The sequence below is a fragment of the Streptacidiphilus sp. EB129 genome, from assembly GCF_041262645.1.
Classification (GTDB): domain Bacteria; phylum Actinomycetota; class Actinomycetes; order Streptomycetales; family Streptomycetaceae; genus Streptacidiphilus.
The window spans coordinates 1-46,466 of record NZ_JBGCCS010000047.1 but is presented as its reverse complement, the minus strand read 5'-3'; the positions used below and the strand labels follow the sequence as shown (position 1 = coordinate 46,466).

36 protein-coding genes and 1 rRNA gene are annotated in these 46,466 nt (G+C 70.6%); 32 read left to right on the top strand and 5 right to left on the bottom strand.

The features are described from left to right. The 6 genes from rrf to ABH925_RS33680 all read left to right on the top strand — a co-directional run. Positions 1–83, top strand: a 5S ribosomal RNA gene (gene rrf, locus ABH925_RS33705); the annotation flags it as partial. 248 nt (positions 84–331) lie between these two features. After that, a complete protein-coding gene (locus ABH925_RS33700) occupies positions 332–991 on the top strand; it encodes a YigZ family protein (protein WP_370154431.1) in 660 nt (219 codons plus the stop codon). 189 nt (positions 992–1,180) lie between these two features. Beyond that, positions 1,181–2,401: a beta-ketoacyl synthase gene (locus ABH925_RS33695; protein WP_370154429.1), complete on the top strand. Its 1,221-nt coding sequence runs from the start codon at positions 1,181–1,183 to the stop codon at positions 2,399–2,401. A 260-nt stretch (positions 2,402–2,661) separates the two neighbouring features. Then, complete coding sequence (gene glnII / locus ABH925_RS33690; protein ID WP_370154427.1) at positions 2,662–3,684, top strand: glutamine synthetase; 1,023 nt, start codon at positions 2,662–2,664, stop codon at positions 3,682–3,684. Between the two features lie 189 nt (positions 3,685–3,873). Beyond that, on the top strand, positions 3,874–4,935 hold the full coding sequence (locus ABH925_RS33685) for an ROK family glucokinase (protein ID WP_370154426.1): 1,062 nt from the start codon (positions 3,874–3,876) through the stop codon (positions 4,933–4,935). A gap of 37 nt (positions 4,936–4,972) precedes the next feature. Beyond that, positions 4,973–5,599: a histidine phosphatase family protein gene (locus tag ABH925_RS33680; RefSeq protein ID WP_370154423.1), complete on the top strand. Its 627-nt coding sequence runs from the start codon at positions 4,973–4,975 to the stop codon at positions 5,597–5,599. A 68-nt stretch (positions 5,600–5,667) separates the two neighbouring features. Here the strand turns inward: ABH925_RS33680 and ABH925_RS33675 are convergent, their stop codons facing one another. Next, positions 5,668–5,967 carry a pentapeptide repeat-containing protein gene (locus ABH925_RS33675; RefSeq protein WP_370154421.1) on the bottom strand — a complete coding sequence of 100 codons (300 nt, stop codon included), beginning with the start codon at positions 5,965–5,967 and terminating at the stop codon, positions 5,668–5,670. A gap of 113 nt (positions 5,968–6,080) precedes the next feature. On the opposite strand from ABH925_RS33675, the gene glgX (ABH925_RS33670) reads away from it, so the two are divergent. Both glgX (ABH925_RS33670) and ABH925_RS33665 read left to right on the top strand, forming a co-directional pair. Then, positions 6,081–8,246 carry a glycogen debranching protein GlgX gene (glgX, locus tag ABH925_RS33670; RefSeq protein ID WP_370154420.1) on the top strand — a complete coding sequence of 722 codons (2,166 nt, stop codon included), beginning with the start codon at positions 6,081–6,083 and terminating at the stop codon, positions 8,244–8,246. Between the two features lie 103 nt (positions 8,247–8,349). Next, entirely contained in the window at positions 8,350–9,696 is a 1,347-nt protein-coding gene (locus ABH925_RS33665; protein ID WP_370154418.1) for an IS701 family transposase, read from the top strand. 124 nt (positions 9,697–9,820) lie between these two features. Here the strand turns inward: ABH925_RS33665 and ABH925_RS33660 are convergent, their stop codons facing one another. Beyond that, positions 9,821–10,315, bottom strand: a complete 495-nt coding sequence (locus tag ABH925_RS33660; protein ID WP_370154416.1) for a hypothetical protein — start codon at positions 10,313–10,315, stop codon at positions 9,821–9,823. Between the two features lie 236 nt (positions 10,316–10,551). Between ABH925_RS33660 and ABH925_RS33655 the strand changes: the two genes are divergently transcribed. The 15 genes from ABH925_RS33655 to ABH925_RS33585 all read left to right on the top strand — a co-directional run bounded on the left by ABH925_RS33655 (position 10,552) and on the right by ABH925_RS33585 (position 32,400). Next, positions 10,552–12,195 (top strand): glycoside hydrolase family 13 protein, encoded by a 1,644-nt coding sequence (locus ABH925_RS33655; protein ID WP_370154415.1) that lies wholly within the window; start codon positions 10,552–10,554, stop codon positions 12,193–12,195. Positions 12,196–12,418: 223 nt separating this feature from the next. Continuing rightward, entirely contained in the window at positions 12,419–13,765 is a 1,347-nt protein-coding gene (locus ABH925_RS33650) for a sugar phosphate nucleotidyltransferase (protein WP_370154412.1), read from the top strand. A 55-nt stretch (positions 13,766–13,820) separates the two neighbouring features. After that, positions 13,821–14,513, top strand: coding sequence for an NAD(P)H-binding protein (locus ABH925_RS33645; protein ID WP_370154410.1), 693 nt, complete (start codon positions 13,821–13,823; stop codon positions 14,511–14,513). An 86-nt stretch (positions 14,514–14,599) separates the two neighbouring features. Beyond that, the gene (gene glgX / locus ABH925_RS33640) at positions 14,600–16,744 is read left to right on the top strand and encodes a glycogen debranching protein GlgX (RefSeq protein ID WP_370154407.1); all 2,145 of its coding nucleotides are present in this window, start codon (positions 14,600–14,602) and stop codon (positions 16,742–16,744) included. Beyond that, positions 16,741–18,894, top strand: a complete 2,154-nt coding sequence (locus ABH925_RS33635) for an AGE family epimerase/isomerase (protein WP_370154405.1) — start codon at positions 16,741–16,743, stop codon at positions 18,892–18,894. Before glgX (ABH925_RS33640) ends, ABH925_RS33635 begins: the two co-directional genes overlap by 4 nt. A 235-nt stretch (positions 18,895–19,129) precedes the next feature. After that, positions 19,130–21,253 carry a maltotransferase domain-containing protein gene (locus tag ABH925_RS33630; protein WP_370154403.1) on the top strand — a complete coding sequence of 708 codons (2,124 nt, stop codon included), beginning with the start codon at positions 19,130–19,132 and terminating at the stop codon, positions 21,251–21,253. A 35-nt stretch (positions 21,254–21,288) separates the two neighbouring features. After that, complete coding sequence (glgB, locus tag ABH925_RS33625; RefSeq protein WP_370154400.1) at positions 21,289–23,502, top strand: 1,4-alpha-glucan branching protein GlgB; 2,214 nt, start codon at positions 21,289–21,291, stop codon at positions 23,500–23,502. A gap of 55 nt (positions 23,503–23,557) precedes the next feature. Beyond that, entirely contained in the window at positions 23,558–24,829 is a 1,272-nt protein-coding gene (locus tag ABH925_RS33620; RefSeq protein WP_370154398.1) for an IS701 family transposase, read from the top strand. Between the two features lie 145 nt (positions 24,830–24,974). Further along, complete coding sequence (locus ABH925_RS33615; RefSeq protein ID WP_370154396.1) at positions 24,975–25,307, top strand: hypothetical protein; 333 nt, start codon at positions 24,975–24,977, stop codon at positions 25,305–25,307. A gap of 41 nt (positions 25,308–25,348) precedes the next feature. Then, positions 25,349–26,233, top strand: a complete 885-nt coding sequence (locus tag ABH925_RS33610; RefSeq protein ID WP_370154393.1) for an ester cyclase — start codon at positions 25,349–25,351, stop codon at positions 26,231–26,233. Between the two features lie 79 nt (positions 26,234–26,312). After that, complete coding sequence (locus ABH925_RS33605; protein WP_370154389.1) at positions 26,313–27,596, top strand: alpha/beta hydrolase; 1,284 nt, start codon at positions 26,313–26,315, stop codon at positions 27,594–27,596. A gap of 51 nt (positions 27,597–27,647) precedes the next feature. After that, the gene (locus tag ABH925_RS33600; protein ID WP_370154386.1) at positions 27,648–28,067 is read left to right on the top strand and encodes an ester cyclase; all 420 of its coding nucleotides are present in this window, start codon (positions 27,648–27,650) and stop codon (positions 28,065–28,067) included. 780 nt (positions 28,068–28,847) lie between these two features. Further along, positions 28,848–30,365 carry an aldehyde dehydrogenase gene (locus ABH925_RS33595; protein ID WP_370154384.1) on the top strand — a complete coding sequence of 506 codons (1,518 nt, stop codon included), beginning with the start codon at positions 28,848–28,850 and terminating at the stop codon, positions 30,363–30,365. A gap of 150 nt (positions 30,366–30,515) precedes the next feature. Next, positions 30,516–31,997, top strand: coding sequence for an ATP-binding protein (locus ABH925_RS33590; protein WP_370154382.1), 1,482 nt, complete (start codon positions 30,516–30,518; stop codon positions 31,995–31,997). A gap of 55 nt (positions 31,998–32,052) precedes the next feature. Next, positions 32,053–32,400, top strand: coding sequence for a nuclear transport factor 2 family protein (locus ABH925_RS33585; RefSeq protein ID WP_370154380.1), 348 nt, complete (start codon positions 32,053–32,055; stop codon positions 32,398–32,400). On the opposite strand, the gene ABH925_RS33580 is transcribed toward ABH925_RS33585, so the two are convergent. After that, positions 32,395–34,056 carry an FAD-dependent oxidoreductase gene (locus tag ABH925_RS33580; RefSeq protein ID WP_370154378.1) on the bottom strand — a complete coding sequence of 554 codons (1,662 nt, stop codon included), beginning with the start codon at positions 34,054–34,056 and terminating at the stop codon, positions 32,395–32,397. The genes ABH925_RS33585 and ABH925_RS33580 overlap by 6 nt on opposite strands. Positions 34,057–34,086: 30 nt before the next feature. Then, entirely contained in the window at positions 34,087–34,350 is a 264-nt protein-coding gene (locus ABH925_RS33575; RefSeq protein ID WP_370154375.1) for a UBP-type zinc finger domain-containing protein, read from the bottom strand. Positions 34,351–34,646: 296 nt separating this feature from the next. On the opposite strand from ABH925_RS33575, the gene ABH925_RS33570 reads away from it, so the two are divergent. From ABH925_RS33570 to glgB (ABH925_RS33530), 9 genes are all read left to right on the top strand, one after another. Beyond that, complete coding sequence (locus ABH925_RS33570; RefSeq protein ID WP_370154373.1) at positions 34,647–35,471, top strand: type 1 glutamine amidotransferase domain-containing protein; 825 nt, start codon at positions 34,647–34,649, stop codon at positions 35,469–35,471. 57 nt (positions 35,472–35,528) lie between these two features. Then, positions 35,529–37,175 carry a thiamine pyrophosphate-binding protein gene (locus ABH925_RS33565; RefSeq protein ID WP_370154371.1) on the top strand — a complete coding sequence of 549 codons (1,647 nt, stop codon included), beginning with the start codon at positions 35,529–35,531 and terminating at the stop codon, positions 37,173–37,175. A gap of 65 nt (positions 37,176–37,240) precedes the next feature. Then, positions 37,241–37,684, top strand: a complete 444-nt coding sequence (locus tag ABH925_RS33560) for a nuclear transport factor 2 family protein (RefSeq protein WP_370154369.1) — start codon at positions 37,241–37,243, stop codon at positions 37,682–37,684. A 64-nt stretch (positions 37,685–37,748) separates the two neighbouring features. Beyond that, positions 37,749–38,120, top strand: coding sequence for a nuclear transport factor 2 family protein (locus ABH925_RS33555; protein ID WP_370154367.1), 372 nt, complete (start codon positions 37,749–37,751; stop codon positions 38,118–38,120). Positions 38,121–38,177: 57 nt separating this feature from the next. Further along, complete coding sequence (locus tag ABH925_RS33550; protein WP_370154364.1) at positions 38,178–39,767, top strand: GMC family oxidoreductase; 1,590 nt, start codon at positions 38,178–38,180, stop codon at positions 39,765–39,767. Then, a complete protein-coding gene (locus ABH925_RS33545) occupies positions 39,760–40,362 on the top strand; it encodes a DJ-1/PfpI family protein (RefSeq protein WP_370154361.1) in 603 nt (200 codons plus the stop codon). The genes ABH925_RS33550 and ABH925_RS33545 overlap by 8 nt, the downstream gene beginning before the upstream one ends. Further along, on the top strand, positions 40,362–40,790 hold the full coding sequence (locus ABH925_RS33540; protein WP_370154359.1) for a VOC family protein: 429 nt from the start codon (positions 40,362–40,364) through the stop codon (positions 40,788–40,790). Before ABH925_RS33545 ends, ABH925_RS33540 begins: the two co-directional genes overlap by 1 nt. Next, entirely contained in the window at positions 40,787–42,385 is a 1,599-nt protein-coding gene (locus tag ABH925_RS33535) for a hypothetical protein (protein WP_370154358.1), read from the top strand. Before ABH925_RS33540 ends, ABH925_RS33535 begins: the two co-directional genes overlap by 4 nt. Positions 42,386–42,412: 27 nt before the next feature. Further along, on the top strand, positions 42,413–44,686 hold the full coding sequence (glgB, locus tag ABH925_RS33530) for a 1,4-alpha-glucan branching protein GlgB (RefSeq protein ID WP_370154433.1): 2,274 nt from the start codon (positions 42,413–42,415) through the stop codon (positions 44,684–44,686). A 12-nt stretch (positions 44,687–44,698) separates the two neighbouring features. Here the strand turns inward: glgB (ABH925_RS33530) and ABH925_RS33525 are convergent, their stop codons facing one another. Continuing rightward, complete coding sequence (locus ABH925_RS33525) at positions 44,699–46,087, bottom strand: helix-turn-helix domain-containing protein (RefSeq protein WP_370154356.1); 1,389 nt, start codon at positions 46,085–46,087, stop codon at positions 44,699–44,701. Between the last annotated feature and the right edge of the window lie 379 nt (positions 46,088–46,466).

Below are 46,466 nucleotides of genomic sequence, written 5' to 3'. Positions count from 1 at the left end.
ACATCCCGAACCCGGAAGCTAAGCCTCACAGCGCCGATGGTACTGCAGGGGGGACCCTGTGGGAGAGTAGGACACCGCCGAACAACCATTAACAGGAAAGCCCCCGACCACTGGTCGGGGGCTTTCCTGCGTTTACTGGGCTTTCCTGTGTTTACTGGAGAGGCGGGCACGGTCACGACCACCGCGATCCCGAACAGCAGCAACGCCGACTTCGCGGTGACCGTGTCCAAGTAGGTGACTCCGCTGGCATACGCTGACACGGCAGGAGGTGACCAGCCCGGTCGCCACGGTGGTCGGGTGACCAGGCAGTGCGGAACGGGAGCGGCGGGGAATGACGGAGCGGCAGATCCCCTATCTCACCCTTGCCTCGGACCAGGGCCCGCTGCTGCACGAGATCGAGGTCAGGAAGTCGCGCTTTCTCTGCTCCCTCGCCCGGGTTCAGGACGAGGCCGAGGCGCAGGCCTTCGTCGCCGCGCTGCGCAAGCGGTACTGGGACGCGCGGCACCACTGCACCGCCTTCGTCGTCGGCGACGAACCGCGCCGGGAGCGGTCCAACGACGACGGGGAGCCTGCTGGCACCGCCGGTGCGCCGATGCTGGAGGTGCTGCGCGGTCGGGGACTGACCGACACGGTCGCGGTGGTGACCCGGTACTTCGGCGGGGTGCTGCTCGGCGCGGGCGGCCTGGTCCGGGCGTACGGCGGGGCGGTGTCGGCGGCGCTGGACCAGGCCGTGCTGGTCGAGCGGCGGCTGGTCGCGGTGCTGGAGGTGACCGCGGAGCACACCCGGGCGGGGCGGCTGGAGAACGATCTGCGGGTGGCCGGGCATGTGGTGCGGGACGTCCACTACACCGCGTCGGGCGTCCGCTTCGACGTGGGCGTTCCGGAGGCCGAGGTGGAGGCGTTCCACGCCTGGCTGGCCGCGGCGACGGCCGGAGCGGCGCAGGCCGAACTCCTGGGCAGTGACCGCGTGGACGTGCCCTGGCCGCGATAGGCGGGTGGGCCGGGGTCGTACCGTTTGGGGGATTCCCACAACGCGTCAGGGCGAGACTCGGTACGCGGTGATCACGTCGGATCCGTTGACTGCCATGCCAGTCTGGACTTCTACCGGAACCGATGACGCGGTGACTGCCCGTCAGCGTCGACCGGACGTAGGTGGATTCCTCTGGACGGGAGTGGGCCGATGACACGCGGGGCGATCGAGGTCGCGGTGACCGGGCTGGGTGCGAGCACGCCGCTGGGCGGGGACCTGGACAGCACCTGGGAGGGGATGCTCGCGGGCCGGAACGGAACGGTCGCGCTGACCGAGGAGTGGGCGGCGCGGCTCCCGGTGCGGATCGCGGCCCGGCTCGCGGTGGAGCCGACCGAGGTGCTGTCCCGGGTCGAGGCCCGTCGGCTGGACCGCTGCGAGCAGCTGGCGCTGGTCTGTGCGCGGCAGGCGTGGGCGGATGCGGGGCGTCCGGAGGTGGATCCGGAGCGGCTGGCGGTGGTGATCGGCACCGGGACCGGGGGTGCCCGTTCGCTGCTGGCGCAGGACGACGTGCTGGAGCAGTACGGACCGCGCAAGGTCTCCCCGCACACGGTGCCGATGCTCATGGCCAACGGCCCGGCGGCCTGGGTCAGCATCGAACTCGGGGCGCTGGGCGGGGCCCGGACACCGGTCAGCGCCTGCGCGTCCGGGGCGGAGGCGATCGCGATGGGCCTGGACCTGATCCGGCTCGGGCGGGCCGACGTCGTGGTCGCCGGCGGTACGGAGGCCTGTGTCGAGCCGCTGCCGCTGGCCGGCTTCGCGCAGATGACGGCACTGTCGACGCGCAACGACGACCCCGCCGCCGCGTCCCGCCCGTTCGACGTGGACCGGGACGGCTTTGTGATGGGGGAGGGGGCGACGCTGCTCGTGCTGGAGCGCGCCGATCTGGCGCGGGCCCGCGCGGCCCGGGTGCACGCGCTGCTGGCCGGGGCCGGCATCAGCTCCAGTGCCGTGCACATCACAGCGTCCGACGAGCGCGGGCAGGTCCGGGCGATGCGCGCGGCGATGGCCGAGGGCCGCCTGAGCCCGCTGGACATCGGTCTGGTGCACGCCCATGCGACCTCCACGCCGGCCGGGGACGTGGTCGAGGCGGCGGCGATCACCACCGCCGTCGGGGCCCACCCGGTGGTGACCGCGACCAAGGGCATGACCGGTCACCTGCTGGGTGCGGCGGGGGCGCTGGGCGCGGCGGCAGCGATCCTCTCGCTGCGCGAGGGCGTGGTGCCGTCCATCCGCAACCTGGACCGGCCCGACCCCGGGGTGAAGCTGGACCTGGTGCGCGGCGCTCGCCGGGAAGGACGCTGGGAGGCGGCCCTGGCCAACTCCTTCGGCTTCGGCGGCCACAACGTCGCGCTGGCCTTCACCCGGGCGTAGACCGGACCGGCCCGCACACGGGAGTGCGGAGCGGAGGTGGGGACGTAGGGAGTTACGGGGAAACGCCGGACTTCTCCCCTCCAGGCCGTGTGACCTGCAGCACTTGGCGCCGGGTTAACCTCCTGTTCACAAACGGGCAACAGCCGGGAAATTGCGAACTGTGAGTCTCCTGGTCAGCAGGACAGCGGACCTCCCCACCGATGCGGAGCACCGCACCGCGCGACCGCTTCGTTCCCACCCCACCGCGAGGAATGCCGCCCGTGAGCTTCAAGGCTGAGTACATCTGGATCGACGGCACCGAGCCGACCGCCAAGCTTCGTTCGAAGACGCGGGTCCTGGTCGACGGTGCCGAGCTTGCCACCTGGGGCTTCGACGGCTCCAGCACCAACCAGGCCGAGGGCCACGCGTCGGACCGCGTGCTCAAGCCGGTCTTCACCTGCCCGGACCCGATCCGCGGCGGGGACAACGTCCTGGTCCTGTGCGAGGTGTTCAACACCGACGGCACCGCCCACGAGACCAACACCCGTTCGCTGCTGCGTCCGGTCGCCGAGCAGTTCGCGGCGCAGGAGAGCATCTTCGGCATCGAGCAGGAGTACACCTTCTTCAAGGGCGAGCGTCCGCTCGGCTTCCCGGCCGGCGGCTTCCCGGCCGCCCAGGGCGGTTACTACTGCGGCGTCGGCGCGGACGAGGTCTTCGGCCGCGAGGTCGTCGAGCTGCACCTGGACCGCTGCATCGAGGCCGGCCTGGCCATCTGCGGCATCAACGCCGAGGTCATGCCCGGCCAGTGGGAGTTCCAGATCGGCCCGGTCGACGCGCTGACCGCCTCGGACCACCTGTGGGTCGCCCGCTGGCTGCTCTACCGCACCGCCGAGGAGTTCGACATCACGGCGACGCTGGACGCCAAGCCGGTGAAGGGTGACTGGAACGGCGCGGGCGCGCACACCAACTTCTCCACCAAGGCCATGCGTGAGGGCTACCAGGCCATCATCGTCGCCTGCGAGTCGCTGGGCGCCGACCAGGACAAGGTGCTGGAGCACGTCAACCAGTACGGTCACGGCATCCAGGACCGCCTCACCGGTCTGCACGAGACCGCCCCGTGGAACGTCTACAGCTACGGCGTCTCGGACCGCGGCGCGTCGGTGCGCATCCCGTGGCAGGTCGAGGTGGAGCAGAAGGGCTACATCGAGGACCGTCGCCCCAACGCGAACGTCGACCCCTACGTGGTGACCCGTCTCCTGGTCAACACCTGCTGCGCGGCGCTGGAGAAGGCCGACCTGGTCTGACCCACCGACTGCGGCAGCACGTGACTGACAGCACTGCCTGACTGACCGCACCACCTGACTGACAGCAGCGCCCGCCGGTTCTCACACCGGCGGGCGCTGCTTTTTGTGCGCCGGGCGCGTGACACTGGACATGACTCTGCATGACTGCAATTGTTGGTCATGCTTATTTCCTCGACCAGGAGTCACAACATGGTGGATCTGGGACTCACCGGCCCCGAGACGGCGGACCGAGCCGCCACGCTCGCGCGGACCGGAACGCTGACCGTCGGCGTCGACGTCGGCGGTACGAAGATCGCAGCGGGGCTGGTGGACGAACGGGGCGCGGTGCTGCACCGGCTCCAGGTCCCCACTCCGACCGACCGCCGTGGGATCGCCACGGCCATCGACGGGCTCATCGACCAGCTGGTCGACCAGGGCGGGGCCGGCCGGCAGCAGGTCCAGGCGGTGGGGGTGGGGGCGGCCGGCTACATCGACGAGACCCGTTCGACGGTCCGCTTCTCGCCCAATCTGGACTGGCACGACGAGCCGCTGAAGCAACTGGTCGAGGGTCACTGCGGGCTGCCCGCGGTGATCGAGAACGACGCCAACGCCGCCGCCTGGGGCGAGTTCGCGCACGGCGCGGTGGCGTCGCACGGCGGCGGGGGCGGGAGCGGTGCGCAGGGCCTGGACCGGACCGGCAGCATGGTCATGGTCACCGTCGGCACCGGGCTCGGTGGCGGCATCGTGACCGACGGCGCGCTGTGGCGCGGGGCGTTCGGCAGCGGCGGCGAGATCGGCCACTACCGGGCCGTGCCCGGCGGGCTTCCCTGCCACTGCGGTCATGCCGGCTGTATGGAGCAGTACGCCAGCGGCACCGCGCACACCAGGCGGGCCCGCGAGGCCGCCGCCGCCGCCCCGGAGCGGGCGGTGACGCTGCTCTCGCTGGGCGACGGGACTCCGCAGGGCATCCAGGGCCACCAGCTGGTCGAGGCGGCCCGCAGCGGCGACCCGGTCGCGGTGGAGGCCTTCCAGTGCACCGGCCGCTGGCTGGGCCAGGCGCTGGCCGACCTGTCGGCGGTGCTCGACCCGGGCGTGTTCGTCATCGGCGGCGGTGTCAGCGAAGCCGGGGACCTGCTGCTCGCGCCCACCAGGGACGCCTACCTGGCTGCCCTGCCCGGCGCCGGCCACCGGCCGCCCGCCGAGATCCTGATGGCCGCGCTGGGTCCCGATGCGGGCCTGGTCGGCGCGGCCGACCTGGCCCGCCGCCGATGACCGGCAGGCGTGGCCGCCCAGTCGAGGAGGGGACGAAATGGGCGAGTTGTTGATTGTTCGTCATGGCGAGACCGACTGGAGCCGTACCGGCCGGCACACCGGCCGTACGGACGTGCCGCTGACCGAGAACGGTGAGCGGCAGGCCCGCGCGCTGGCGCCGTTGCTGGCCGACCGGCGGATCGCGCTGGTGCTGGCCAGTCCGCTGAACCGGGCGCTGCGCACGGCCTGGCTGGCCGAGTTGCCGCCGGCGGTGCTGGAGCCGGACCTGCGGGAGTGGGACTACGGCGGCTATGAAGGGGTGACCACCGCCGAGATCCAGCGCAGCCGTCCGGGCTGGAACCTGTGGACCGACGGTGTCCCCGCGGCGGACGGCCACCCCGGCGAGTCCGCGGCGGACGTCGCGACACGGGTCGAGCGGGTGCTGGCGCGGGTGGACCGGATCCTGCGCGGGCACGGCGCGACCGACCCGGGCGACGTGGTCCTGGTCGCGCACGCCCATGTGCTGCGGGTGCTGACGGCCTGTCGGCTCGGGCTGCCGCCGTCGGCCGGGGCGCTGTTCCAGCTGGGCACGGCCAGCATGAGCAGCCTCGGGACGGAGCACGGCCGCCCGGTCCTGACCGGCTGGAACTCCGCCCCGCGGGCGACGTTCGCGGCCGTCGGCTGACGCCGGGACACGCGGGCGGAACGGAAGACCCGGGATCGTCGATATGACGGGGATTACTCACGTCTTGACTATGAATGACATGATATGTCGTATAGCATCTGCTCGACTGACGGACTCATCGCAGGGGTGGTCGAGGCCTGCCGCAGGCAGGGAATCCGGCGCTGCTCTGTGATGCGCCGGCCGCGGCAGCGTCGTGACCGGGGCAAGCACCTGCCGTCCCTGGCCGGTCGACCACGAGCTGCCGGTGGCCGTGCGCCGGATCGACCTGCTCGGGGACCTCGGACTGTTCCTGCCTCCGAGCCGTTCATGTCCGAGCCGTTCAAGTCCGAGCCGTTCATGTCCGAGCCGTTCATATCTGCGCCGTCCATGTCCGTGCCGTTCCTGGCCGTGCCGTTCGCCCTCGACGGGGATCGAGCACCCGTCGGCCGGCCGTGGCGGCTCCGTCCATCCGTCGACCGATGCCCAGAGGAATGACAAACCCATGACAATGAGCCAGGCTGCCGGCCACGTCGAGGGAGCGACCGGGGTGAAGGCGGCCCCGACCCCGCGTACGGCCAAGGTCACCGCGGGCCGCCCGCAGCCGTTGGGGGCGGCCCCGGACAGTGCCGGGGTGAACTTCTCGGTCTTCTCCGAGCACGCCACCCGGGTGGACCTGCTGCTGTTCGACCACTGCGAGGACCCGCAGCCCAGCCGGGTGATCACGCTGGACCCGGAGCAGCACCGCAGCCGCCACTTCTGGCACTGCCACGTCGCCGGGCTGCGCGCAGGGCAGGTCTACGCCTACCGGATGGACGGCCCCGGGCACACCCGGGAGCTGGGCACCCGGTTCAACCACCGCAAGGTGCTGCTCGACCCGTACGCCCAGGCCAACATCAACTCGCGCTGGGACCGGGTGCGCGCGGTGGGCCCCGAGGACAACGTCGAGACCTGCATGCGCAGCATGGTCGTGGACCTGTGCTCCTACGACTGGCAGGACGACCGCCCGCTGCGCGTCCCGCTGGCCGAGAGCGTGATCTACGAGATGCACGTGCGCGGCCTGACCGCCTCGCCGACCTCGGGGGTGGACCACCCGGGCACCTTCTCCGCCGTGGTGGAGAAGATCCCGCACCTGGTCAGCCTCGGCGTCACCGCGGTGGAACTGCTGCCGGTGTTCGACTTCGACGAGCGCCAGGTGCTGCGCAACGGGCCGGACGGCCGGCCGCTGCACAACTACTGGGGCTACAACCCGTTCGCGTTCTTCGCCCCGCACACCGCCTACTGCACCAGCCCGCACCTGGCCACCCACATCACCGAGTTCCGGGACATGGTGAAGGCGCTGCACCGGGCCGGCATCGAGGTGATCCTGGACGTGGTGTTCAACCACACCAGCGAGGGCAACGAGCACGGCCCGATGATCAGCTTCAGGGGCCAGGCCAACGAGGCCTACTACCACCTGTGGCCGCAGGACCGGCGCCACTACATGGACTTCACCGGCTACGGCAACGCCGTCAACGCCAACCACCCGGTGACCGCCAAGTTCATCATCGAGTGCCTGGAGTACTGGGTGCGCGAGCACCACGTGGACGGCTTCCGCTTCGATCTGGCCTCCGAACTGTCCCGCGGCTCCGAGGGCTACGAGATGGACTCCCCGCCGGTGCTGTGGGGCATAGAGCTCTCCGAGACGCTGGCCGAGACGAAGATCATCGCCGAGCCCTGGAACGGTGGGGGCCTGTACCAGGTGGGCCACTTCCCGGGGAAGCGCTGGGCGCGGTGGAACGGCCCCTACCGCGACGACGTCCGGCGCTTCGTGCGCGGCGACGCCGGCCTGGTGGGCGCGGTGGCCTGCCGGATCAGCGGCTCGCAGGACCTGTTCGGTCCGCAGGAGGAACTGCCGACCAACAGCATCAACTTCATCACCAGCCACGACGGGTTCACGCTCAACGACCTGGTCAGCTACGACCACAAGCACAACCACGGCAACGGCGAGTCGGATGCCGACGGCTCGCACGAGAACTACAGCTGGAACTGCGGCGTGGAGGGCCCCAGCGGTTCCGAGGAGATCGAGGAGCTGAGGCTGCGTCAGATCAGGAACATGCTCGCCATCCTGATGCTGTCGCGGGGCGTGCCGATGATCCTGGCCGGCGACGAGTTCCGCAACAGCCAGGGCGGCAACAACAACGGCTACTGCCAGGACAACCAGATCTCCTGGCTGGACTGGGAGCAGGCCGCGCTCCATACCGGCCTGCAGCGCTTCGTCGCCGGGATGACCGAGCTGCGCCGGCAGTTCCCGGCGGTGCGCGAGCCGCAGTTCTTCTCCGGGCGCCGCAGCGAGCGCGGCCTGCCCGACGTGGCCTGGCACGGCACCCGGCTGGAGCAGCCCGGCTGGGAGGACACCCAGGCCCGGGTGCTGTCCTTCACGCTGGCCGGCTTCCAGGGCGAACCCGATCTGCACGTGATCCTCAACATGTACCACCTCGGCCTGGACTTCGAGCTCCCCTCGATCCCCGGCCGCCCCTGGGCCCGCCGGGTCGACACCGCCCGGCCCTCGCCCGACGACGTCCTCCCCGCCGGTTCAGAGAAGCGGGTGCAGGGCGGTACGTACCACGCCCAAGGCCGCAGCGTCGTCGTGCTGGCCTCGCTGCCCGACATCGGAGGCAAGCACCCATGAGCACTCCCGCCGCACGGAGACCAACGCGCTGACGGCCACCGCCGCCTTCCTGATCGACGACGACCACCACTGCGCCAACGACTGAACCTCTGGGGGAACCCAAGTGTCGACGATTTCGTACCTTCATGAACCGCGGCCCGAGGAGCGGCCGGACGGGATCTCCGCGTACTGCCAGGATCTCTTCGCGCTGCTGCCCCGCTCCGACCAGCGCCACTGGGGCGAGGTCTATCTGCGCGGACTGCTGCAGGCCCCGGGCCGGAAGACCCCGACCCGGATCTCGGAGGAGGTGCTGGGCCGCAAGGCGGTCCAGCCGCTGCAGCAGTTCGTCAACCAGAGCCCCTGGGACCACAACGAGCTGCGTCGGCACATGGCAGCCCGGATGCGCACCGCCGCCCCGCCTCGCGCCTGGGCCTTCGACGAGGTGGTGTTCCCCAAGAACGGGGTCCACTCGGTGGGCGTCGCACGGCAGTTCGTCGCCAGCCAGGGCCGGGTGGTCAACTGCCAGCTGGCGCTGGCCACCTCCCTGGTGCACGCCGACGGCGGAGTGCCGGTCAACTGGCAGCTGCTGCTGCCCCGGCACTGGGACGGCGACCAGGAACTGCGCGACAAGGCCCGCATCCCGGCACAGGAACGCCACCGGCCGCGCTGGCGCTACGTGCTGGAGTCCGTCGACGAGCTGCTGGAGCGGTGGGACATGCCCCCCGCACCGGTGCTCGCCGACTGGAGGCACGACCCGGAGGTGGAGCCGCTGCTGCGCGGCCTGGAGGCACGCGGCCTGGGCTACCTGATCGAGGTTGCCCCCACCACCCGGCTGCACCAGCAGCTGACCCGGCACGAGTCCACCGGGCACGCCGCCCAGGCCGCGCAGCTGGTGCACCGCTTCTGCAACGACGGCCAGCGCACCGCCGTGGCCTGGCGTCCGCACCCGGACGCCGGACCCCGGCACACCCAGTTCGTCGCGGTGGAACTGCCGGCCGGCCCGGCCCGGGGCCAGGTCGGCCCGCCGCAGCGGACCCGTCCGGCCGTCCCGCCGCGAGTCCGGCCCACCCGGGCGGAGCAGCCCCGGCGCCGGCCGGGCGCCCGGCACCTGGTCGCCGAATGGCCGTTCGGACGCTCGCAGCCGCGGGCGTACTGGGTCACCAACCTGTCCCCGCACCGGCTCACCGAACTGGTCGCGCTGGCGGAGCTGCGGCACCACTCGCACCACGGCTGCGCCCGGCTGCAGCAGGACTTCGGTCTCGGCGACTTCGAGGGCCGATCGTTCCGGGGCTGGCACCACCACGTGACCCTCGCCTCGGCCGCGCTGGCCTTCCACGCGCTGCGCAACTGCGAGGCCGCGCCCGACGGTGCGGAGACCGAACCGGGAGGGTCCCGATGGACCACGGGGAGGAGTGCGAGTGCGTCGTCGTCGGCGCGGGCAGCGCGGGTTGTGTCCGTGCCCGGCGGCTGACCCCGGTGTGACCGATGGCCAGGAGGCGATCACCCGGGACCACCACGAGGAGTGGGCCCGGGTGATCGCCTCCTGGCCATGCGCGTCGGCGGCCTCGACCCTCGGCTCGCGGAGCGAGCGGGTATCAGGTGGCGCGGGAGGCCGGGTCGAGGCGGTGGTCCGCGTCCCACGCGCTCAGGGCGGTGGCGAGCTCGTCGTCATGGGTGCACAACAACTCCGTGTAGGTGTCGCCGGTGGGCACCATCAGCCACAGGTGCTCCCGGTGGCCGTCTGCGGAGTCCTCGTCGGAGACCTCGTGGCGGAACACCGCCCACAGCCCCTGGCCCAGGGGCGCGGCGGCGGTCAGCGTGGTCTCGCTCGGATGTGAGTATCCGGTCCAGTCGTGGCTGCCGAGGACCTGGCCCAACGTGCGTGACAGTCGGCGCGCGGTGAAGGCGGCGGCCCTGCGGACGGCCTCGGTGCTGCGGTTGCGGTGGTGGGCCCGCTCCCTGTTGCGCCGTCGCCCCTCCGCGGCGGAGCGCCGCTGTTCCAGGCGGTCCAAGTGCGCAGCGGCGAGGCCCCGCAGGGCGTTGACGGGGTCGTGCGGGCCGTCCGTACCGGTCGGCATGGTGTCGGGCATCGGCGTCCTTCCCAGGAGCAGTCGAGAGGTGGGTCCGGGCCGGGTCAAGGGCCGTGGACAGCGGAGCGGGCAGTGTCGCGGGTGGGCGAGGTGCTGCTCGGGTTCCGCCGGTGTGGCCAGGTCGGATGAGTTCTGTGGACCGCCGCATCGTTGAATTACTCTAGACATGACAGCGCATGACTGCAATTGTTAACCTAGGTTGGGTCAATTCCGTTCGGGAGAGAGAGCAGCCCTTGATGACCCATCAGCAGACCGGCCGGGCCCCCTGGTGGCGTGACGCGGTGATCTACCAGGTGTACATCCGCAGTTTCGCGGACGGCAACGGCGACGGGATCGGTGACCTCGCCGGTCTGCGCAGCCGTCTGCCGTACCTGCGGGACCTGGGCGTGGACGCCCTGTGGATCAACCCCTGGTACGCCTCGCCGCAGGTGGACGCCGGATACGACGTCTCGGACTACCGTGCCATCGACCCGGTGTTCGGCACTCTGGACGAGGCGGACGCCTTCCTGGAGGAGGCGCACCGGCACGGGCTGCGGGTGCTGGTGGACCTGGTCCCCAACCACACCTCCGACCAGCACCGCTGGTTCCAGGAGGCGCTGGCGGCCGCGCCGGGATCGCCCGAGCGCGCCCGCTACCACTTCCTGGAGGGGCGCGGCGCGGACGGCGCGCAGCCGCCCAACAACTGGGAGAGCATCTTCGGCGGTCCGGCCTGGACCCGGGTGCCCGACGGCCAGTGGTACCTGCACCTGTTCGCCTCCGCGCAGCCGGATCTGAACTGGGACAACCCGGAGGTCCGGGCCGAGTTCGAGTCGATCCTGCGGTTCTGGCTGGACCGGGGGGCGGACGGCTTCCGGATCGACGTGGCCCACGGCCTGACCAAGGACCCGGCCTACCCGGACCTGGAGCGGACCACCCACCGCATGCTGGGCACCGACCACGGGGAGGGCCACCCCTTCTTCGACCGCGACGAGACCCTGGCCATCTACGAGGACTGGCGGAGGATCGCCGACTCCTACCCCGGCGAGCGGACCTTCGTCGCCGAGGCCTGGGTGTCCTCGCACGAGCGGCTCAGCCGCTACCTGGCCCCGGGGCGGCTGCACACCGCGTTCAACTTCGCACTGCTGGGCGCCCCGTGGGACGCGCCGCGGATGCGCGCGGAGATCGAGGAGAGCATCCGGGTGCTGGCCCCGGTGGGCTCGCCGCCGACCTGGGTGCTGTCCAACCACGACGTGATCCGCCATCTCACCCGCTACGGCCGCGCGCACACCTCGCTGGACCAGGCGCGCGAGCAGTACGGCCGTCCGGTCGACCTGGAGCTGGGCACCCACAGGGCCCGCGCGGCGGCCCTGCTCACCCTGGGGCTGCCCGGCGGGGCCTATGTCTACCAGGGCGAGGAGCTGGGGCTGGAGGAGGTCGAGGACCTGCCGCCGGAGGTGTGGCAGGACCCGTCCCGGCACTGGCCGGACCACCAGGGACCGGTGCGCGACGGCTGCCGGGTGCCGCTGCCGTGGTCCGGGGACGCGACGCCCTACGGGTACTCGCCCGACGGCGCGACGGGCGCGCCGTGGCTGCCGCAGCCCGCGGCCTGGAAGGACCGCACCGCGCTCGGCCAGTCCGCCGACCCGGCCTCGGTGCTGAACCTGTACCGCACCGCGCTGCGGCTGCGCCGGGAGTGGGAGGGACTGGGCGACGGGCCGCTGCAGTGGCTGCCGTCCGAGCCCGGGGTGCTGGCCTTCCGGCGCGGCCCGAAGGTCGCGGTGGTCCTCAATGCCGGGCGCCTCGCCTGCGAGCTGCCGGCGCACCAGGGGGTGCTGCTGGCCTCCGGCGCGCTGGAGGGCGGGCAGTTGCCGCCGGACACCGCGGTATGGCTCGCCCTGTAGGGCGGGCGGCAGGGGTCCGCAGCCCCGGTCCGACGCGGCAGGCAGCCGCGTCGGACCGGGGCTGCGGCGTTGCCCGGCGTGCGGAACCCGGTGTCCGGGATTGCCCGTATGGCGGTTTCCGGACAGATATCCGGTTGTCGCTATATGACTTTACATCGTCCTTGACTACAGATGACAGAGGCTGTTGTATGGCTTTGTAGAACCATGAACCAGAGGAGCAGGGATGGGTGGGGGAGGGCGCGAAACCGTCGGCATCATCCTGGCCGGGGGGCGCGGGGAGCGGGCAAAACCGATCACCTTGGAATCCGCTGACTACATTCGCAGCAAGGCACTGATCCCCTTCGCGGGCCGACGGCTCATCGAATGGGTCATCGACGCCTGCCAGGAGCAGGGCATCCGCCGCTTCTACGTGGTCGCCCAGGGACTGGAGAACCGCAACCAGATCAAGCTGCTGCTCGGCCACGGCGAGCGCTACGGGGTCGACATCCAGTACTCCCGTGCACGCTTCGACCGCTACAACGTCGGTTCGGGCGCGGGGACACTGCACAACCTCGAACAGTGGGACCTGCGCGAGCAGGCCCTGGTCCTGCCCGTGGACTCGATCTTCGAGTTCTCGCTGGCCGAGATGGAGGCCACCCACCGCAGCAACGGCGCGCTGGTCACCGTCGCCGCGGTACCCCGCACCGCCGAGGAGGTCGCGGGCAAGTACGGGGTCATGCAGACCGACCGGAGCGGGCTGGTGAGCGGATTCGTGGAGAAGCCCTCGCTGACCCGCATCCACGACCTCTTCCCGGAGACCGCCGCCGCCGGCAGTGGGGTCCAACTGCCCACCAACGCCGGGATGTACCTGATCGACAGCCGCCGGCTGCGCCGGGTCGCCCGCGACCCGGAACTGATGCGGATGGCGCAGCAGCGCCTCGACTGGGGTGCGGACCTGCTGCCCTGGCAGGTCGACCACGGACTGCCGGTGGCCGTCCACCCGATCGCCCGGCTGGGCGACCTCGGCAATGTCGAGGACTACCTGTACACCCTCAAGGACGTGCTGGGCGGCGGCTATCCGCAGATGGACCGGCTGATGACGGTCCCGCAGAGCCGCGACCCGCGCTACTGGATCGACGAGACCAGCCTGCGCACCAGGGACGAACTGGCCGGCACCACGCTGGCCGAGAAGATCGAGAGCGGCAGCGTGGTGATCGGCCCCGGAGTGCGCATCGGCCGGCACGTCGAGATCGGCCCCGGGGTGTGTCTGGAGTACGCCGACATCGGCGACGGCGTCGAGGTGCGCGAGGGCGCGTGCGTGCGGCGCACCGCGTGCGGCGACTCCTCGGTGATCGGTGCCTACGCCGATATCAGCGACTCCTACGTGGGGCCGATGGTCCAGGTGCAGTCCGAACGCCGGCGGCCGGTGCGGCTGGAGTCCTTCACCGCCCTCGGTGACGGGGTCCACCTGTGGCCGGGCACCGAACTGTCCCGGATCAGCGTCTACCCCCGGCTCGACCTTCCGATGGTCACCAACCTCCCGCCGGGGACCAGCATCACCAGCAACGAGGACCTCGTCCCGTGGGTCTGACGGTTCGCAGGAGCAGTGCCACCCGAATCCAGCACCCGACCAGCAGGAGGAATCGATGGACAGTCCGGTGGTAGTGGTCGGCGGCTCGGGCCGTGTGGGCCGTCTGATGGTCAAGAAGCTGCTCGCGCGCGGCGAGAGCGTCCATGTGATCGGGCGCAGCGCGCACCGCGCCCGGCGCCACCTGCCCGCCGGAGCCGCGTTCCACCGGGGTGACGTGCGGGTGGCGGAGTCCCTCGGCAGAGTGCTGATGCGCTCCTCCGCGGTGATCTACTGCGTGGAGCCCGGGACCGACGAGAGCGGTCCCGACCGTCCGGAGACCACCCTGCACATCGGGGTCCGGCATGTGCTCGACGCGGCCACCGCCGCCGGCGGGCACCCGCACGTGGTGCTGGTCAGCCAGATCCACGCGACCCACCACGGCCACCCCTTCAACGCCTACGGCCGGGTGCTGGACTGGCGGCTGGCCGGCGAGGAGGCCGTGCGCGAGTCGGGCCTGCCCTACACCGTGGTGCGCCCGGGCTGGCTGACCGACGAACCGGTCGCCGGCCCCCGGGTCCGCCTGGAGCAGGGCGACCGCGGCGACGGCCAGGTCTCCCGCCAGGACCTCGCCGAGGCCTGCGTGCAGGCCCTGTACTGCCCTTCGGCCAGCGGCGTGACCTTCGAGCTGTTCAACGAGGCAGGCCCGGCGCCCACTTCCTGGGAGGGGCTGTACGCCGCACTCGAATGGGACCCGGCCCCCGTGGGCTGATCCCGCCACCGCCCGGGGTGACTGTCGGCGCGTCCTTCGGACGCACCCGCCCCGGCCCTGCGATGCCCAGAGAGGTGACCACCGACATGACCACGAGCACGAGCGAGACCCGCGCGGTGTCCCCGCCGCGCCCCGCCCCCGGACGGGTCAGCCCAGGCCGGCCCCAGCCGCTCGGGGCGACGGTGGACGAGGACGGAGTCAACTTCTCCGTCTTCTCCCAGAACGCGGACCGCGTCGAACTGCTGCTGTTCGACCGCCATGACGCGCCCGAGCCCAGCCGGGTCATCGACCTGGACCCGGACCTGCACCGCAGCTACCACTTCTGGCACTGCCGCGTGCAGGGCCTTGCCCCGGGCCAGGTCTACGCCTACCGGATGGACGGTCCCGGCGACACCATGATGACCGGCAACCGGTTCAATCCCCGCAAGGTCCTGCTCGACCCCTACGCGCGCGCCAACATCAACTCGGTCTGGGACCGGTCGCAGGCCCTGGGTACCCAGGACAACTGCGCCACGTCGATGCGCAGCATGGTGGTGGACCTGGACGACTACGACTGGGAGGGCGACCGGCCGCTGAACACGCCGCTCGCCGACACCGTCATCTACGAGGCCCACGTCCGCGGGATGACCGCCTCGCCCAGCTCGGGGGTGGCCCACCCGGGCACCTTCCCCGGGCTCATCGAGAAGATCCCGTACCTCAAGGAACTCGGTGTCACCGCGGTCGAGCTGCTTCCGGTCTTCGACTTCGACGAGACCCAGGTGCTGCGCACCGGCCCGGACGGCGAGCCGCTGTACAACTACTGGGGCTACGACCCGGACGCGTTCTTCGCCCCGCACACCGGCTACTGCGCCGACGCGCGCAACTGCCAGCACATCACCGAGTTCCGCGACCTGGTCAAGGCCATGCACAAGGCCGGCATCGAGGTGATCCTCGACGTGGTGTTCAACCACACCTCCGAGGGCAACGAGAACGGTCCGACCATCAGTTTCCGCGGCCAGGCCAACGAGGCCTACTACCACCTGTGGGCCCAGGACCGAAGCCACTACATGGACTTCACCGGCTGCGGCAACGCCGTCAACGCCAACCACCCGGCGGTCGCGAAGTTCATCATCGAGTGCCTGGAGTACTGGGTGCGCGAGCACCATGTCGACGGCTTCCGGTTCGACCTGGCCTCCGAGCTCTCGCGCGGGGCCGACGGCCGGGAGCTGGACCAGCCCCCGGTGCTCTGGGGGATCGAGCTGTCCGGCATCCTGTCCGAATCGAAGATCATCGCCGAGCCCTGGGACGGCAGCGGCCTCTACCAGGTGGGTCGCTTCCCGGGAACCCGCTGGGGCCAGTGGAACGGGCCCTTCCGTGACGAGGTCCGCCGGTTCGTCCGCGGCGACGCGGGCCTGGTGGGTAAGATCGCCACCCGCATCGGCGGGTCGCGCGACCTGTTCAGCCGCGCGGCGGACCTGCCCACCAACGGCGTCAACTTCATCACCTGCCATGACGGTTTCACCCTGAACGACCTGGTCAGCTACAGCTACAAGGACAACTTCGCCAACGGCGAGTGCAACCGTGACGGCTCCTACGAGAACTACAGCTGGAACTGCGGCGTGGAGGGCCCCACCGACGCCGTGGACGTCGACCGGCTGAGGGTGCGCCAGATCAAGAACATGGCGGCGCTGCTGCTGCTCAGCCGCGGCGTGCCGATGATCCTGGCGGGCGATGAGTTCCGCAACAGCCAGGGCGGCAACAACAACGCCTACTGCCAGGACAACGCCATCTCCTGGCTGGACTGGGACCAGGCGGACAAGGAGAGCGAGGTCCGCCGGTTCTTTCAGGGCATGATCGCTCTGCGGAAACGTTCCTCCGCCCTGCGCGCACCCCGGTTCTTCAACGGGCGGGTCAACGATCGCGGCCTGCCCGAGGTCTCCTGGCACGGCACGGCCCTGGGCCGTCCCGGCTGGGAGGACCCCGAGGCCCGGGTGCTGTCCCTCACCCTGGCCGGATTCGACGGCGAACCCGACCTGCACGTCATCCTCAACATGTTCCATCTGGGCCTGAACTTCGAGTTGCCGCAGATCAGCGGCCACCGATGGGCCCTGACCGCGGACACCGCCCGCCCCGAGGGCCAGGACATCCTTCCCCCCGGAGCACAGCTTCCGGTGTCCGGCCACACCGTCCACGCCCATGGTCACAGCGTCGTCGTCCTGACCTCGCTGTCGCACGACGGAGTGAATCGATGACCCAATCAGCCAACACCACGCGTACCTTCTCCGACAGCATCGCGGGGTACATCACCACCTACGAGCCCAGCCGCGGCTGCTTCGGCCTGCGGACTTCCGACGGCCGCGAGTTCACCATCCATCTCGGCGAGTCGGTCGGATCGCAGATCGTCCGCAACCTGGGCGAGGCCCCGCGCGACACCAGCGGCATGACTCGCGACATGCTCTCCGAGGGCCGTTACGTCTTCGTGTACGGCATCTTCTACCAGTGGGAGGGAGGTGAGCGGATCGAGGCCCGCAGCATCACCTTCCCGGAGGAGCGCCGCGGCAGCTATGTCTTCGAACACCCGGACTGGTGGGTCAAGCAGGCCGCCGAGATCGCCGACTTCTACCTGCGCGGCCACTTCCCCGACGGGAACTTCGACTGGCGCAACTTCCGCACCCGGCTCACGCTCTCCGGCACCCACGTGCCCGACTCGGCCGGCGAGGACGTCCGCCAGGAGACCGACACCATCTCCCGCCTGGTCTACGGCCTGGCCACGGCCTACCTGCTGACCGGCGAGGACCGCTTCCTGGACGCGGCGGAGTCCGGCACCGCGTACCTGCGCGAGCACATGCGCGTGGTCGACGACCGCGACGGAATCGTGTACTGGTACCACGGCATCGACATCACCCCCTCCGGTCAGCGCAAGATCCTGGCCTCGGAGTTCGGCGACGACTTCGACGCCATCCCCATGTACGAGCAGATCTACGCGCTGGCCGGTCCCACCCAGACCTACCGGATCACCGGCGACCCGCGGATCCTCTCGGACATCGACCGCACCGTGGCACTGTTCCACCGCTACTTCCAGGACAACCAGCGCGGCGGCTTCTTCTCGCACCTGGACCCCATCACCATGGACCCCAGGGCCGACTCGCTGGGGCGCAACCGCTCGCGCAAGAACTGGAACTCGGTCGGCGACCACGCCCCCGCGTACCTGATCAACGCCTACCTGGCCACCGGCCGGGAGGACTTCGCCGAGCTGCTGCTGCAGACCGCCGACACCATCGTCGAGCACTTCCCCGACGAGCCCAACAGCCCGTTCGTGCAGGAGCGCTTCCACGAGGACTGGAGCCCGGACCGCACCTGGGGCTGGCAGCAGGACCGCGCGGTCGTCGGCCACAACCTGAAGATCGCCTGGAACCTCACCAGGATCCGCTCCCTGCACGACAAGCCCGACTACGCCGACCTGGCCGAGCGGATCGCCGAGATCATGCCGCCGGTCGGCAGCGACCAGCAGCGCGGTGGCTGGTACGACGTGGTCGAGCGCCGGGCCGACCCCGACAGCGGCGCCCACCGGCTGGTGTGGCACGACCGCAAGGCCTGGTGGCAGCAGGAGCAGTCGATCCTGGCCTACCTGATCCTGGCCGGCGTCTCCGGCGACCCCGAGCACCGCCGGCTCGCCCGCGAGGCCGCGGCCTTCTACAACGCCTTCTTCCTGGACTACGACGACGGCGGGGTCTACTTCAACGTCCTGGCCAACGGCGTCCCGTACCTGATGGGCACCGAACGGCTCAAGGGCAGCCACTCCATGGCCGGCTACCACGCCCTGGAGCTGTGCTACCTGGCCGCGACGTACACCGGCCTGCTCATCAACTCCGCCCCGCTGACGCTGCACTTCCGCCCCCAGCCCGGGGCGCTGCCCGACGGCATCCTGCGGGTCGCCCCCGACCTGCTGCCGCCCGGCTCGGTGCAGCTGGCCAGGGTCTGGGTCGACGGCGAACCCTTCAAGGACTTCGACGCCGAGGCACTGACCGTCAAGCTCCCGGTCAGCAGCCGTCCGCAGCGGGTCCGGGTGGAGCTGGAGCCGGTCGAGATGCGACTGGGCATCAGCAGCGACTTCGACGGCAAGACCGCCCACATCCATGTGCGCGGCGCGGTCGACCGCACGGAGCTGGAGAAGTTCCGCCGCGGCCTGGCCGAGGCGCTCTCCGCCAAGCCCCGCCGGGTGGAGTTCCACCTCGACGAGGTCACCGAGATGAGCCGCCCCGCCATCAACGAACTGCTGTTCCAGCGCACCAAGATCGGGCTTGACGTCGACTTCGTGATCGTGGGCTGCGTCCTTCCGGACGTGATCAGCGCCCTGGTCGCCACTGACGCCTTCCTGATCGATCCCGGCCCGCGCGGCTGATCCACCCCGGTACTGCCCGGCCCTCCACCGTCACCCCCCGGACGGAGGAGGGCCGGGCCTTTTGCGTGCGGCTCTCGAAAGTCCGTGAGTCCACACGACCTGACGGAGTCCCCAGAGGGTTCACCGGTGCCATGGAGGTGAACCCGGGCTGCCGTGGTGGACTCGGAGAGTAGCCTGCGGGGAGCATGTCCCAGCCGCCTCCACCGCACCGACCCACGTCCTGGAGGCAGTTCCTGTGAAGAGCACACCGCGTACCGCCCCCTCCCGCCGGGCGGCATCCCCGGCCGCCCGGAGTGCGGCCGGCCCTCCCGACCCCTGGCCCCCCGCCGGTCCTGGGGGCCGGCTGCAGATCGCCGATGTCAGGCCCGCCGTCGACGGCGGCCGCCGGCCCGCCCGCGCGGTGCCCGGCGAACGGTTCCGGGTCTCCGCGACCGTGTTCCGCGAGGGCCAGGAGTCGATCGCCGCCCATGTCGTGCTGGCCCACAGGAACGGCAGCGGAAGCCGCCGGATCCCCATGACCGAGGCGGTGCCCGGAACCGACCGCTTCGCCGCGGACGTCGCCGCCGACCGCGAGGGCGACTGGACCTACCGGGTCGAGGCCTGGACCGACCCGGTGGCCACCTGGCTCCAGGTCGCCGCCGCCAAGGTTCCGGCCCTGGTCGACCTGGACCTGGTCTTCGCCGAAGGACAGCTGCTGCTGCAACGTGTCCGCGCCGGCGAGGACGAGCCGCCCAACCGCCGCGAACGCGAACTGCTGGAGCGCGCCGAGGCAGTGCTCGCCGACACCGCGCGCAGCCCCGGGGAACGCCTCGCCGGGGTGCTCGCGCCCCGGGTCGCGGCCGTGCTCGCCGCCCACCCGCTGCGTGAACTGCTCACCGCGGACCGGGACCTCCCGCTCCGGGTGGACCGCGAACGGGCCCTGTACGGCGCCTGGTACGAGTTCTTCCCCCGCTCCGAGGGGGCGGTGCTCGACCCCTCCGACCCGGGCCACCCTCGCTCGGGGACGCTGCGCACCGCGGCCGAACGGCTCGCCGGGGTCGCCGCGATGGGCTTCGACGTCGTCTACCTGCCGCCGGTCCACCCCATCGGGTTCAGCGGACGCAAGGGCCCCAACAACACCGTCGGCGCGGGGAAGGACGGCCCCGGCTCGCCCTGGGCCATCGGCGCCGCCACCGGCGGCCATGACGCGGTCCACCCGGACCTGGGGACCCTGGCCGACTTCGACCACTTCACCGCCACCGCGGCCGGCCTGGGCCTGGAGGTCGCCCTCGACTTCGCGCTGCAGTGCTCGCCCGACCACCCCTGGGTCCAGGAGCACCCGGAGTGGTTCCGCCGCCAACTGGACGGCACCATCGCCTATGCGGAGAACCCGCCGAAGAAGTACCAGGACATCTACCCGATCCACTTCGGCAGCGATTTCGAGGGCATCCTCAAGGAGAGCCTGCGGGTGCTGCGGCACTGGATGGACCACGGCGTCACGATCTTCCGGGTCGACAACCCGCACACCAAGCCGGTGATCTTCTGGGAGCGGCTGATCGCCGACATCCACGCCACCGACCCGCAGGTGGTGTTCCTGGCCGAGGCGTTCACCCGCCCGGCGATGATGCGGGCCCTGGCCAAGGCCGGGTTCCACCAGTCCTACAGCTACTTCACCTGGCGCGAGACCAAGCAGGAACTGGCCGAGTACCTGGGCGAACTGGCCGGAGTCGGCGAGACCGCCGACGACACCGCTGCCGACGACACCGCCGCCTACCTGCGGCCCAACCTGTTCGTCAACACCCCCGACATCCTGCCCGACCACCTGCGCGACGCCCCGCCCGCCGCCTTCGCGGTGCGGGCCGTGCTCGCCGCCGTCGCCGGACCCAGCTGGGGTGTCTACGCCGGCTTCGAACTGTATGAGTCCGCGGCCACGGCCCCCGGCTCCCAGGAGTACCTGAACTCCGAGAAATACCAGTACCGGCCCCGGGACTGGCAGGCCGCCGAGCGGTCGGGGGCCAGCCTGGCCCCGCTGATCACCCGGCTCAACCGGCTGCGCCGCGAGCACCCGGCGCTGCACGAACTGCGCAACCTGCGGCTGCACCGCACCGACAACGACGCCCTGCTGTGCTTCTCCAAGCGCGCCGGGGAGGGCGAGGCCGCCGACTGGGTGCTCGCGGTCGTCAACCTGGACCCGCACCAGGCCCAGGAGGGACTGGTCCACCTGGACCTGCCCGAGCTCGGACTGGAGCCCGGCGAGGAGTTCACCGTCCACGACGAACTCGGCGGCACCCGCTACCGCTGGGGCGCGGTGAACTACGTCAGGCTCGACCCGCGGCAGCAGGTGGCCCATCTGTTCACCCCCGGGCCGGCCCAGCTGTGAACCCCTCCCCGGGCTCTTCGAGCGGGGGACACCCGATGGCGACAGGAGAGCGGCCCCCGCCCCCTGCCGCCGGCACCCCGCTCCGCCCCGGCCAGGTCCGCGCACTGCTGGCCGGGGTGCACCCCGATCCGCACAGTCTGCTCGGCCCGCACCCCGGGCCCGAAGGGACCGCCCTGCGGGTGCTGCGGCCCGGTGCGGAGCGGGTGGCCGCGCTGGCGGGCCCGCACCGGGTGGAGCTGCGCGCGGAGGGCGGCGGGCTGTTCACCGGCACGCTGCCCGGGACGGCCCCCCGCGACTACCTGCTTGAGGAGACCAGCGGCGAGCAGTCCCGGCTGGTCGAGGACCCCTACCGGTTCCCGCCCGGTATCAGCGGGACGGATCTGCGGCTGCTCTCCGCGGGCCGGCACGAACGGCTCTGGCGGGTCCTCGGCGCGCACACCCGGCAGCGGTCCGCCGGCCGGGCGGCCGTGCCCGGCACCTCGTTCGCGGTCTGGGCACCGGACGCCCGCGGGGTGCGGGTGATCGGGGACTTCAACGGCTGGACCGGGACCGGCCATCCCATGCGCCGCCTGGGCGACTCCGGGATCTGGGAGCTGTTCGTCCCCGGCGTCGGGGACGGCGAGCTCTACAAGTACGAGGTCATGGGTCCCGACGGGCTCTGGCGGCACAAGGCCGACCCGGTCGCGGGCGCGGCCGAGCGCCCGCCCTCGACCGCCTCGCAGGTGTGCACGCCCGGGCACGTCTGGCGGGACGCCGCCTGGATGGAGCAGCGCGCCGCGGCCCCCGCGACCGCGGCCCCGATGAGCGTCTACGAGGTGCACCTGGGCTCCTGGCGGGCCGGCCTCGGCTACCGCCGGCTCGCCGACGAACTTCCGGGCTACGTACGGGACCTGGGCTTCACCCATGTGGAGTTCATGCCGGTCGCCGAGCATCCGTTCGCCGGGTCCTGGGGCTATCAGGTCTCCTCCTACTTCGCGCCCACCGCCAGGCTCGGCAGCCCCGACGACTTCCGGCTGCTGGTGGACGCGCTGCACCGGGCCGGGATCGGGGTGCTGCTCGACTGGGTCCCGGGATACTTCCCGCGCGACGACTGGGCTCTGGCCCGCTTCGACGGGACCGCTCTCTACGAGGCCGAGGACCCGGCCGCGGACCCGGGCGGCACGGACACCCTGGCCTTCGACTACGCCCGGCCGCAAGTGCGCAACTTCCTGATCGCCAACGCCCTGTTCTGGTGCGAGGAGTTCCATGTCGACGGGCTGCGGGTGGACGCGCCCGCCGCCATGCTCTACCGGGCCCGCCCGGGAGCCCCACCGGGCTGGACGCCGGAGGGCTGGGACGCGCAGGAGAACCCCGATGCGATCGCCCTGCTCCGGGAGCTCAACACGGTGCTGCACCGGCGCTTCCCCGGCGCCGTCACCGTGGCCGGGGAGTGCGCCTCCTGGGCCGGGGTCACCGCTCCGGTCGACGAGGGCGGTCTCGGCTTCGACCTGAGCTGGAACGCCGGCTGGGCCCATGACACGCTGTCCTATCTGCAGGAGGACCCGGTCCACCGGCAGTTCCACCACACCCGGATGACCTCCCCGATGCGCTACGCCTACGCCGAGCGGCACATCCTGCCGGTCAGCCACGACGACCTGGTGCACGGGCGCGGCTCGCTGCTGGCTCAGGTCCCCGGCGACTCCTGGCAGAAGTTCGCCACGCTGCGCGCCTATCTGGCCTTCCAGTGGGCCCAGCCGGGCCGGAAGCTGCTGTTCATGGGGCAGGAGCTGGGGCAGCCCCACGAGTGGTGGCACGAGGGCGAACTCGGCTGGGACCTGCCGGAGATACCGGGGGAGACCGGGGAGCGGCACCGCGGTGTGCGGACCCTGGTCCGCGACCTCAACTCGCTGCTGCAGGCGTCGCCGCCGCTGTGGCAGCAGGACGACTCGGCGCAGGGCTTCGCCTGGATCGAGGCGGACGCCGCGCGGGAGAACATGCTCGCGTTCACCCGCTACGACAGCGCCGGAGAGCCGCTGGTGTGCGTGTACAACTTCTGTCCCGTCGTCAGGAGCAGCCTGCGGCTGACCCTGCCGCGCGCAGGCGTCTGGCGGGAGGTCCTCAACACCGACTCGCACTACTACGGCGGTGCGGGGCTGGGCAACCAGGGCTCGATCACCGCCGAGCCGGTCGGCCCGTCCGGCAGCGGTGCGCACGCCACGCTGGTGCTCCCCGCGCTGGCGGCGCTCTGGCTCCGACCGGAAGGGAGATGACAAGAAGAGTCATGCCAGTTGACTGACCCAGTGTTCCAGCGGTTATGGTGTTGACATGAATCCAGTTGGGAGAGGAACAGCCTTCGGCGGACGCCCGTGGATTGCACCCGACATCCTCAGCGACGTCTGCCAGGTGGTGTTCTCGTCGCTGCCGCGCCGGGACCAGCGGCGCTGGGCAGAGGTCTACGTCCGGGGTCTGCTGACGGTCGACGGGCGGAAGAGTGTGCGCCGGATAGCGGCGGCGCACACCGGTGCCACCGGTGCCACCGGGGAGCAGAACCTGCAGCAGTTCGTCAGCAAGTCGCCCTGGGACTGGAAACCGGTCCGCCGGGCACTGGCCGACTACCTGCAGCACCAGATCCAGCCGCAGGCCCTGGCGGTCGAGCCGCTGTTCATCCCCAAGGCCGGCGGACGCTCCGTGGGTGTGGAGCGCCAGTTCGTCCCGCACCTGGGACGGGTGTCCAACTGCCAGCAGGCATACGGCATCTGGATGGTCGGTCAGGACGCGAGCTACCCGGTGGACTGGGGGCTGGCACTGCCGAGCACCTGGACCGCCGACCCCGGCCGGCGCCGGCGCGGCGGCATTCCCGACAACGTCGTGTCCGACTCGCCGGTCCACTGCGCCGTCGCCGACGTTCTCGACCTCCCACGCCATCGGCAGGCCGTCGGTCGCCCGGTGCTGATGGAGGTCGGCGACAACGACCTCGACCACGTCTGCTCCGCGCTCAACGACCAGGCGGTGCCCTTCATCCTGCGGGTGGGCGGCTCCTTCCCGGTTGCCGCGGCCGGTGCCGGGTCGGCTCCCTTCGGCGGCCAGTGGGTCTCGGCCCGCAGAGTCATCGACTCGCTGCGGGGCCAGCACCGCCCGGTCGAGTGGGTGGACCGCTCCAGCCAGCGCCGCCGGGTCGCCCCGATCGCCGCCGCCACCGTCCACCTGCCGAGGAGCGCGTCCGGGGGCACCTCCACCCACCGGCTGCTGCTGGTGGGGGCCTGGACCGACCCCGCGGTCACCAGGCCCGCCGAGTTCTGGCTCACCAACACCACCCAGCAGTCGCCCGCGGCCGTCTTCAGGACCGCGCAGCTCACCCAGCAGGTCCAGCGTGACCTGCGCGAGGTGAGCGCCCAGGTCGGGGTCAGCGACTTCGAGGGCCGATCGTTCCGCGGCTGGCACCACCACGCCACCCTGGTCTCGGTGGCCCACGCGATCACACTGCTGTCCCAGGCCCAGGAGAGCAGTTACTCCCGCCTCGGCCCGTTCCACCCGCTCCCCGGGCCGGCCGAGTCCCCCAGTACGGCGCTGCTGCCGACCGGGGCCCGCGAGCACTGATCCCGGGCCGGTCACCTGGAATTCGAGTTGACGAAGTATTCGAGTTGACGAAGTAATGGCCCCCTCAGGCCGGAACTCTATTCCCTCCCGGCGAGGATTGTATTCTGGTATCTCGTCAGAACGTAGACATCCGAGGAGAGTTATCGTGACCGCTGACAAGATCCCCGCGACCGCAGTCGTCCGCGTCTCGATCGGCACCTTCGAGCCCCCCGTGTTCCCGGAGGCCGAGAAGATGAACATCGCGATCGGCGAGTACCTGATTCCGGCCATCAAGCAACTGCCCGGCCTGATCAGCTACTTCGCGACCACCTCTCCCATCAGCTCCCAGGTCATCCATGTCAGCGTCTGGGAGTCCAACGAGGCCGCAGAGCAGATGAGCCGGCTCAAGGAGATGACCGTGCGCGCCGCGGCGGACGCCGAAAAGGCCAACGTCCACTTCGGCAACATCGTCAACTACCCGGTCAACTGGAGCATCTGACCGTTTCCGCGCACGGATCAAGCTGAACAGAGGAGAGGCTCGTGTCTGTCGAGGCGAACAAGTCCCTGACACTCCGTTATTTCAACGAGGTGTTCAACAAGGGGGACATGAAGGTCCTGGAGGACATCACCGCCCCCGATTTCATCTTCACCATGCCCACCCACGAGGAGCCGTTCCGCGGCGTCGAGGGCTACAAGGGGCTGGTGAACATGCTCCGCGGGTGTTTTCCCGACATCCAGTTCGCCGTCGAGGACCTGGTGGCCGACGGCGACCGGGTGCTGACGCGCTGGACCGCCCGCGGCACGCACACCGGCATACCCTTCCCCACGGTGATCGGTGATGTTCCGGCGGCCGGCAACCAGTTCCACATCGAGGGCATGACCTGGCACCGGATCAGCAACGGGAAGATCGCCGAGGTGACGGCCAACGAGGACGGCCTGGGGCTGATCACCCAGCTGGGCCGCAGCCTCTTCCCGGGCCAGCCCTCGGCCACGCCCGTGCCGAGTTCCCCCGAGGCCAACAAGGCGGTCGTCGGCCGCTACTTCACCGAGATCATGGGCCAGGGGGACCTGGCGGTCATCGACGAACTCATGACTCCCGACTTCGCCTTCCACATCCCCACGCTGCCCGACCCGGTGCGGGGCCCGGAGGGGATGAAGCAGTTCGTGACCGGACTGCGCACGGCGTTCCCCGACGCCGGATTCGCCCCCGAATACATGATCGCCGACGGACACCGGGTGGCGGTCCGCTACCAGATGACCGGTACGCAGAAGGGCGATTTCCTCGGCGCTCCCGCCAGCGGGAATTTCGTCAAGGACGACGGCACTGACCTCTTCCATCTCTCCGGCGGAAAGATCGTATCCGTCCACGTCGCGGAGGACGGCCTCGGCCTGCTCCAGCAGATCGGTGTGATCGGAACGAACTAGCGCGGCGCACGCGGCGGCCGGCTGCTTTGCCCCTCCGGGGACCTGGACATCCGATCCGAAGAGAAGAAGGAGACAGACAATGCCGACCTTGCCCGTCGGAGTGGAAACGCGCGTGGAGCGCTTCCGCGAACAGCGTTGGGTGCTGGACAACGTGATCCGCGCCAACGGCGTGACCTGGGACCAGGGCGACATGGACTTCGCCCTGTTCCCCTGCGGCATCGGCGCCCTCGGTGACTTCCTCCGCGTGGAGCGGAATGTCAAGAAGTACAACGACATCGCCCGGGAGTACTCGGCGGCGGCGAAGCACCGCCAGGAGAACGCCGAGGCCATGGACGAGCAGGGGTACACCGTCGCGGCGCGGGAGAGCTACTACATCGCGTCGGTCCTCTACGGCCAGGCGCAGTGGCCGATCGCCGACCACACCCGGCAGAACCACGAACTGGAGAAGCGGAAGAACCACTGCTACGCCCAGTACGCCAAGTACGCCGACCACATCGTGCGCCGCGCCGAGATCCCCTACCAGGGCAAGGCCCTGCCGGGCTGGCTGCACCTGCCGCCGAACTACAAGCCGGGCGAGAAGCTGCCCGTTGTCATCACCGTCGGGGGTATGGACAGCACCAAGGAGATCTGTGTCGCCCTGCACGGCGATCAGTTCCTGAGCCGCGGCATCGCCGTCTTCCTCTTCGACGGACCGGGGCAGTACAGCTCCGCGTTGCGCGAGATCTTCATCACCGAGGCCGGTTTCTACGAGGCCGGCCGGGCCATCTTCGAGTGGCTGGGCCAGCAGGACGAGATCGACACGGAGCAGATCGCCGTGCGCGGCGTGAGCATGGGCGCCCTGTGGGCCACCCAGATCTCCACGGTCATCCCGACCACCAAGGCGGTCGCCATCGCCTACCCCAGTTACGAGCAGGGCGAGTACACGGCTTTCCAGATGAATTCGCCGTCGTTCAAGCTCCGCTTCATGTTCATGGCGGGCTACCAGGACGAGGCGGACTTCGACAAGTTCATTCCGGGCATCAGCGCCGCCGGCCTGGGGGAGAGCGTGGCCTGTCCCTACCTCGTGTGCAGCGGGGAGGACGACGACTGGTCGTCGATCGAGTCGACCTTCGGGGTGCTCAACGACGTCAGCACGCCCAAGGAACTGCTGCTGTACCAGGGCGAGGGCCACACGCTGCACAGCCGGTCGTCGAGCTACCTGGGCCCCAACGAGTTCGTGTACATGGCCGACTGGATCGCGGACCGCTTCAAGGGAAAGCCGATGGAGTCGGTGCTGTCCGTGGTCGATGCCACCGGCCGGGTCCACCGTCAGCCCTGGGGCGAGAACCGCAACTACGACTACGGCCTCCCGGACCTGCAGTAAGCGTGTCAGGAACCTGTGCCTGGTTCACCCCATCTCACGTGAGGAACGACTATGTCTGTCGAGGAGAACAAGAGGATCTCCATCGCCGTGTTTCCGGCTGCCTGGAATCACGGGGACTTCGGTCCGGCGGAGAAGTACATCCACCCCGATGTCGTCGACCACTTTGACAACTCCCAGGGCGTCGAGGCCTTCAAGGGCGTGATCAAGGGGTTCCGGTCGGCGTTCCCGGATCTTCGGCTCACCGTCCACCACGAGATCGCCGAAGACGACCTGGTGGTGCATCACTGGACGATGGAAGGGACCCACGAAGGGGCGTTCCAGGGCATTCCCCCGACCGGCAAGGCCCTGACCTGGACGGGAATCACCATTGTTCGTCTCGAGGGTGGCCTGATCGTGGAGCGCTGGGCGAACGTCGATGTGCTGGGCATCCTGCAGCAGCTCGGCGTCGTTCCGCCGCCGCCGGCCTCCTAGTCCGGATCCATTGACGAACAGCCGGTCCAGGGCCCGGACCTGAGCTCAGGAACGCCCTCCGACCAGAACTGTCGGGTGGCCCGAGGGAATCCCTCCCTCGGGCCACCCGACTTTTCGGTTCGTGCGTCCGAACCGCCCTGACTTGACGGAGTAACGGTTTCTTCAGGCTGGAAGGCGGCCGACTTACCAGAGTATGCCAGGGGATCCGGAAGGCCGTTGCCATGCATTCGGCCGACTGTTCTACTCATCGCAGAACCAAAGACCATTGGTTGATAACGGGGGTTATCGATGTCTGGGCGGATTCTTATTGTCCCAACCTCTCCGAGTGCGGGTACCGGGGAAGAGCGACTGGGGCCGACGGCTGCCCTTGATAACCGCGGATACGACCGTTGATGCCTCCGCGGTCTGTCGCAGCCGTCCTGCCAAGCGGTCCTGCCCGCAGGCTCATCACCGTCGTCTCCGGCGTCCACGCCGTGAGCGCTCCGGTGTCCGCCGTCCTCACCGGCACCCTGTGCGCGGGGCTCCACACGCCGGCCGCCGCGGCCGCGAGCACCATCGCCACGCCGGAGGAGCGGGGACGTGCCCTCACCACGGTGCACGGCGGACCGGCCATCGCCAACGCGGTTGAAGCACGGGCCGGCCAGTCTCGCGATCGGTGCGGGCGTCCGCGTGCTGCTCGTGAACCTCCGCTCCCCGGACCGGCCTCGGCGGCGCTGCCCGCCGACCCGGAGCCCCGAATGAGATGTTCCCGAAGCGTCCCAGAAGGAGTTGTTTCCAGTCATGACTGATGTTCTTCCCCTGAGAGCCACGGCGATCGCCCAGGACGGGCTGTTCATAGGCGGGCGCTGGACCGGCGCCACGCACGACCGGGTGTATGCCACCGTCAACCCCGCCGACGGGACGGTGATCACGGACGTGGCCGACGGGTCCGCCGCCGACATCGACGCCGCGGTCCGGGCCGCCCGCCGGGCGTTCGACGAGGGCCCCTGGCCGCGGATGTCGGGACATGAGCGGGCCAGGATCCTGTTGGCGGCCGCGGACCTCATCGAGCGTGACGCCGAGGAACTCGCCCGCCTCGACACCGCCGACATGGGCAAGCCACTCGCGTTCACCCGGATCGAGAACGGGTTCTTCGCGCCGGCCATCTACCGGTACTACGCGGGGCTGGCCAGTCAGATGTCCGGCACCACACACGATTCCGTGGGGTCCGCGTTCGCCTACACGCTGCGCGAGCCGATCGGGGTCATCGGCGCGATCACCCCGTTCAACGTTCCGCTGCTGTTGGCCACCACCAAGCTCGCGCCCGCTCTGGCCGCCGGCAACACCATCGTGCACAAGCCGTCCGAGACCACGCCACTGTCCGCCCTGAAGATCGCCCGGCTGCTCGCGGAGGCCGGCCTGCCCGAGGGTGTGCTGAACGTCGTGACCGGCACCGGCGCCGCTCCGGGGATCGCCCTGGTGGCGCATCCCGGCGTGGACAAGATCGCCTTCACCGGATCCAACCTGGTGGGCCAGGAAATCATCAGGGCCTCCGCGGACACCCTGAAGAAGGTCTCGGTCGAGCTCGGGGGCAAGTCGGCGAACATCATCTTCGCTGACGCCTACCTCGACGAGGCGATCGATCACGCGTTCAACGGCATCTTCTACGGCTCCGGGCAGGTCTGCGTCGCGGGCTCCCGGCTCCTGGTCCAGCGTCCCGTCTACGACCAGGTCGTCGAGACGCTGGCCAGGCGGGCCGAGGCCACGCTTCCGGGCGACCCGCTGGATCCCGGCACGGTGATCGGCCCGCTTGCTCACCAGCTGCAGTTCGAGAAGGTGAGCAGCTACGTTCGCATCGGCCTGGACGAGGGCGCCGAACTGGTGACCGGGGGGCAGCCCCATCATCCGCAGGGATCGGACTCCGGCTGGTACTACCGGCCGACGATCTTCAAGGGGCGCAACGACATGCGGATCGCCCAGGAGGAGATCTTCGGGCCCGTGATCACCGTCATCCCCTTCGACACCGACGAGGAGGCGGTGGCCCTGGCCAACGGCACCAAGTTCGGGCTGGCGTCCGCCGTGCACACGCGGGACATCAAGCGCGCCCACTCGATCGCCGCGGCGATGAGGGCCGGGACCTGCTGGATCAACACCTACGCCCAGTGGGACCCGGGAATCTCGTTCGGTGGCCGCAAGGCATCCGGCTACGGCCGCGAGCTCGGCCCCGAGGTCATGCACTCCTACAGCGAGACGAAATCGGTCTGGGTCGACCTCCCGGTCGGGCCCGACGCAGCCCTCGGCGGGGATCTCAGCTTGTAGCGCGCCGGCTCGCGCTCCTCTGCGGTGCCCCGCAGCCGGCTCCCGCCCGCCGTCCCTTCGGCGGGCGGGAGCCGGCTGTCGCCGATAGGTTGCCGTGGGGCCCGGGCACCGGGGCGCCGCCGACCCGAGCAGAACGAGAAGGCAGTCGCAATGAATTCTTCGGACGACCACGGAATCGCCGGCCGGCTCCGCTCGATCGAACTCTTCGACGAGCTGACCGACGACCAGTACGCATGGCTCACCGGCGTGACCGGACTGAGACGACTGGAAGACGGCGAAGTGCTGTTCGAGGACGGAGGGGAGGCCACTCACTTCTACGTACTCGCCGACGGCGAACTCATCGTCACCAAGCTGATCGACGGCCGCAACGAGGTGCTCACCCGGCACCTCTCCCATCCGACCGCCGCCGACCAGCACGATGACAAGCCCTCGGTGGCGCACCGGTTCACCGGCGAACTCCCGCTGCTCACCGACGGCGGCTATGTGGCCACGGCCACCGCCGTCGGAACCACCACCGTCCTCGTCTACACCAAGGACGCCTTCTTCGAGATGCTGGCCCGCTGCGCCGGCGTGGCCCGGATGCTGCTGCCGGTCCTCGCCTGGCGGATCAAGGCCTCGGAGATGCAGGCCCGCAACCGGGCCACGGTCATGGCCCTGGGCACTCTCGCGGCGGGCCTGGCGCATGAGTTGAACAACCCGGCCGCGGCCATGACCAGGGTCGCCCAGGACCTGGCACCCGCCGTGGTCCGGCTGGACCAGTCGGCCCAGCTGTGGGGGAGCATCGCGGACGCAGGGGAACGGGAGACGCTGGTCGCGGCCGTCCGCGCCGCCGCCGAAGCCCCCGTGCCCACCCGGACCGACCCGATGGCCGTCGCCGACGCCGAGGACGACCTGCTCGCCTGGGCCGAGGAACGCGGCTGCTCCCGTGCCGGCATCCTCGCCTCGGCCCTGGCGGACCAGGGCCTGACGGAGGACTGGCTCGACGAGCAGCTCACCGGGATCCGGCCGAACTCCCTGCCGGCCGCGCTGGACCACCTGTCCAGCCTGCTGGAGACGCGCGTCCTCACCGGTGAGCTGCAGGCCACGGCCCCGCGCATCTCCGCCCTGGTGGCGGCCACCCGCGACTACAGCAATCTGGACCGGGCCCCGGAGCAGACCTTCCTGGTGACCGACGGTCTGGAAGCCACCCTGACCATGCTCCGTCCCAAGCTCGCGGGCGTGCGCATCGTGCGCGACTACGCGCCCGACCTGCCGCCGATGACCGGCTATCCGACCGAGCTCAACCAGGTCTGGACGAATCTCATCGACAACGCGGTCGACGCGATGCAGGGGTCCGGCACGCTCACGCTGCGGGTTGTCCGCGAAGGAACCTGCCTCATCATCGAGATCGGAGACTCCGGGACCGGGATCCCCGCGGACTCGCTGCCCCGGATCTTCGAGCCCTTCTACACGACCAAGGACGTGGGCAAGGGCACCGGTCTCGGCCTGCATCTCTCCTACCGGATCGTGCACCAGCGGCACCACGGCTCGATCACCGTGCGGTCGGCCCCCGGCGACACCCGGATGCTGATCCGGGTCCCCCTGGACGGCGGCGGCCGACGCGCCGACGGCCGCCCCGCCACATCCCCCTGAGCGGGCGTTCCCCGCGCCTCATCGCCCACCCCCTGCTCAGCAAGGAGCCCACGCCGTGGCACGCACCGACAGCCAAGTCCTGCACCCGGTCCACGTCCGCCAGCTGGCCGCCCTCAGCAACCGCAGTCTGGACGATCTGATGGACAACTACCTGCCCGACGCGGCGCTGCTGCGCTACGACGGGGTATGGGCCGGCACCGCCGCGCTGCGCGAGCTGTTCACCGGGTACCTCTCCCTGGAACCCACCCTGATCGGCTTCACCGAGTACGTCCAGACCGACGACACGGTGTTCTACCGCGCGGTCATGAGGCTGGGCGGCGTGGCCACGAACACCTTCGGCACCCTCGTGGTGAAGCACGGCAAGATCTGGCGCCAGACCGCGGGCTTCCTCAGCGGTTCATGATCCGGCGCGGTACTGGTGCATCAGCGCGACGGCCATCGCCCCCTCACCCACGCCCGAGGCGACCCGCTTGACGGACCCGGCCCGGACGTCGCCGGCCGCGAACACCCCTGGCACGCAGGTCTCCAGGAACGCCGGCGGCCGCTCCAGGCTCCAGGTCTCCGGCGGGACGTCCGCCCCGGTCAGGACGAAGCCGTGGCCGTCGGTGGCCACGGCCTCGCCCAGCCACCCGGTACGCGGACGGGCTCCGATGAAGGTGAACACGAACTTCGCCTCCTCCTCCGTCTCGGCCCCGGTCACGCTGTCGGCCAGCCGGACCCGCTCCAGGCGCTCCCCGCCGAGCAGCGCGGCCACCTGGGTGTTCAGCCGCACCTCGATATTGGGTGTGCGGTGGATCTCGTCGACCAGGTACTGCGACATGCCCGCCTCCAGCGAGTCCGAGCGCACCAGAACCGACACCTGGGCGGCGTACTTGGCGAAGTGCACCGCGGCCTGCCCGGCCGAGTTGGCGCCGCCGACGATGAACACATGCTGGGAGATGCAGGCGCTGCTCTCGGTGGTCGCCGCGCCGTAGTAGAGGCCCGCGCCCTCGAACTCCGTCGCGCCGGGGATCTGCAGCCGGTTGTAGGAGACGCCCATGGCCAGCAGCACCGTCTCGGCGCTGATCTCGGTCCCGTCCGCGAGCGTGATGATCCGCGCGGGATCGGCCCTGCGGAACCCGCTGACCTCCATCGGGTGCAGCAGCTCGGCCCCGAACCGGGCCGCCTGGGCGACCGCCCGCCGGGCCAGGTCGCCGCCGGAGAGCCCGGAGGGGAAGCCCAGGTAGTTCTCGATCAGGCTTGAGGTACCGGCCTGGCCGCCGGGGGAGTTGGCGTCGACGAGCAGGGTGGAGAGGCCTTCGGAGGCACCGTAGACGCCGGCCGCGAGGCCGGTCGGTCCGGCGCCGATGATGACGGCGTCGTAGTGCGGACGCGACGCGGTGGTGGACAGTCCGATCTGCTCGGCGAGCTCCGCCGGGGTCGGCGCGGACAGTACGGTCCCGCCGGGGAACACCACCAGCGGCAGCGCGGCCCCGGGGTGGCCGGCGGCCAGCTTCCGGGCCTCGCCGTCCGTCTCCACGTTCAGGAACTGGAACGGCTGGCCGTTGCGGGTCAGGAAGTCGCGCACCTCGTGGGTCTGCGGGGACACCAGCTGACCCACGATGCGCACGCCCTGGTAGCGGGGCCGGTAGGCGGCGAGCCAGTCCGAGAGCAGGTCGTCCAGGACCGGGAACAGCCGTTCGGCCGGCGGATCCCAGGGCTTCATCAGGTAGTAGTCGAGCCGGACCTGGTTGATCGCGGTGATCGCGGCGTCGGTGTCGGCGTAGGCGGTGAGCAGCACCCGGCGGGCATCCGGGAACCTGCTCACGGCGTCCACCAGGAACTCGACCCCGGTGATGTCCGGCATCCGCTGGTCGACCAGGAACAGCGCGGTGTCCTGGCCGCGTTCGTCGAGGACGTCGAGGACGCCGAACGCCTCACCGGCCGAGGTGGCGCCGAGGACCCGGTAGCGGTCGCCGTAGTTGGCGCGCAGGTCCCGCCGCACCGCCCGCAGTACCTGCGGGTCGTCGTCGACTGCCAGGATCACCGGCTTCAGGACTTCGTCTGCTGCCTGACTCAACGGGGGGCTCCTTCTGACTGCTGTGCACGCTCAGCCGGGCTTGAGGACGAGCTGGTCCGGAAAGCACCAGGCCCAGTCCTCGCCGGGCTCGGCGGAGGCGGCGATCGGATGGTCGGTGGCGTGGTAGTGCTTGGTGGCGTGGCGGTTCCTGGACGAGTCGCAGCAGCCCACGTGCCCGCAGCTGAGGCACATCCGCAGATGCACCCAGCTGTCCCCGAGGGCGAGGCACTCCTCGCAGCCTTCCGTGCGCGGGGCCACGTCCCGGATCCGGTCGAGATGGGTACAAGCGGGCACTCCGGGCCTCCCGGGTCGGAACGGTCGAGAACCGGGAACCCGGTTCGCATGAACCTCCCGAGCATAGGCAGCCATTCCCCGGCGCCCGCAGCGGACTTCAGGAAGTCGGCGCAGTGACGGCCGATTCCATGAAGTACTGCGCCGACTTCCTGGAATCGCTCCGGGAGGCAGGTCCGGCGACGTATCCGACGAACTCTCGGCTACCTCAGGAAGTGGTGCTCCATTCGATTGACGCTCGGCCGGTGACGGCGCAATCGTCCATGAGTCATGTCCGCCTCGCAGTACCGGAGGATTCTGTGAGCAAGCACATTCTGGTCATTCTCTCGGAACGCGGTTACTGGGCCGAGGAACTGGTGGGTCCGCTGGCCGCGTTCGACGAGCAGGGGTACCGGGTCACCTTCGCCACGCCGACGGGCCAGCGCGCGCACGCCCTGCCTCCGAGCCTGGAGGAGGGATACGTCGACCCGCCGCTCGGCCGCTCGGTCACCACCGCCGAGGTCGCGAAGCTGGGCCGGGACGTCGAGGCCTCCGACCGTCTGGACGGCTCGGTCGACATATCCGCCTGGGTGCCCGACCGCCCCTACACCAGCGACGCCGACTACCTGCGCGCGCTGGAGGCCTACAACAGCGAGCTGGACCGGGTCGCCGAGGACATCACCGAGTACGACGCGCTGCTGATCGTCGGCGGCAGCGGCCCGATCGTCGACCTGGCCAACAACGGCCGGGTGCACGACCTGATCCTGGCCTTCAAGCGGGCCGGCAAGCTGATCGGCGCGGAGTGCTACGGCGTCGCCTGCCTGGCCTTCGCCCGTGACTGGGACGACCGGGCCAGCATCATCCGGGGCAAGCACGTCACCGGCCACTGCAAGGAGTACGACTACAAGGACGGCACCGGCTTCCTCGGCACCGACTTCAACATGGGCGTGGTCCCGTACCCGCTGGAGTACATCCTGCGCGACGCCACCGGCCCGCACGGCGCTTACCACGGCAACTTCGGCAAGCCGGTGTCGGTGATCGTCGACTACCCGTTCGTCACCGGCCGTTCCACCCCCGACTCGTTCCTGACCGGCCGCAAGATGGTCGAGGTCCTGGAGCAGGGGCTCACCCGGTACGGCTGGTAGGCAGCCCGAAAGCACATGGCGGACACCGGCCACAGAACCGGCCACAGAGAGGCTCCCATGGCAGCGAAGCCAGGCACCACCAAGCTCATCGAGCAGTTCCAGGCAGACGGCCTGACCATCATGTTCGGCAACCCGGGCACCGTCGAACAGGGTTTCCTCGACGCCGCCGACAAGGCCGCCGACTTCCGCTACGTGCTGGCCCTGCAGGAGACCGTGGCCGCCGGCATCGCCGACGGCTACGCCCGCGCCAGCGGGGGACCGGCGCTGCTGCAGCTGCACACCGGCGTCGGCCTGGGCAACGGCATCGGCATGCTCTACCAGTCGCTGCGCGGCCACACCCCGCTGGTGGTGATCGCCGGCGACGCCGGCATCCGCTACGACGCGATGGACGCGCAGATGGCCAGCGACCTGGTCGCCATGGCCCGTCCGGTGACCAAGTACGCGACCCGGGTCACCGACCCGTCGTCGGTGCTGCGGGTGATCCGGCGCGCCGTCAAGATCGCTCAGACGCCGCCCTGCGGGCCGGTCTTCGTCGCTCTGCCGATGGACGTCCTGGACGCCCTCAACCCGGAGCCGGTGGCCCCCGCGAGCATCCCCTCGACCACGGTCGCCCCGGCGCCCGAGGTGGTGGCCAGGGCGGCGGAGCTGCTCGTGGGCGCCGAACGGCCGATCGTGCTGATCGGCGACGGCGTCAGCTACTCGCAGGCGCAGGACGAACTGGTCGCGGTCGCCGAGCGGCTCGGCGCCAGGGTCTGGAACGTCGACTCCTCCGAGGTCAACATCCCGGCCTCGCACCCGCTGTCGCAGGGCCAGCTCGGGCACATGTTCGGGGAGCACAGCGCCTCGCTGGTGCGGGACGCCGACGCGGTGCTGATCGTCGGCACCTATGTCTTCCCCGAGGTCTTCCCGGCACTGGAGACCCCCTTCAGCCCCGGGGCGCGGATCGTTCACATCGACCTCAACAGCTATGAGATCGCCAAGAACTTCCCGGTCGACCTGGGCATCGCCGCCGACCCCAAGCCGGCCCTGGCGGCCCTCGGCACCGCCCTGGACGCCCTGCAGTCCGAGCGGCAGAGCGGGCAGGCCGGGCAGCGGCTGGCCGCCGCCCGCGCCGAACGCGAGCGGCGCCTGGCCGAGTTCGAGCAGCGCGACCACGACGCCACCACCCTGACCGCGTTCATGCACGCGCTCGCCCAGCAGACCGGCGGCGACGTCGTCGTCTTCGACGAGGCGCTGACCTCCTCGCCCGAGGTGGTCAACTACCTGCCGCCGGACCGTCCCGGCGACTACCACCTCACCCGCGGCGGCTCGCTCGGCGTCGGCATCCCCGGCGCCGTCGGCGCCAAGCTGGCCCGGCCCGACCGCACCGTGGTGGGCTTCACCGGCGACGGCGGCGCCATGTACACCTACCAGGCGCTGTGGACCGCGGCCCGTTACGACATCGGCGCCAAGTTCGTGGTCTGCAACAACCACAAGTACCGGCTGCTGGACGACAACATCGAGCAGTACTGGCGCGAGCGGGACATCGACCCGCACGCCTTCCCGGCCTCCTTCGACCTGTCGCACCCGGCCATCGACTTCAGCGGACTGGCCAAGTCGCTCGGCGTCGAGGCCATCCGGGTCGACAAGCCCGAAGAGGCGGCCGCCGCCGTCAAGCAGATGCTGCAGCACAACGGCCCGTTCCTGGTCGACCTGCACGTCTGATTACCGATCAACCCCGAGCAATCCTGAGCAACCCCGAGCAGCCCCGAACGCGAGGAGCCTGAGTCATGCCGTCCGCCAACACCAAGCCGCTGACCGCCGAGTCGATCCGCACCCTCGCCGAGACCTGGTACGTCGCGCTGGACCGCCACATCCCCCTTGCGGAGACCCTCCCGTTCCTGGTCGACGACGGCCTGGAGATGCGCTTCCCCGAGGGCACCTCCCGCGGCCACGCCGGTTTCGCCGAGTGGTACAAGGCCGTCACCCACCGCTTCTTCGACGAGGAGCACACCGTCACCAAGGTCGAGGCCGTCATCGACGGCGACCAGGCCACGGTCCAGGTGCTCGTCAACTGGCAGGCCAAGATCTGGGACGCCCCCGCCGCCAACAGCGCCTGGCTGGGCTTCGACGCCGACCAGACCTGGGTCGTGGTGGCGGGCGCCGACGGCCCGCAGATCAAGACCTACATCGTCAACGGCCTGGAGCCGATGCCCGGCTCCGCCGCCCTCTAGAGCCTGTTCAGAAGCCAGCACCGGTACCGCAATGACCGAACCGAGCCCTGAGCGAGGAACGCCGATGAACACCCGAGAGGTCCTCGACCACTACTACGAGTACGCCAACGCCGGGGACTGGGACCGCTGGTGCGACCTGTTCTCCGCCGACACCGAGATGGACGAGCAGCTGGCCGGCCGGGTCGAAGGCCGCGAGACGCTCCGGAAGATGATGAGCGGCTTCGGTGGCCTGTACGCCTCCTTCCAGAACCAGCCGCTGCACTTCCTGGTCGACGGTGAGCAGGGCGCCGTGGTCTCGCACATCTCCGCGGTCACTCCCGCGGGGAAGACGGTCGAGGCCGAGGTCATGAACTACTTCCGGATCGTGGACGGCCTGATCACCTACATGGCCAACTTCCACGACACCGTGCCGTTCCAGGTCCTTTCGCAGAGCTGACCCACCCACCACGGCCCGCGCGGCGCACCGCGCGGGCCACAGCCCTTGGGGGGCGACGTGACAGAGTACGACTACATCATCGTGGGATCCGGATCCGCCGGCTGCGTCCTGGCGAACCGGCTGACCGAGGACCCGGACGTCAGCGTGCTGCTGCTCGAGGCCGGCGGCAGCCGCATCCCGCCCGAGGTCGACGTGCCCGCCGCCTGGTTCCAGCTGCTGGGCGGTCAGATCGACTGGGGCTACCAGAGCGTGCCCCAGCCCGGACTGAACGGCCGTCAGACCTTCGAACCGCGGGGCAAGGCCCCCGGCGGGAGCAGCAACCTCTACATCATGATGCACGTCCGCGGGCATCCCACGGACTTCGACAACTGGGCCTACCAGGGCGCGGCCGGCTGGTCCTACCAGGACGTGCTGCCGTACTTCTCGCGCCTGGAGGCGCAGGAGGACGTCACCGGGCCCACCACCGGCACCACCGGCCCGCAGCGGATCACGAACGCCTCGCTGCACCAGCCCAACCCCGCCTCCCGGGCCTTCATCGACGCCTGCGTCGAACTGGGCCACCCGCAGGTCGCCGACTTCAACGACGGCACCATGTTCGGGACCGGCTGGCACCACCTGGACGTCGCCGACGGACGCCGCCAGGGCGTGCTCGCCTCCTACCTCGAACCCGCCCTGGACCGCCCCAACCTGACCCTGCGCACCAGCGCGCAGACCACCAGGCTGCTCTTCTCCGGCGACACCTGCACCGGCGTGGAGTACCTCCAGGGCACCGACGCCGACGACGCCGTCGGCCGGGTGGTGGCCGGCCGGGCCGGCGGCCCGCCGCCCGAGCCGGGGCTGCGACAGGCCCGCGCCCGGGCCGAGGTGATCGTGGCGGCCGGGGCCATCGAGTCCCCCAAGCTGCTGCTGCAGTCCGGCCTCGGCAACCCCGACCAGCTGCGCGGCTTCGACATCCCGGTGGTCGGCGCGCTGCCCGGGGTCGGCGAGAACTTCCACAACCATGTGCTCACCGGAGTGATCACCGAGGCCCGCGACACCGTGCCCGGGCCGACCCAGAACCTCTCCGAGAGCGCGCTGTTCCTGGCCTCCCAGTCCGGCCTGCCCAGCCCGGACATGCAACTGGCCTTTGTACACGTGCCGTTCGACGGCGCCGTGGGGCAGACGCATCCCAACAGCGTCAGCATCCTGCCCGGCGTGGTCCGACCGCTCTCCCGCGGCTGGATCCGCCTGGCCAGTGCCGACCCCACCGCCAAGCCACTGGTCAACCCGAACTACCTGGGCGACCGCTCCGACCTGGACCGTCTGGTCCAGGGCGTCAAGCTGGCCAGGGAGATCACCGGAACCCGGGCCTTCTCTCCGTGGAACAAGCAGGAGCTCGCCCCGGGCCCGGCCAAGGCCACCGACGAGGAACTGCGCGACTTCGTCCGCGGCACCGCCGACAGCTACCACCACCAGGCCGGATCCTGCCGCATGGGCATCGACGACCTGTCCGTGGTCGACCCCGAGCTGCGGGTCCACGGCGTCCGCGGCCTGCGCGTCGTCGACGCCTCCGTGATGCCGGCCGTGCCCTCGGGCAACTGCCACACCGCGATCGTGATGATCGCCGAGCGCGCGGCCGACCTGATCCGAGGAGTGTCCAGTGTCTGATACCGCCCTGTGGCAGCGCCCGCTCACCGGCGCCAGGATCGCGGTGCTCCTGGAGAGCGACTACTACGAGCCGGAGATCTTCTACTACCAGCACCGGTTCGCCGAGGAGGGCGCCCAGGTCGACTTCCTGACCCGCCTGTGGGGGCAGCCCTCGATCACCTTCACCGGGCACGAGTACCGCGCCCCGCTGGTGGTCGACCGCAGTTTCGAGGACCTGGGGGAGGAGGGCCTCGCCCGGTACGACGCCCTGATCGTGCCCTCCGGCATGGTCTCCGACCGGCTGCGCTACACCGAGGACGTGAACCGCCTGGCGCCCGCCACCGAACTGCTGCAGCAGGCCTTCGCCCGTCCCGACCTGCTCAAGGGCATCATCTGCCACGGCATGTGGCTGGCCTCCTCGATCCCCGGCAACGTCAAGGGCCGGCCCGTCACCTGCCACAACAACCTCATCGGCGACGTCCGCAACATGGGCGCCCGGTACGTCGACCAGGACGTGGTGGTCGACGGCGACCTGGTCACCGGCCGCACCGGCCAGCACCACCACCTGTTCGCCCGCAGCATCATCGAGCTGCTGATCCAGAGGAGGAACAGCTGATGCGCTGGTCGCACATAGGCCTGAACTGCCGGGACCAGAAGCTGACCGAGGAGTTCTACACCCGCTGGTTCGGATTCACCCGGGCCCGCGCGGTGCCGATCCCCGACGGCGAGATCGTCTTCCTGCGCAGCGGCGACGCCTACCTGGAGCTCTTCCCGGTCGGCGCCGAGGAGGGCACCCCCGGTCAGGGCGACGGGCCGGCCACCCCGGGAGCGGTGCGGCACCTCGCCTTCCAGACCGACGACGTCGACGCGTTCCTGGCCGGGCTCGGCGACGAGGCCGAGGTGACCCTGGGTCCGCTCTCCTTCGACGACTTCATCTGCGGCTGGCGGACGGTGTGGATCCGCGACCCCGACGGCGCGATCGTCGAGATCAGCCAGGGCTACACCGACCAGGAGGCCGACCCTGCCCAGGCGAGCGTCAGATGACCGTCGACGCGCCCGCCGGGCCCGCACCCGCCTGCGCCTGCCTGACCGCCGGGCAGGCGCAGGCGGCCCAGGCCGACCAGCTGCTGAGCCCGCTGCTGCCCGCACTGCTGCCCTGGCTGGTCACCCAGCGCTGGTTCACCCACGAGCACGGGTGCATGAGTGAACTCGCCCCGGTCATCGGATCCGTCCTGCAGGCCGACCAGGACGCACCCGCGCTGGTCGACCTCCTGGTCGACGCCCGCTACCCCTCCGCCGCCCCGCGCCGCTACCAGCTGCTGTTCGGCCTGCGCCGCAGCCTGCCGGCCGAACTCGCCCGGGCCGCGATCGGCAGGGCGGTCGGCGGACGCTGGGACGGTTGGTGGCTGTACGAGGCCACCGCCGACCCGGAGCTGATGTCGCTGCTCCTGGACGGCACCGCGGCCGGGCACGGCGCCGACTCGCTACGGCTGTCCACGGTCACCGCCGAGCCGATCCCGGCCGGTCTGGTCCCCCGGGTCCTGGCCGTGGAACAGAGCAACAGCGCCGTGGTGTTCGGGAACCGGCTGATGCTCAAGATCTTCCGCCAGCCCGAGCCGGGACCGCACCCCGAAACCGAGGTGCTCACGGCGCTGACCCGGCTCGGCTCGACCCGCACCCCGCACCTCGCGGGCTGGCTGCACACCCCCGGCAGTGCGCAGGACTCGACCGTGCTCGCCATCATCGAGGACTTCCTGCCCTCGGACGGCGACGGCTGGGAACTGGCGGTGCGGCAGGCCGTGGACTGCATCTCCGACGACCGGCGCGGACCCGCGGTGATCGACGGGTTCACCGAGGACACCCACGACCTGGGCCAGGCCGTGGCCCAGGTCCACCAGGCCCTGGCCCAGGCCTTCCCCGCCTCCCGGCTGAAGGCGCAGCAGATCATCGACCTGGCCGCCGACATGGACCGCAGGCTCAAGGACTCGGTGGCGGCGGTGCCGGAACTGGAGGCCTACTGTTCCAGGATCAGCGCCGTCTACGACGACTTCGTCAAGGTGGCCCTGCAGGGCAGCGGCCTGGACGGGCAGCGGGTCCACGGGGACCTGCACCTCGGCCAGGTGCTGCGCACCCGCGACGGCTGGAAGGTCATCGACTTCGAGGGTGAGCCGGCCCGGCCGCTCAGCGAACGGGGCCTGCCCCAGTCGCCGCTGCGCGACGTCGCCGGAATGCTGCGGTCCTTCGACTACGCGGCACAGCATGCGCTGACCGAGCTCAGGGCGGAGTCCCCCGCCGCGGAGACCACCGGTACGGGTGCGGGCGCCGTGGGTGCGGGGACGGTGGAGCGTCTGCGCCAGGAGCGCCGTGCCCTGGCCTGGTCGGTGCGCAACCGCCGGTCGTTCTGCGCCGGCTACGCCGAGGCGGGCGCGACCGACCCCCGGCTCCACCCGATCGCGATGCGCGCCTTCGAGACCGACAAGGCCGTCTACGAGGCCCTCTACGAGGCCACCCACCGGCCCGAATGGCTTCCGGTGCCGATGACTGCGATCCGCAGGCTGCTCGGCAACCGTGAAGCGACTACCGCGGCACCCGGCCGTGGGCAGCAGCCCACGTCCCGGGTCCGCCCCGAGAAGGACTGAGAGCCCCAGCCCGTGACAGTTCCGCCGATCACCCTCCCCGGCTCCCGGGGATCCCGTACCACCGCTCCGACGCCGACAGCCGCGTCTGCTCCCGCTCCGGTTCCGGCCCCGCTCCCGGGGCCGGAGCTGGAGCGGCTCGTGCAGGGCTGGCACCACGACCCGCACGGCGTTTTGGGGGCGCACCGGACCGGGGAGGGCGTGGCGCTCAGAGTGCTGCGTCCGCTGGCGGAGCGGGTGGTGGTGGAGTGCGAGCGCGGCCGGTTCGAGCTGTCGCATCAGCGGGACGGACTGTTCACCGCACTGCTGCCGTGGGAGGAGCCGCCGTCGGCGTACCGGCTGCGGGTGGTGTACCAGGGTGTGGAGCAGGTGCAGGACGACGGGTACCGGTTCTGGCCGACCGTTTCGGCCGTGGACCTGCACCTGATCGGCGAGGGCCGGCACGAGCAGCTGTGGCAGGCCCTGGGCTCGCACACCCGCACCCTGGACGGGGTCGCCGGGACCGGCTTCGCGGTCTGGGCTCCCAACGCCTCGGGGGTGCGGGTGATCGGGGACTTCAACGGCTGGAACGGCCTGGCCCACCCCATGCGGTCGCTGGGCGCCAGCGGCGTATGGGAGCTCTTCATCCCCGCCGTCGGCGACGGGACCGTCTACAAGTACGAGATCGCCACCCGCGACGGCCGCACCCTGCAGAAGGCCGACCCGCTGGCCCGGGCCACCGAGCAGCCCCCCGCCACCGCCTCCGTCGTCCACACCTCCACCCACTCCTGGAGCGACGACACCTGGCTCGCCCAGCGCGCCACCCGCACCGCCCACGACCACCCCATGTCCGTCTACGAGGTTCACCTGCCCTCATGGCGGCCTGGCCTGACCTACCGTCAGATAGCCGAGCAGCTTCCCGCCTACCTCACCGACCTCGGCTTCACCCATGTCGAACTGATGCCGGTCATGGAGCACCCCTTCGGCGGCTCCTGGGGCTACCAGGTGACCGGCTTCTACGCCCCCACCTCCCGCCTGGGCAGCCCCGACGACTTCCGCCACCTCGTCGACATCCTGCACCAGCACAACATCGGGGTCATCGTCGACTGGGTCCCGGCGCACTTCCCCAAGGACGACTTCGCCCTGGCCCGGTTCGACGGCCAGCCGCTGTACGAGCCGGCCGACCCGCTGCGGGCCGAGCACCCGGACTGGGGCACCCTGGAGTTCGACTACGGCCGCACCGAGGTGCGCAACTTCCTGGTCGCCAACGCCGTCTACTGGGCCCAGGAGTTCCACGTGGACGGGCTGCGGGTGGACGCGGTCGCCTCGATGCTCTACCTCGACTACTCCCGCGACCACGACGCCTGGACCCCCAACGACCAGGGCGGACGCGAGAACTGGGACGCGGTGCGGTTCCTGCAGGAGATGAACGCCACCGTCTACCGCCGCTGCCCCGGCGTGGTCACCATCGCCGAGGAGTCCACCGCCTGGCCCGGCGTCACCCGCCCCACCAGCGCCGACGGCCTGGGCTTCGGCCTGAAGTGGAACATGGGCTGGATGCACGACTCACTGGGGTACCTGGCCCATGAGCCGGTGCACCGCAGGTACCACCACAACGACATGACCTTCTCGATGGTCTACGCGTACTCGGAGAACTACCTGTTGCCGATCTCGCACGACGAGGTGGTGCACGGCAAGGGCTCGCTGGTGTCCAGGATGCCCGGGGACTGGTGGCAGCAGCGCGCCAACGTCCGTGCCTACCTGGCCTACATGTGGGCCCACCCCGGCAAGCAACTGCTGTTCATGGGCCAGGAGTTCGCCCAGGGCGCGGAGTGGGACCACGACACCGGACCGCAGTGGTGGCTCCTCGACCACGACTGGCCCGCGGTCGGGGACCACCGCGGCGTCCAGAACCTGGTCCGCGACCTCAACCACGTCTACACCGACACCCCCGCCCTGTGGCAGCACGACACCGACCCGGCCGGCTTCACCTGGCTCGACAGCAACGCCGCCGAGGACAACCTGCTCTCCTTCGTCCGCCACGACACCACCGGGGCCCCCCTGGTCTGCGTCAGCAACCTCTCCCCGGTGGTCCGCGAGAACTACCGCATCGGCCTGCCCCCCGTCAGCGGCGACACCCGCTGGCTGGAAGCCCTCAACACCGACGACCCCGGCTACGGCGGCAGCGGTGTCGGCAACCCCGACCCGGTCAAGGCCGATGCCACCCCCTGGAACGACCAGCCCACCAGCACCCTGATCACCCTCCCTCCGCTCGCCACCATCTGGCTGGCACCGGCCGAAGGCGTCATTCCCGAACCCTCGTAGGCGCCCGCACCCTCACCCGGCCGGACGGATGTACATCTCCTGGGACTGCTGCTGCGGATTCCGGCCGTGGTGCTGATGCCTGCCGGGCGCCGCCGGGATGCCTGCCTGAGCCAGCGCCTGCTGGTAGGCGGTGATGGCCTCCCGGCCGTGGTCGTGGTCCTGCCACAGGTCGCCGACGCGCCGCCACACCTCGGCGGCGAGGCGGTTCGGCGGCAGCAACCCGAGCTGCCGCTCGGCGGTGCGCAGCGCGTCCTCGGCGTTCTGTTCCTCGCCCTTGCGGAACAGCGCCTCGGCCAGCACCGTCCAGGCCTCCGCGGCCTGGTAGGGGGGCTGACTGCTCAGCAGCCCGATGGCGCGGCTGGCGTGCTGCTCCCCCCGGCCCGGCTCGCCCAGCCGCAGGGCGGCCTTGGCCAGGCCGATCTCCCCACGGGCCTGGTCGTGGGTGGTCCCGATGGCGACCAGGACACCCTGGGCCTCCTCGATCAGCTGCTTGGCGCGCTGGGCGTCGACCTGGTCGGAGTCCAGCAGCAGCTCCCCGCAGAGTTCCTTGAGCAGCGCCTGGTGCCGGGCGCCGTCGGTCTCGGCCAGCAGTGACAGCGCCCGTTCGGCCAGCGTCAGGGCCTCGTCGGTGCGATTGCGCGCCCGGGCCACCAGTGCGGCGTTCCAGTACACGCCGCCGCGCAGGACCGGGGAGCCGGGGTGCTCGTCGTCGCGGATGAGCCTGAGCGCGAGCATATGAGCCCGGGTCAGGTCGCCGCGGATGCGGTAGCAGTCGATCAGAACCGATCCCAGCTGCCGGTGGTCGTCGGTGGCGTCCAGCCCCAGCCGGTCCAGCTCGCCCAGCGCCCGCTCTCCGAGCTCGACACTCAGCACATAGTCGCCCGAGTCGCGGTAGCAGCGGCACAGGGCGGTGGCCAACCGGCTCCACTCCGAGGAGGCCACGGGGAGCGACGGGTTCTCGAAGAGCGCGGACAGCTGGGCGATGGCGGCTTCCAGTCGGCCGAGTCGCTCCAGGGCCAGTGCCTGTCCGATCCGGGCCCGGCGGGTGGTGGCGGCGTCCAGCAGCGGAATCGCCCCGAGCGCCTCGGTGTAGGCCTGGAGCGCCTCGCCGTCGGCGCCTCTGCGCAGCGCCATGTCGCCGAAAGCGATCGCGAGTTCGATCTCCTTGACCCGGTTGTCGTCCTGGCCGGTCCGCAGATAGTTGACCGAGGTCCCGAGCCGTTCCGCGAGAGCCTCGATCACCGTGTCCGAGGGAACCCGCTTGTTCGTCTCGATCAGGGAGATGTAACTGGCCGAGATGTCTGCTGTGACGAGGTCCTGCTGGCTCAGGCCCCGCTGCTGGCGCAACAGGCGCAGACGCTGCCCGAGGGTGTCCGGGATGCTCTTTTGTCGCTCCGTCATATTCCGATCCGTACCTGGGCTTCCGGCTGATCTGGAGGGAAACCTCTCGCTCGAAGTGTACATGTCAATTTTGCCCCGTGTCCGTCTGCCTCCCTGTGGCGAGAACACCCCGGACGGGGCACTCGATACCAAGCTTCCCAAGTCGTCGGAAACCATGCCGGACACCCACGGTAGCCCAGGACTTGGTGCAGATGAGCACAGAAGGGGCGTCCCGGAGACCGTGACCCGCCGCTCCTCGGACACTGTCCTAGTACTGCAACCGCATCTGGGGGTTGTGGCCTCGGCGTTTGTAGTCTTCCCGGGCCCTTGCGGTCCCGCCCGAGGCCGGGAAAATCGGGGGTGGTGCCCGTCCGGAGGACGTCGATGCCACTTGGTGCCG

Excerpts from the sequence above, each read along its gene's own strand:
- ABH925_RS33560 (WP_370154369.1), top strand. The coding sequence starts at position 37,241 with ATGCCGTCCGCCAACACCAAGCCGCTGACCGCCGAGTCGATCCGCACC.
- ABH925_RS33555 (WP_370154367.1), top strand. The coding sequence starts at position 37,749 with ATGAACACCCGAGAGGTCCTCGACCACTACTACGAGTACGCCAACGCC.
- ABH925_RS33590 (WP_370154382.1), top strand. The coding sequence starts at position 30,516 with ATGAATTCTTCGGACGACCACGGAATCGCCGGCCGGCTCCGCTCGATC.
- ABH925_RS33675 (WP_370154421.1), bottom strand. The coding sequence starts at position 5,967 with ATGGACGGCGCAGATATGAACGGCTCGGACATGAACGGCTCGGACTTG.
- glgB (WP_370154400.1), top strand. The coding sequence starts at position 21,289 with ATGGCGACAGGAGAGCGGCCCCCGCCCCCTGCCGCCGGCACCCCGCTC.
- ABH925_RS33645 (WP_370154410.1), top strand. The coding sequence starts at position 13,821 with ATGGACAGTCCGGTGGTAGTGGTCGGCGGCTCGGGCCGTGTGGGCCGT.
- ABH925_RS33620 (WP_370154398.1), top strand. The coding sequence starts at position 23,558 with ATGAATCCAGTTGGGAGAGGAACAGCCTTCGGCGGACGCCCGTGGATT.
- ABH925_RS33635 (WP_370154405.1), top strand. The coding sequence starts at position 16,741 with ATGACCCAATCAGCCAACACCACGCGTACCTTCTCCGACAGCATCGCG.
- glgX (WP_370154407.1), top strand. The coding sequence starts at position 14,600 with ATGACCACGAGCACGAGCGAGACCCGCGCGGTGTCCCCGCCGCGCCCC.
- ABH925_RS33650 (WP_370154412.1), top strand. The coding sequence starts at position 12,419 with ATGGGTGGGGGAGGGCGCGAAACCGTCGGCATCATCCTGGCCGGGGGG.
- ABH925_RS33685 (WP_370154426.1), top strand. The coding sequence starts at position 3,874 with ATGGTGGATCTGGGACTCACCGGCCCCGAGACGGCGGACCGAGCCGCC.
- ABH925_RS33695 (WP_370154429.1), top strand. The coding sequence starts at position 1,181 with ATGACACGCGGGGCGATCGAGGTCGCGGTGACCGGGCTGGGTGCGAGC.
- ABH925_RS33540 (WP_370154359.1), top strand. The coding sequence starts at position 40,362 with ATGCGCTGGTCGCACATAGGCCTGAACTGCCGGGACCAGAAGCTGACC.
- ABH925_RS33660 (WP_370154416.1), bottom strand. The coding sequence starts at position 10,315 with ATGCCCGACACCATGCCGACCGGTACGGACGGCCCGCACGACCCCGTC.
- ABH925_RS33700 (WP_370154431.1), top strand. The coding sequence starts at position 332 with ATGACGGAGCGGCAGATCCCCTATCTCACCCTTGCCTCGGACCAGGGC.
- ABH925_RS33535 (WP_370154358.1), top strand. The coding sequence starts at position 40,787 with ATGACCGTCGACGCGCCCGCCGGGCCCGCACCCGCCTGCGCCTGCCTG.
- ABH925_RS33565 (WP_370154371.1), top strand. The coding sequence starts at position 35,529 with ATGGCAGCGAAGCCAGGCACCACCAAGCTCATCGAGCAGTTCCAGGCA.
- ABH925_RS33655 (WP_370154415.1), top strand. The coding sequence starts at position 10,552 with ATGACCCATCAGCAGACCGGCCGGGCCCCCTGGTGGCGTGACGCGGTG.
- ABH925_RS33605 (WP_370154389.1), top strand. The coding sequence starts at position 26,313 with ATGCCGACCTTGCCCGTCGGAGTGGAAACGCGCGTGGAGCGCTTCCGC.
- ABH925_RS33525 (WP_370154356.1), bottom strand. The coding sequence starts at position 46,087 with ATGACGGAGCGACAAAAGAGCATCCCGGACACCCTCGGGCAGCGTCTG.
- ABH925_RS33680 (WP_370154423.1), top strand. The coding sequence starts at position 4,973 with ATGGGCGAGTTGTTGATTGTTCGTCATGGCGAGACCGACTGGAGCCGT.
- glgX (WP_370154420.1), top strand. The coding sequence starts at position 6,081 with ATGACAATGAGCCAGGCTGCCGGCCACGTCGAGGGAGCGACCGGGGTG.
- ABH925_RS33595 (WP_370154384.1), top strand. The coding sequence starts at position 28,848 with ATGACTGATGTTCTTCCCCTGAGAGCCACGGCGATCGCCCAGGACGGG.
- ABH925_RS33600 (WP_370154386.1), top strand. The coding sequence starts at position 27,648 with ATGTCTGTCGAGGAGAACAAGAGGATCTCCATCGCCGTGTTTCCGGCT.